The sequence below is a fragment of the Velazquezella soli genome, assembly GCF_977018685.1.
The window spans coordinates 565,001-621,351 of the sequence record NZ_CDRNXF010000005.1 but is presented as its reverse complement, the minus strand read 5'-3'; the positions used below and the strand labels follow the sequence as shown (position 1 = coordinate 621,351).

Annotated in this window: 55 protein-coding genes (2 of these 55 running past the window's edge); 29 read left to right on the top strand and 26 right to left on the bottom strand. The window is 60.0% G+C overall.

The features are described from left to right. From rutB to AC0JZ8_RS23275, 5 genes are all read left to right on the top strand, one after another. On the top strand, positions 1-2 hold a 2-nt sliver of the coding sequence (gene rutB / locus AC0JZ8_RS23295) for a pyrimidine utilization protein B (protein WP_184655227.1). Its footprint begins 733 nt before the window's first position; only 2 of the gene's 735 nt are visible here; the start codon falls outside the window, past its left edge; the stop codon is cut by the window's left edge — 2 of its three bases fall inside, at positions 1-2. Positions 3-28: 26 nt separating this feature from the next. Continuing rightward, complete coding sequence (gene rutC, locus AC0JZ8_RS23290; RefSeq protein WP_062458958.1) at positions 29-415, top strand: pyrimidine utilization protein C; 387 nt, start codon at positions 29-31, stop codon at positions 413-415. Positions 416-419: 4 nt separating this feature from the next. Next, on the top strand, positions 420-1,199 hold the full coding sequence (gene rutD / locus AC0JZ8_RS23285) for a pyrimidine utilization protein D (protein ID WP_471893696.1): 780 nt from the start codon (positions 420-422) through the stop codon (positions 1,197-1,199). A 39-nt stretch (positions 1,200-1,238) separates the two neighbouring features. Continuing rightward, the gene (locus AC0JZ8_RS23280; RefSeq protein ID WP_092664216.1) at positions 1,239-1,760 is read left to right on the top strand and encodes a flavin reductase; all 522 of its coding nucleotides are present in this window, start codon (positions 1,239-1,241) and stop codon (positions 1,758-1,760) included. A gap of 686 nt (positions 1,761-2,446) precedes the next feature. Next, entirely contained in the window at positions 2,447-3,205 is a 759-nt protein-coding gene (locus tag AC0JZ8_RS23275) for a WecB/TagA/CpsF family glycosyltransferase (protein WP_174197889.1), read from the top strand. Positions 3,206-3,262: 57 nt separating this feature from the next. Here the strand turns inward: AC0JZ8_RS23275 and AC0JZ8_RS23270 are convergent, their stop codons facing one another. The 4 genes from AC0JZ8_RS23270 to AC0JZ8_RS23255 all read right to left on the bottom strand — a co-directional run bounded on the left by AC0JZ8_RS23270 (position 3,263) and on the right by AC0JZ8_RS23255 (position 8,785). Next, positions 3,263-4,846, bottom strand: coding sequence for a glucosamine inositolphosphorylceramide transferase family protein (locus AC0JZ8_RS23270; RefSeq protein WP_174197507.1), 1,584 nt, complete (start codon positions 4,844-4,846; stop codon positions 3,263-3,265). A gap of 6 nt (positions 4,847-4,852) precedes the next feature. Continuing rightward, complete coding sequence (locus AC0JZ8_RS23265) at positions 4,853-6,037, bottom strand: glycosyltransferase family 4 protein (RefSeq protein ID WP_471893695.1); 1,185 nt, start codon at positions 6,035-6,037, stop codon at positions 4,853-4,855. A gap of 149 nt (positions 6,038-6,186) precedes the next feature. Then, complete coding sequence (locus AC0JZ8_RS23260; protein WP_471893694.1) at positions 6,187-7,341, bottom strand: glycosyltransferase family 4 protein; 1,155 nt, start codon at positions 7,339-7,341, stop codon at positions 6,187-6,189. Positions 7,342-7,489: 148 nt separating this feature from the next. Beyond that, a complete protein-coding gene (locus tag AC0JZ8_RS23255; RefSeq protein ID WP_471893693.1) occupies positions 7,490-8,785 on the bottom strand; it encodes an O-antigen ligase family protein in 1,296 nt (431 codons plus the stop codon). Between the two features lie 208 nt (positions 8,786-8,993). On the opposite strand from AC0JZ8_RS23255, the gene AC0JZ8_RS23250 reads away from it, so the two are divergent. The 5 genes from AC0JZ8_RS23250 to AC0JZ8_RS23230 all read left to right on the top strand — a co-directional run bounded on the left by AC0JZ8_RS23250 (position 8,994) and on the right by AC0JZ8_RS23230 (position 15,332). Continuing rightward, positions 8,994-10,529 carry a GumC family protein gene (locus AC0JZ8_RS23250; RefSeq protein WP_471893692.1) on the top strand — a complete coding sequence of 512 codons (1,536 nt, stop codon included), beginning with the start codon at positions 8,994-8,996 and terminating at the stop codon, positions 10,527-10,529. 229 nt (positions 10,530-10,758) lie between these two features. Continuing rightward, a complete protein-coding gene (locus AC0JZ8_RS23245; protein WP_471893691.1) occupies positions 10,759-11,694 on the top strand; it encodes a hypothetical protein in 936 nt (311 codons plus the stop codon). 63 nt (positions 11,695-11,757) lie between these two features. After that, complete coding sequence (locus AC0JZ8_RS23240) at positions 11,758-12,837, top strand: GNAT family N-acetyltransferase (protein WP_471893690.1); 1,080 nt, start codon at positions 11,758-11,760, stop codon at positions 12,835-12,837. Beyond that, positions 12,827-14,185, top strand: coding sequence for a lipopolysaccharide biosynthesis protein (locus AC0JZ8_RS23235; RefSeq protein WP_471893689.1), 1,359 nt, complete (start codon positions 12,827-12,829; stop codon positions 14,183-14,185). Before AC0JZ8_RS23240 ends, AC0JZ8_RS23235 begins: the two co-directional genes overlap by 11 nt. A 109-nt stretch (positions 14,186-14,294) precedes the next feature. After that, positions 14,295-15,332 carry a dipeptidase gene (locus AC0JZ8_RS23230; RefSeq protein WP_471893688.1) on the top strand — a complete coding sequence of 346 codons (1,038 nt, stop codon included), beginning with the start codon at positions 14,295-14,297 and terminating at the stop codon, positions 15,330-15,332. A gap of 105 nt (positions 15,333-15,437) precedes the next feature. Here the strand turns inward: AC0JZ8_RS23230 and AC0JZ8_RS23225 are convergent, their stop codons facing one another. Both AC0JZ8_RS23225 and AC0JZ8_RS23220 read right to left on the bottom strand, forming a co-directional pair. After that, complete coding sequence (locus AC0JZ8_RS23225) at positions 15,438-15,563, bottom strand: hypothetical protein (RefSeq protein WP_256413830.1); 126 nt, start codon at positions 15,561-15,563, stop codon at positions 15,438-15,440. 92 nt (positions 15,564-15,655) lie between these two features. Continuing rightward, complete coding sequence (locus tag AC0JZ8_RS23220; protein WP_062458994.1) at positions 15,656-15,964, bottom strand: helix-turn-helix domain-containing protein; 309 nt, start codon at positions 15,962-15,964, stop codon at positions 15,656-15,658. 75 nt (positions 15,965-16,039) lie between these two features. On the opposite strand from AC0JZ8_RS23220, the gene AC0JZ8_RS23215 reads away from it, so the two are divergent. The 6 genes from AC0JZ8_RS23215 to mnhG are packed head-to-tail and all read left to right on the top strand — an operon-like array spanning position 16,040 to position 22,040. Beyond that, positions 16,040-18,961, top strand: coding sequence for a monovalent cation/H+ antiporter subunit A (locus AC0JZ8_RS23215; protein WP_471893872.1), 2,922 nt, complete (start codon positions 16,040-16,042; stop codon positions 18,959-18,961). Beyond that, on the top strand, positions 18,961-19,299 hold the full coding sequence (locus AC0JZ8_RS23210) for a Na+/H+ antiporter subunit C (RefSeq protein ID WP_062458996.1): 339 nt from the start codon (positions 18,961-18,963) through the stop codon (positions 19,297-19,299). Before AC0JZ8_RS23215 ends, AC0JZ8_RS23210 begins: the two co-directional genes overlap by 1 nt. Then, a complete protein-coding gene (locus tag AC0JZ8_RS23205; RefSeq protein ID WP_062576429.1) occupies positions 19,296-20,921 on the top strand; it encodes a monovalent cation/H+ antiporter subunit D in 1,626 nt (541 codons plus the stop codon). Before AC0JZ8_RS23210 ends, AC0JZ8_RS23205 begins: the two co-directional genes overlap by 4 nt. Beyond that, positions 20,921-21,397, top strand: coding sequence for a Na+/H+ antiporter subunit E (locus tag AC0JZ8_RS23200; protein ID WP_062459002.1), 477 nt, complete (start codon positions 20,921-20,923; stop codon positions 21,395-21,397). The genes AC0JZ8_RS23205 and AC0JZ8_RS23200 overlap by 1 nt, the downstream gene beginning before the upstream one ends. After that, complete coding sequence (locus tag AC0JZ8_RS23195; protein WP_062459005.1) at positions 21,394-21,675, top strand: K+/H+ antiporter subunit F; 282 nt, start codon at positions 21,394-21,396, stop codon at positions 21,673-21,675. The genes AC0JZ8_RS23200 and AC0JZ8_RS23195 overlap by 4 nt, the downstream gene beginning before the upstream one ends. After that, a complete protein-coding gene (mnhG, locus tag AC0JZ8_RS23190; protein WP_062459008.1) occupies positions 21,672-22,040 on the top strand; it encodes a monovalent cation/H(+) antiporter subunit G in 369 nt (122 codons plus the stop codon). Before AC0JZ8_RS23195 ends, mnhG begins: the two co-directional genes overlap by 4 nt. A gap of 36 nt (positions 22,041-22,076) precedes the next feature. Here mnhG and AC0JZ8_RS23185 read toward each other — a convergent pair whose 3' ends face one another. The 3 genes from AC0JZ8_RS23185 to AC0JZ8_RS23175 all read right to left on the bottom strand — a co-directional run bounded on the left by AC0JZ8_RS23185 (position 22,077) and on the right by AC0JZ8_RS23175 (position 24,465). Further along, the gene (locus AC0JZ8_RS23185) at positions 22,077-22,790 is read right to left on the bottom strand and encodes a GntR family transcriptional regulator (RefSeq protein WP_062576427.1); all 714 of its coding nucleotides are present in this window, start codon (positions 22,788-22,790) and stop codon (positions 22,077-22,079) included. 106 nt (positions 22,791-22,896) lie between these two features. Continuing rightward, complete coding sequence (locus AC0JZ8_RS23180) at positions 22,897-23,715, bottom strand: sugar phosphate isomerase/epimerase family protein (protein WP_471893687.1); 819 nt, start codon at positions 23,713-23,715, stop codon at positions 22,897-22,899. Positions 23,716-23,724: 9 nt separating this feature from the next. After that, a complete protein-coding gene (locus tag AC0JZ8_RS23175; RefSeq protein WP_062576423.1) occupies positions 23,725-24,465 on the bottom strand; it encodes an SDR family NAD(P)-dependent oxidoreductase in 741 nt (246 codons plus the stop codon). 198 nt (positions 24,466-24,663) lie between these two features. Here AC0JZ8_RS23175 and AC0JZ8_RS23170 point away from each other — a divergent pair, with 198 nt between their 5' ends. Further along, a complete protein-coding gene (locus AC0JZ8_RS23170; protein ID WP_471893686.1) occupies positions 24,664-25,362 on the top strand; it encodes a hypothetical protein in 699 nt (232 codons plus the stop codon). After that, complete coding sequence (locus tag AC0JZ8_RS23165) at positions 25,359-26,264, top strand: NAD-dependent epimerase/dehydratase family protein (RefSeq protein ID WP_471893685.1); 906 nt, start codon at positions 25,359-25,361, stop codon at positions 26,262-26,264. The genes AC0JZ8_RS23170 and AC0JZ8_RS23165 overlap by 4 nt, the downstream gene beginning before the upstream one ends. Here AC0JZ8_RS23165 and AC0JZ8_RS23160 read toward each other — a convergent pair. Next, entirely contained in the window at positions 26,237-26,848 is a 612-nt protein-coding gene (locus AC0JZ8_RS23160) for a TetR family transcriptional regulator (protein WP_471893684.1), read from the bottom strand. The two genes, AC0JZ8_RS23165 and AC0JZ8_RS23160, sit on opposite strands and share 28 nt — an antisense overlap. A gap of 288 nt (positions 26,849-27,136) precedes the next feature. Between AC0JZ8_RS23160 and AC0JZ8_RS23155 the strand changes: the two genes are divergently transcribed. From AC0JZ8_RS23155 to AC0JZ8_RS23115, 9 genes are all read left to right on the top strand, one after another. Next, positions 27,137-27,970, top strand: coding sequence for a transporter substrate-binding domain-containing protein (locus tag AC0JZ8_RS23155; protein WP_082471667.1), 834 nt, complete (start codon positions 27,137-27,139; stop codon positions 27,968-27,970). A gap of 92 nt (positions 27,971-28,062) precedes the next feature. Further along, positions 28,063-28,497 carry a type II 3-dehydroquinate dehydratase gene (gene aroQ / locus AC0JZ8_RS23150; RefSeq protein WP_062460400.1) on the top strand — a complete coding sequence of 145 codons (435 nt, stop codon included), beginning with the start codon at positions 28,063-28,065 and terminating at the stop codon, positions 28,495-28,497. Then, a complete protein-coding gene (locus tag AC0JZ8_RS23145; RefSeq protein WP_471893683.1) occupies positions 28,494-29,555 on the top strand; it encodes a Gfo/Idh/MocA family protein in 1,062 nt (353 codons plus the stop codon). The genes aroQ and AC0JZ8_RS23145 overlap by 4 nt, the downstream gene beginning before the upstream one ends. Further along, on the top strand, positions 29,552-30,376 hold the full coding sequence (locus AC0JZ8_RS23140; RefSeq protein WP_471893682.1) for a sugar phosphate isomerase/epimerase family protein: 825 nt from the start codon (positions 29,552-29,554) through the stop codon (positions 30,374-30,376). The genes AC0JZ8_RS23145 and AC0JZ8_RS23140 overlap by 4 nt, the downstream gene beginning before the upstream one ends. Then, positions 30,373-31,200, top strand: coding sequence for an aldo/keto reductase (locus tag AC0JZ8_RS23135; RefSeq protein WP_471893681.1), 828 nt, complete (start codon positions 30,373-30,375; stop codon positions 31,198-31,200). Before AC0JZ8_RS23140 ends, AC0JZ8_RS23135 begins: the two co-directional genes overlap by 4 nt. 37 nt (positions 31,201-31,237) lie before the next feature. Next, positions 31,238-31,900, top strand: coding sequence for an amino acid ABC transporter permease (locus AC0JZ8_RS23130; protein ID WP_092664176.1), 663 nt, complete (start codon positions 31,238-31,240; stop codon positions 31,898-31,900). A gap of 13 nt (positions 31,901-31,913) precedes the next feature. Further along, positions 31,914-32,558 carry an amino acid ABC transporter permease gene (locus tag AC0JZ8_RS23125; RefSeq protein WP_062459043.1) on the top strand — a complete coding sequence of 215 codons (645 nt, stop codon included), beginning with the start codon at positions 31,914-31,916 and terminating at the stop codon, positions 32,556-32,558. Positions 32,559-32,631: 73 nt separating this feature from the next. After that, positions 32,632-33,354: an amino acid ABC transporter ATP-binding protein gene (locus AC0JZ8_RS23120; protein ID WP_062460402.1), complete on the top strand. Its 723-nt coding sequence runs from the start codon at positions 32,632-32,634 to the stop codon at positions 33,352-33,354. 81 nt (positions 33,355-33,435) lie between these two features. Then, positions 33,436-35,325 carry a bifunctional sugar phosphate isomerase/epimerase/4-hydroxyphenylpyruvate dioxygenase family protein gene (locus AC0JZ8_RS23115; RefSeq protein WP_471893680.1) on the top strand — a complete coding sequence of 630 codons (1,890 nt, stop codon included), beginning with the start codon at positions 33,436-33,438 and terminating at the stop codon, positions 35,323-35,325. A gap of 65 nt (positions 35,326-35,390) precedes the next feature. Here the strand turns inward: AC0JZ8_RS23115 and AC0JZ8_RS23110 are convergent, their stop codons facing one another. The 16 genes from AC0JZ8_RS23110 to AC0JZ8_RS23035 form a co-directional block, all read right to left on the bottom strand. After that, on the bottom strand, positions 35,391-37,046 hold the full coding sequence (locus tag AC0JZ8_RS23110) for an OFA family MFS transporter (protein WP_113110030.1): 1,656 nt from the start codon (positions 37,044-37,046) through the stop codon (positions 35,391-35,393). 126 nt (positions 37,047-37,172) lie between these two features. After that, on the bottom strand, positions 37,173-37,490 hold the full coding sequence (locus AC0JZ8_RS23105) for a formate dehydrogenase subunit delta (RefSeq protein WP_113110029.1): 318 nt from the start codon (positions 37,488-37,490) through the stop codon (positions 37,173-37,175). Positions 37,491-37,795: 305 nt separating this feature from the next. After that, positions 37,796-40,675 carry a formate dehydrogenase subunit alpha gene (fdhF, locus tag AC0JZ8_RS23100; protein ID WP_471893679.1) on the bottom strand — a complete coding sequence of 960 codons (2,880 nt, stop codon included), beginning with the start codon at positions 40,673-40,675 and terminating at the stop codon, positions 37,796-37,798. Positions 40,676-40,963: 288 nt separating this feature from the next. Then, a complete protein-coding gene (locus AC0JZ8_RS23095) occupies positions 40,964-42,520 on the bottom strand; it encodes a formate dehydrogenase beta subunit (RefSeq protein WP_471893678.1) in 1,557 nt (518 codons plus the stop codon). Next, positions 42,517-42,996, bottom strand: coding sequence for a formate dehydrogenase subunit gamma (locus tag AC0JZ8_RS23090; protein ID WP_062576402.1), 480 nt, complete (start codon positions 42,994-42,996; stop codon positions 42,517-42,519). The genes AC0JZ8_RS23095 and AC0JZ8_RS23090 overlap by 4 nt, the downstream gene beginning before the upstream one ends. Before the next feature lie 237 nt (positions 42,997-43,233). Then, positions 43,234-43,842: a J domain-containing protein gene (locus AC0JZ8_RS23085; protein WP_062459068.1), complete on the bottom strand. Its 609-nt coding sequence runs from the start codon at positions 43,840-43,842 to the stop codon at positions 43,234-43,236. Positions 43,843-43,993: 151 nt separating this feature from the next. Then, the gene (locus tag AC0JZ8_RS23080) at positions 43,994-45,280 is read right to left on the bottom strand and encodes a TRAP transporter large permease (RefSeq protein WP_471893677.1); all 1,287 of its coding nucleotides are present in this window, start codon (positions 45,278-45,280) and stop codon (positions 43,994-43,996) included. 2 nt (positions 45,281-45,282) lie between these two features. After that, a complete protein-coding gene (locus AC0JZ8_RS23075; protein ID WP_062459070.1) occupies positions 45,283-45,792 on the bottom strand; it encodes a TRAP transporter small permease in 510 nt (169 codons plus the stop codon). Between the two features lie 90 nt (positions 45,793-45,882). Then, a complete protein-coding gene (locus AC0JZ8_RS23070) occupies positions 45,883-46,887 on the bottom strand; it encodes a TRAP transporter substrate-binding protein (protein ID WP_471893676.1) in 1,005 nt (334 codons plus the stop codon). A gap of 239 nt (positions 46,888-47,126) precedes the next feature. Further along, positions 47,127-47,927: a phosphodiesterase gene (locus tag AC0JZ8_RS23065; RefSeq protein WP_471893675.1), complete on the bottom strand. Its 801-nt coding sequence runs from the start codon at positions 47,925-47,927 to the stop codon at positions 47,127-47,129. A gap of 66 nt (positions 47,928-47,993) precedes the next feature. Then, positions 47,994-49,286 carry an ABC transporter substrate-binding protein gene (locus AC0JZ8_RS23060; protein ID WP_471893674.1) on the bottom strand — a complete coding sequence of 431 codons (1,293 nt, stop codon included), beginning with the start codon at positions 49,284-49,286 and terminating at the stop codon, positions 47,994-47,996. Positions 49,287-49,345: 59 nt separating this feature from the next. Further along, a complete protein-coding gene (locus tag AC0JZ8_RS23055; protein WP_471893673.1) occupies positions 49,346-50,167 on the bottom strand; it encodes a carbohydrate ABC transporter permease in 822 nt (273 codons plus the stop codon). Next, positions 50,167-51,063: a carbohydrate ABC transporter permease gene (locus AC0JZ8_RS23050; protein ID WP_471893871.1), complete on the bottom strand. Its 897-nt coding sequence runs from the start codon at positions 51,061-51,063 to the stop codon at positions 50,167-50,169. The genes AC0JZ8_RS23055 and AC0JZ8_RS23050 overlap by 1 nt, the downstream gene beginning before the upstream one ends. Before the next feature lie 26 nt (positions 51,064-51,089). Beyond that, complete coding sequence (locus AC0JZ8_RS23045) at positions 51,090-52,235, bottom strand: ABC transporter ATP-binding protein (protein ID WP_471893672.1); 1,146 nt, start codon at positions 52,233-52,235, stop codon at positions 51,090-51,092. 161 nt (positions 52,236-52,396) lie between these two features. Further along, positions 52,397-53,185, bottom strand: coding sequence for a potassium channel family protein (locus AC0JZ8_RS23040; RefSeq protein ID WP_062463298.1), 789 nt, complete (start codon positions 53,183-53,185; stop codon positions 52,397-52,399). A gap of 91 nt (positions 53,186-53,276) precedes the next feature. After that, the gene (locus AC0JZ8_RS23035) at positions 53,277-54,167 is read right to left on the bottom strand and encodes a LysR family transcriptional regulator (RefSeq protein WP_471893671.1); all 891 of its coding nucleotides are present in this window, start codon (positions 54,165-54,167) and stop codon (positions 53,277-53,279) included. Positions 54,168-54,265: 98 nt separating this feature from the next. Between AC0JZ8_RS23035 and AC0JZ8_RS23030 the strand changes: the two genes are divergently transcribed. Beyond that, on the top strand, positions 54,266-55,369 hold the full coding sequence (locus AC0JZ8_RS23030; protein WP_471893670.1) for an aldo/keto reductase: 1,104 nt from the start codon (positions 54,266-54,268) through the stop codon (positions 55,367-55,369). A gap of 211 nt (positions 55,370-55,580) precedes the next feature. Continuing rightward, a protein-coding gene (locus tag AC0JZ8_RS23025; protein ID WP_113165144.1) for an LLM class flavin-dependent oxidoreductase crosses the window boundary here: on the top strand, positions 55,581-56,351 show its 5' portion. Its footprint extends 579 nt past the window's final position; 771 of the gene's 1,350 nt are visible here — the first part of the coding sequence; the start codon lies at positions 55,581-55,583; the stop codon falls past the right edge of the window.

Here is a 56,351-nt window from a genome sequence, read left to right as displayed (position 1 = left end):
GAATTTGAAAAACAAAGAGGAGAACGGAATGCCAAAGTCGATCATCGTTCCGGAAGGAACCCAGAAGCCGATCGCGCCCTATTCGCCGGGAACGCTGGCAGACGGCATTGTCTACGTCTCGGGGACTTTGCCCTTCGACAAGAACAACGACGTCGTCCATGTGGGCGATGCCGGAGCACAGACACGTCACGTCCTGGAGGTCATCAAATCCGTCATCGAGACCGCCGGCGGCACGATGGAGGATGTCACGATGAACCATATCTTCATCACCGACTGGGCAAATTACCAGGCCGTGAACAAGGTCTACGCGGAGTATTTCCCAGGCGACAAGCCCGCCAGGTATTGCGTGCAGTGCGGCCTGGTTAAGCCGGATGCTCTCGTCGAGATCGCCACCGTCGCCCATATCGGCAAGTAGCGGCATGGTTCATTACGACATTCACGGCGCGTCGGGAGAGGACGCGCCGACCATCATCCTGTCCTCCGGCCTCGGCGGCAGCGGCGCCTACTGGACGCCGCAGATCGAGGCGCTTTCCGAGCACTTCCGGGTGGTCACCTACGATCATTTCGGGACCGGCCGTTCACCCGGCGAGGTGCCCGAGCAAGGCGGCATCGCGGCCATGGCGGATGACGTCCTGGAGCTCGCGGAAGAGCTCGGCCTCACGACATTCAGCTTCATGGGCCATGCGCTTGGTGGTCTAATCGGGCTCGAAATCGCCGCACGACAGCCGGAGATGATCGACAGGCTTGTGCTGATCAATGCATGGGACAAGGCCGATCCGCATTCCGGCCGCTGTTTCGACGTGCGGATTGCGCTTCTCAAAAACTCCGGCGTCCCGGCCTTCGTGAAGGCGCAACCGCTGTTTCTTTATCCGGCCGTCTGGATGTCTGAAAACGCCGAACGCATGAATGCCGAGGAGGCGCATGCAGCGGCCCATTTTCAGGGCGAGCAGAACATCATGAGGCGCATTGCGGCTCTGAGAAGCTTCGACATCGGCGACCGGCTTGCCGAAATCACTCATCAGACCTTGCTGGTCGCCACGAAGGATGATCTCCTTGTGCCCTACACCCGCTCGGTACGGCTTTCGAACATGATGCCCCATGCCGAACTCGCTTTGCTGGATTTCGGCGCACATGCGGTGAATATCGTTGATGCACCGAAATTCAACAAACTCGTGGTAGATTTTCTAAGCCGGGTTTGATTTCATCTGTACGCTCGAGCTGAAAGTTTTGAGATAGCCATGTCCGTGAATGCATCTGCCCCTGCGCTCGACGTTAATCCAGAAGTCGTTGACGCACGGATGAACTTTCGAAACGCGATGTCGCGCCTCGGCGCCGCCGTTCATATCGTCACCACGGATGGACCGGGTGGCCGTGCCGGATTTGCCGCCACCGCAGTCTGCAGCGTTTCCGACAGTCCCCCGACGCTTCTCGTTTGCCTCAACCGAACCTCGAGCGCCTATTTGCCGCTTAAGGAAAACGGCGTCCTCTGCGTCAACGTCCTCTCGGCCGACCATGCAGACCTCAGCCAGCTTTTCGGGGGCAAGACGCCCGTCGATGAACGGTTTGCCGGAGCAACCTGGGCGCCGCTAACAACGGGCAGCCCGGCCCTCGAGGACGCTCTCGTCTGCTTCGATTGCCGCGTTGTGTCCGTTGCCGACGGTCACACGCATGACATCCTGATCTGCGAAGTGCTCACCACGGTGCAGCCAAAGGCTGGTCAGTCGCTTATCTATCTCGATCGAAAGTATCACGCGCTTTAGTGGGGAGTGACATTGGGGTTTGTTCAGACGAGCAATGCTCGGATGATCGCCCAAGGTCAAAGCGCATGGTCTGAACGTAAGGGCAGGAGTTCATGGGAAGCACAATGTGGTGCCTAGCAGCTGTCGCGGAAATCGCGATTGTCGTCGCGGCGGTCGTCTATACCGCGCGTGATCGTCGGAAGCAGCAGCGGAAAAGCCGCCGGAACGCGTACAGAAACGGCAACCGTTAAGACGTTTCTTCTGCGGTAGAAAATCGATGTTCACCGGCAGACTTTAAACCGATCCGGTCATCGAGATCTCCTGCGACCGACCGGGTTCCCGAGAATGCCGCGCGAATATGTCTCGGGGCCCCGTATGGTCAGCGTTCAAGCACTCTGATTCTCATGGATCGACGCTTTTCAGGTGAACGGCGAGGTTGTCCCGAATTGGAACGCACACCCACGTGCATGGTCCTTTTTGGTAAGCATCTGAGTGAATATCAACCACCTCATTCGCGTTGTTTTTCAACAAGTTCTGACATTGTTTCAGAATTAACTATCGCGCTACATATCAATTGAGTGATGGACGGCGAGGGCTATATCTCATCTTAGAAAGGTCCCCGCAAGCCGTGGTCTGACCTTCCAAACGAGGCAGATATGGGTAAGCCATCATTACATCCTGGCGACGTCTACGCGCAGGAAAGCACGATGGGCCACTGGCCCACGACGCTGCTTGGCGGTCTTCCCGTTGTCCGCTGCAGCATGGATGAGGCGGCGCAGGGTTTCATCGATGAAGCGCTCCTTCACCGGGGCAGCAGTGCCAAGCCGTTCTATTCCACCTCGGCAAACGGACAGGTGATCGCGATGTGCGCGAAGAAGGCCGACTTCCAGGAGTTGATGCTGGAAGCCGACCAGATCCACGCCGATGGCATGCCCATGATCATGTATTCCAGAATGTTTTCGTCGCATCCTGTAACTGAACGGATCGCGACGACCGATCTCGTGCATTCCGTGGCAGTCAAGGCAGAGCGGGCAGGTGTCAGTTTCTATTTTCTCGGCGGAACCGAAGAGGTCAACGCCAAGGCAGTCGCCGCGATGCGGACCAGGTATCCAAACCTCACATTCGCTGGGCGCAGAAACGGCTACTTCAAGCGTGGCGAAGAGGATGCGGTGATCGCCGACATCCAGGCAAGCAAGCCCGATATTCTATGGATCGGGTTGGGCTTTCCACTTGAGCAGGCCTTTGTCAGCCGGAACATCGACCGGTTGCGATCTGTCGGTGTGATCAAGACATCAGGCGGTCTGTTCGACTTCGTCTCGGGGAAAAACGCCCGCGCGCCGTTGTGGATGCAGCGGTACGGTTTGGAATGGGCCTACCGGATGTATAATGAGCCGCGCCGGCTGACGATGCGGTATCTGCTGTCAAACCCGGCTGCCATTCGAGCGCTGTTCACCCACTCGAATTGATCGGGTGCTGACTTCCGATAAAGGCAGGTCATTGATGCGCTCATTACGAGCCTCGCGTCACGCGACAGGTTTGTAGAAGCTGTCGACGATGCCGGCCGCGAACGACCATTTCGGGCGGATAATGCTTCCGTCGATCGCTTCCATGTAACCATTGCCATTCAACGTATGCAGCTTTCGGCCGGGCCAGTGCTTGCCGGGGCTTAAGTGCTTTACGATCTCCTGATCGAACCGTTCGTCATCCAGGCGCGTCACTTCGGCAATGCTCAAAGCTGCCCCATAGCCATTGCGGCAATCCTGCACGGGACGCAGCAGTTTGCCGTCGCGCCATATCATGTTGCCCGCGGGTCTCGCGGATCGGTCGTTGATGACAAGCGGGTTCACGGCGTGCGGTCGCCAGGGGCCGAGAAGCGTTTCCGCCGACCATAAGCACAGCGTATCGGAATAGCCGCCGATACCATCCCTTGTCACAGCAAACATCCAGAACTTTCCCGCGTGCTGGATGATCGTCGCATCGGCGGCCTCGATGCCGGAAACGAGTGTCGCGTGTTTTTCCCAGCCGAACGGAAAGCGCGTTGCCCTGTAGATGGAAATCTCGCCGCTGAGAGACGCCTCCGGAACCATCCAGATCTCACCATCCGCTTCGATGAGGAACGGATAAGACAGATGCCAGGACTCTTCCAGAACAGGGATGGCTGGGCCCGGCCGTCCTTGTTCGTCAAACTCGACGACGCTGATGATGCCCTTCTGGGTCTTCTGATCAAGATCCTCGAAGAAGAGATAGTCCTTGCCCTGCCAACGAAACGGAAACGGGTCTGCGTAAAAATGGTCGATTGGGTCCGCGAGAACCTCCCAGGGTGTCCCGCCGAGGTCGCGTCGTTGCCAAACGTCATTGTCAGAGGCGACCCGACGCCAGCCGATGCGCCAGTGGGGAGCGTGGCAGCATAGCCGATACGCAGCGCGGGCCGCGGCAGATGCCAGCATCTTGGCGCTACGAACAGTCACCGCTTTGCGGGTGATAGCGCGTGCGTGTGGCTGGGCCGTGTTGTCTGCAATACGCGGCGCACGCGGTTCTTCCGGCAAAGCCTTGATGAGAAGGATGGCTGTCCGTGACCAAACGGCTTCCATCGCGCCACCGATACCAACCGCAGCTTCGAGGGACGCAAAGCCATCGGCAACAATCCAGCGCTCGCCGGAAGGCAGGGTGCACTCAATCTCGATATGCGGTGTTCCCTCGAAAAACAGCGCCGAAGCGAGACTGAATTCACCGGCGTGGCCGTTGAACAACGGCCGATAGATCCGTGTCGATCGGGGGGATGCGCTCCGGTTCGATGTGAGGTCGATGACAATATCCGGAGCTGCGTTGTCTGACCGGGTTCGCCAGTCCGCCAGCGCATCCGGCTCAATACGGTCGCAGAGGCACGGCTGATGGCGTCGAAGCACCATCTTCTCAAGCTGCAAAAGGCTTTCGAGGGCAGGCTGCGCTGCCTGATCAGCCCCTTGGACCAATTGAAGGCGCACCGTGGTACCGGCGGCGCGCTGCTCAAGCCGACGGCAGAGCCACTGTATCCACACCGATGTGGACGAGCGCTCCGCCACAATCTCGATGTTCAGCGAAGCGACGGAGTTTGAAACGCTGTCCATCGTCATTTATTTCTGAAGCTGTCCGGACGCCTGCAACCTGTCTTCCGATGTTTTCGGCTGTCGCCGGATCAGGCGCCGGTAGCCGTCGACCATTGCATCGAGCGAGTGTTGTTCGCGCAGCCGCTGCCCGCACTCCGATAGCCTTTGCCGCAGAACGGGATCGGAAAGTACAGCGCGAACTGCTTTTGCAAATGACGCCGTATCGGTCGTATCGACGAAAAGGGCACAGGGCTCTCCCCTGACCTGCAAGACTTCTCGCATGACGGACAGGTCGGAACTCACAACCGGAATGCCGGCCTGAGCGGCTTCCACCGGCGCGAGACCGAACGTCTCTCCAGACGTCGGGAAAACGAAGACGTCGAGGCTTTTCAGGAAGGCGCCGATTTCGCTGGACGGCATTTCGCCTGCGAAATGAAGCCGATCCGAAACGCGGAGTTCTGCGCCGAGAGCTCGCAGTCGTGGTGCTTCCGGTCCCTGACCTGCCAGTGCCAGATGGACATCCGGCATGACCGGCAACAATCTGATGGCAAGATCAATTCGTTTGATGGCGTTGAGACGGGCAACGCTTCCGATGATCGGGACGTCGGCTGGAAGGCCGAATTTTGCCCGCGCTTCCTGCTGCGTCATCGAAACGGTTCTGTCGGCAAAGCCGTGCGGAACATAGGTCAGTCGACGCTTGTAGGATGCCGGGTGTCCTTGGTAGTCCAGCCACGTGGCCTTCGAATTTACAGTGATTTCGTCGTAGCAGCCGGCAATGCCAAGCACCTTATCGACAAGGGCGACCGGCCGGGAAATCGTCGCCTGTGGTGAGACGTGGTTGGCAATGATCAGTGGTACGCCGAGCAAGCGACCGACCGGAGCTGCGACAACATTGCCGAAATGCTGAAAGGTCAGCATCACGTCGGGCTTTATCGTGCGCACGAGCTGTGACAGACGACGAAGCATGGCAAGGTTCTGCGAAATCCCCTGCGGTCTCGGATCGGCCGCAAAATGCGCGTTTTCGAAGTGGTCGCAACCGCTGGTCTTGCGATAGAGGAACAGGTGATGCGCCTCGAATTCGGGCTGTCCGGAAATCGCTGGTTTCGACAGCTGTTCGGCGAGAAGGCGCGTGATCTCCTGAGCGCCCGCTGCTTCAGCTTGCGTCTGGATAAAGAGAAGACGTGTCGGACGTCGCTGCGCGCTCTCGGCCATAGGTTTTCCGGTTCACTCGTATAGTGACGATAAAGACAGGGAAAGCTCAAGAGAGGCTAAACACGATACTTAGCTTTCGAACGATACTGCGTATTACTGGGATTTTCTTGGAAGTCGTGCGGTGCGGACGTTTTGCGCGGCGCATGACCTCAACTCGACGTCTTGAACGCAGAAGAGCGGCTGGGAGCCCCTTTTTCAGCGTTGCTCTTGATGATGATCTTCGTGTACTCGCTGACCATCAGATTGAGAGAGTAACGTTCGGCGAGTTCGCGTCCCGATGCAGAGAGCCGGTCATACAGCGCCTTGTCTGCAAGCAGCAACTCGATGCAGCTGACGAATTTATCAGTGTTTTCGGCATCGACGAAGAGGGCACAGGCGGATCGCTCCACCTGCAGGACTTCGCGCAGCACCGGCAGATCGTTCGCGATGACAGGCACGCCTGCCTGCGCGGCCTCAACGGCTGCAAGCCCGAATGTCTCTGCGGCCGTCGGAAACGCGAAGACGTCGAGACACGCAAGGAAAGTCCCGATCTGCTCCGGGTTGACCTCTCCTGCGAAATGGACACGGTCTGAAACGCCAAGCGTATGGGCGAGAGCCTCGAGGCATTCTCTGTGTGGGCCTTGGCCGGCAATGGCCAGGTGCAGATTTGGCAAATGCGGCAGCGTTGAGATTGCCAGATCAATGCGCTTCAGAGGATGCAACCGGGCGACCGTTCCCATGATCGTCACATCCTTGGGCAGATCGAAACAGTCCCTTGCCTTCTCTTTCGATAACGACGTGGTTTTCTGCGCAAAGCCATGCGGAATATGGACCAGCCGTTTGCGGTAGCTTCGTGCATAGGACTGGAAGTGATTCCAGGTCGCATGGGAGTTGACGGTTATCACGTCATAGAAACCAAGTGTGCCGAGGATGCGATCGGCCAGGCCAACAAAGCGGTTCACGGTTGCTGGCGAGGACACCTGATTTGCGACGATATAGGGAATGCCCATTGCCCGCCCGACAAGTGCACCGAGCACATTGCCGTAGTGCTGAAAGGTCAACATCGTATCCGGCTTGATCTTGCGCACGATGGAGAAAAAATTCCGCGCGAAGGCGAGACATTCGCCAAGGCTTTCAGGCCTGCGGGGTGCTGCAAAATGGACATTGGGGAAGTGATCGCAGCCATCGGTCTTCCGGTACAGGAAAAGATGGTGCGTTTCGTATTCTGGCACGCCCGTCAGTTGCCTACGCGAAAGCTCCAGGCCGAGAAGCCGCGAGATCTCCTGCGCGCCCGCCAATTCCGCCTGAGTTTGCAGAAAAAGCACACGCCTCGGCTGCCTGGCTCGGTTGGACAATTTCAACTCCTAATTGGTGGGGTAATAGTAGATTGTTCGTCTAAACAATAGGCTAACAGCATCGTTTCCAACAGTAACGATGATTTGTGCGGGTATCGTAAACGTACTATTTCACTTCTCACGTTGATGCCGGCAAACGACCGCGATGAACTCGGACGCCGCCATGCAGATAGGCTGCGTCTGCTTTTTGAAGTCCTGGATAGTGCTGGTACACTTGTCGCCTGATCGAGAAGACAAGGATGAGAAAGATGAAGATCAGGAGAGACGTCGACCGACCGATTTCGTTCTCGACGAGGTTGTTGACGGTGTACATGTTGACGTAGGCAAACGACAGGCCGATGAACTTGTCTCTGACATTTCCGACCGATACGACGAGCAGAAGATAGGTCGCTGACAGTGCTGCGAGAAACAGCAGGAAGCCGGCGATGCCGCCTTCGATGATGAGCGTGATATAGCCGTTGTGGAAGTTGTCGAGCACCCAGCCATAGACGCTTTTGAAGCTCGTCAGGCGTTCCGGAGTCCAGAAGCTGTCAAGGCCGAAGCCGAAGATCTCGCGTCCCTGCAGTTCACGAAAGCCGTAGCTCCAGATCTTCATGCGGCTGTTGGTATCGACAGTGATGCCTGCAACGCCGATCTTGTCGGCATCGACCACGAACGTCGTCGAGACGAGATTGATGATCGGTATCGCGAACAGGAGACCGGTGAGCAGTGCTAGTCTCTGGAGGAGCTTTGGCAGTCTGGAAATCACAATCGATGCGACGCCCAGAACTGATATAAACTGGCCGCCGCGCGATCCTGCCATATAGACCGCGAGCAAGGCGATCCCGACCATTGCGATACGACCGACAAGCGCGCCCCATTGCGCGAGCGGCGTGACGCGTTGGCGCAGGGGAAGACCAACGCCCGCGATCAGCGCGTAGGCCGCATATGCTGCGAGCCCGTTCTTTTGCCCGGCAATGCCGCGCCACTTTCCCGCATGCTCCCAGCTGCTGTCGACACCGATCGAAGGGACCAGCAGCGCGACCAGAACGCAGACGACAACGAAGGTGGAGAGGGCCGCGAACATGACCCGCAGCGACTGTTCGAGCGTCAGCGTGTTGGCGATCGCAAGCGACGTCACCAGCGCGTTGAAGATCAGGATTGCCTTGATGTAGCTGTCGGCACTTTGCACGCCCCACACCGCGGAAAAACTGACATAGAGCAGGAACGCTGCAAGCAGGGTGCATTCTATGCCGGAGGGGATCCTGAGCCCCACCTTGATAAACGCCACCACGACGATCCAGCCGGAGAGCATCAGGAAGACGAGATAACGGGCCTGCTCCGTCCAGGAGGGCAGCTTCAGCTCTTCGGCCGGCACCCACATGGAAAGAAGCAGAAGCAGGAACATGGCCGGTGCGATATAGCGATGCGCCATTTCAAAATCCGCCTCGTATCCGTTAATCCAAATGCCTCAAAGTCCCTACTCCTGAAACCCTTAAACCGGCATTAAGCGGCGGGTCGTCGGCAAGGTTATCCGTTCGATCGGTCAGGCTTGGCTTAAAACAATCTTAAGCACAGGCTGTGATAAATGCGGTGGAATGAGAGAGCCGGTGCTCTGCCATTAGCCGTGAGACGTGAACCGAATGCAGCCTCCATATCCAGCTCGGTCGAACAGCTCCGCACCTGAAGGGCTGACAAACTACCTTCAGATCGATCTGGGGCGGCTGGCCTATTGGCTGCGCCAAAAATTCCGCTGGATCGTCGCAGCTGCCCTCATCGGATTGGTGCTTGCAGTTTCCTACACGGTCATTTCCAAGCCGCGTTATACGGTGACGAGTGAACTCGTCATCGATCCCGCCGGTCTGCAGATCGTGGGCGAAGAGACGGGTTCGCGCAACGACATGCGCGAAACGCTGCTCCTCAATGCCGACAGCAAGCTTCAAACCCTGCTGTCGCGCAACGTGCTTCTCCGGGTGATCGAAAAGCTAAATCTCACCAACGACATCGAATTCGTTCCAGCTGGCGGTTTTAGCCTGTTCAGCTTCGGTGGACCCGCGACGCCGGTCGATCCGAGAATCATCGCGCTGGAATCTCTCAACAAGAGACTTGCAGCTCAGCGGGATGAGAAATCCTTCGTGCTGTTCATGTCGGTCTGGACATGGGATGCCGAAAAATCCATTCGGATCTCGCAAGCGCTGATCGAGGAGTTCAAGGCCGAACTCAATGCCGGCGATGTTGACGGCGCCAAGAGAACGACAGACTCGCTTCTTGCACGGCTCACCGAGCTGAAGAAAGGTGTTATCGAGGCCGAAGAGGCCGTCGAAACATTTCGGCGCGAAAGCGGCCTTCGCTCTTCGCAAGGCGAGCTTTCCAGCAGCCGTTCCATGGTCCAGGTCGACACCCAGTTGCGCGAGGCTCGCGAACGTCTGATCGCCGCTGACTCGCGCTACAAGCAAATGCTTGCCGGTGGCAACGATTCCTTGGCGATGCAGTCCGCAACGCTTGCCGCGCTGCGGGCCCAGTATTCGACCCTCAAGCAGGAAGCCGACGAGCAGTTGCTGACGTTCGGTACAAGGCATCCGAGGAGGGCCGCGGTTCAGTCGCGGCTGCAGTCGCTCGACCAGGAAATCGCCCGGGAAATGTCCCGGCTCACGCTTGCTGCCCGCAACGAATACGATCAGGCAAAGGCCGTTGTCGAAAAGCTCGAAGGTGAATCGAAGACCGTTTCTACCAGTGTGTTCTCGGATAACGATGCGCAGGTGCGTCTGAGGGAATTGTCGCGAGAGGCATCTGCGAGAGCCGCAGTCTACGAAGCCTTTCTCGGACGGGCGCGAATGGCAGCCGAACGGCAACAGCTCGATACGACCAATCTCCGTGTAATCTCTGCTCCCATCGCTCCGAGAGAGCGGAGCTGGCCGCCGAGCATCGCGCAGGCGGCCGTTTTCGGCGCCGCAGTCGGACTGACATTGGGTGCACTCGGCGTGCTCGCTTTCGGCATCGCGATGGATGTCAATCATCCGCAACGGGGGCCGGAACACGCCCGCACCGAGACGCTGGACGAAGACTATCCGAAAGAGATCGAGCGCAAGCCTGCACCACGCACCGGTTCGTTGTTGTCAATGCTCCCGGACGAGCCATCGCCTGCGCCGCGCTCGTATCGGTGGAACCCGGACGCCTGATGGGTCGCAGTTCTGCCCGAGAGAATAGGGTGGATTTTAATGGTCGGCCTCACTCCATGTTAACCGATTTGGAAAGAACAAAGCCCGCGTTTACTCATCGCTGGCCGGAGTGCTGTATCTGAGAACCAGGTCAGACCTTCGCTTTATCTGTTCCAGCGAAGATATCCTGAAAGTATCAAGACCGGTTTTCGACCCTTGGTGGCGAACGGATGTTAGGGAGTGGATTTCAATGAATTCTATGCTCATGAACAATGACATCATTGCCAACTGGGAAGACCGCCACGCGCGTTTGTTCGGCAATGAGATCGTCAAGCTCAATCATCGTCTCCTCGAGACAGGTCTGTTCTCGAGGGAGGCTGTCGGCAAGTTGATCGAACGCTGCCCGGATAGCGAGTTCGGGCTGGAATCCATGTCCGACGACATCACCAACCCATCGCGACTCTATGGCGTCCGCAACGGCATTTCGGGCGCTGAGGCACTCGCTGCAGTCGAAAAGGGCCGCATGTGGATGAACATTCGTCGCGTGATGGACTGGGCGCCGGAATATGGCCGTTTGCTCGACACGATCTTTTCCGAATTCGCCGGCCGCATGCCCGGGTTCGAGACCTTCAAACGCAATCTCGGAGTGCTCGTCTCGTCTCCCAACGCCAACGTCTTCTACCACGCCGATATCCAGGGCCAGTCGCTTTGGCAGATCGAGGGCAGCAAGCGGGTCTATCTTTACCCGCGCTCGGAGGTGTTTCTGCGCCCGATGCAGGTGGAGAAGATCCTGCTGCGCGAGACCGATGAAAAAATGCCCTACGAGACGTGGTTCGACGAATACGCAACGGCTGTCGATCTGCATCCGGGAGAAATGGTGACATGGCCGCTTTATGCACCGCATCGCGTACAGAACCATGATTGCATGAACATCTCCGTGACGATGGAGCATTGGACGAAGCAGATCTGGAATTCCTACGCGGTCCATTATGGCAACGGCGTGTTTCGCCGCACGCTCGGCGTGAAGGGCCTGTCGACCGAAAATTCGGGCCTGCATGTCTATCCGAAGGCGGCGGCGGCCTTTGCCTGGAAAAAGGCTGGGAAGCAGAAAAAGGGTGATGTCGTCGTCAAGCGCGATTTCAAGCTTGATGCATCGGCCGAAGGCGGTCGGGTCGCACTGAGCTGAGAACAGGACAAACTGCCGAAGACAATTCCCCGCCAGAGTACGATCGAGAAAAGCCCCGAAGCCATGAAAGTCACCGTAGAAGAGACGTTCGATTTTTCAGGGCCGGAATATCGCCGCCTCTATTCGGAAGGGAAGGGCACTGCCTTTCAGGCGCCGATGTGGCTCGACATGCTGCACCGGCGCCTCGGTCCTTCCCTGGGCGCGAAGCAGCGGACGGTGACGTTCCGCAACGAAGCCGACGACAGTCTCCTTGCCGTGCTTCCCCTCGTGATGCAGCGCTCATCCGGGGTGATGATAATGCAGCCTGCGGATTTCGGTATCAGCGACTACAACACGATCGTCTGCGACGCGGAGCGTTTCGAGCAGATCGCCGCATCACCGGCCGTTCTAAAGGCGTTGCGCGAAACGCTTCGCGGTGGCGACCTGCTGATGTTCCGCAAGGTTCGTGCCGATGGCTTCGACATCCAGCGTCTGTTCATGGGGGCTCGCGAAAGCCGGGGAGAGAACTCTGCCTACGCGTTCGATATCGGCGACGATTTCGACCATTGGCGCCTGAAGGTGATGAACCGCAACTTCACCAAGAACCTTGGCAGGTTGCACCGACAGACGGAAGCAGCCTACGGCCCCTACCTGCACAAAGCCATTACGGACGAGCAGGAAATCCGCGCGGTCTTCGACTTCCTTCGGGAGGCGCGACAGGACCGTTATTCGGAGAACCTGCTGGATCGCCATGAATATTTCGATCTCTATCGTGATTATGCCGTCGCAGCGGCGGCTTCAGGAGAAGCTGTGCTTTACGTCAGCTATCTCGCTGGAGAACCTGTCGCTGCCCTGTTCGGGCTGGCAGGCGACGGCGAGTTTCACGCAACGCTGCTTGCATCCGACATCAAGAAGCATCAGAAAATCTCCGCCGGAATGCAGATCCTTTACCGCGTCGCACAGCTGCGCCACCAGGACGGCCACAAAGTAATGGATCTCTGCCTCGGCGATCCCGGGTACAAAACGCATTTTCGCCCGACGGAAACGACGATGCGCAATATCACCGTAGCCCTGTCACTCAAGGGTGCTGCGGTCGCCGCCATTTATCACCATGCGAAGCCGCTCAAGAACTTCCTGAGAAAAGGGGTCGCCAATGTCCGGTGATGCATCCGACCACGTGGCGCCCGCTGCCCACCGCACCTTTGCCGGTCGGATCGGCGCGCTTATCCGCCGGCCGGATATCGGCGGGATGGCTGTCGTCGTCGGCGTCAAGATCGGCATGGTGTTGCTCAACTTCACGCTGATCACGCTTGCTGCTCGGCTTCTCGATCCCGAAGCGTTCGGACATTACTCGATCCTCTACTCCGCAGCGGGGCTGCTTTGCATCGTGGCAGCCGCAGGACAGGAGCCGTTCGTGCTGCGGATGTGGAACGAGATGACGGCGGCAGGCAATGCGGCCAAGCTGAAAGGCGCGCTCTACTTCACGCTGCTTCTGTCGCTCAGCGGCACCGTTATCGTCGCGATCGGTCTGTATTTCTGGGCTTCCGCATTGGTCGATGGCCAGACAGCAATAACCTGCGTCATCTATATGATGATCGTCTCCGTGCTGCAGATCTGCATGCATCTTGTGCGAACCGAGATCGGCGTTGCCTCGGGAGACGGCGCGGGCAACGCCATTGTCGGGAGCGTGCCCGTCCTCTATCTGCTCGCCTGTTTCTTCAGCGGGACACGACCGGATACGGCCCATCTTTTCCTGGCCTTGGCAGTTGGAGCAGGTCTCGCTCTCCTTCTGCAGCTCTATCTCATCCGCGGACGAATCCTGCATCGTTTTCCGGACTTTAACCGTATCCGTGCGGTTGCGGACTACCGGCTATGGCTTCCGCGATCGGTCCGCTTCTGGCTCGCGACGTCTCTCGAAGCTACTAATCAGTACATAGACGTGATCATCATCGGCTATCTGATGGACCCGGTAATCGCAGGGGCCTATTTCGTGACCGTCCGCCTCGCCAATCTGTTTGCGGCTGCCGCAGATTCTGTCAATCTCTTCGGAACGCGCCATCTCCCGGGGCTCTACTATCGCGGCGAACAGCGGGCGCTCAACAAGATGCTCGACAGCCTTGCCTGGATAACCCTTGCCTTCAGCGCGATCGGCCTGATCGGCATTCTGGTCGGCGGCTATTTCGCCCTTCTGCTGATCAATGAACCCTATGCTGCGTATTTCCCGGAACTGCTGGTCCTCTGCCTCGGCACTGCGGCGCTCGGAACGACGAGGCCCTCTGTGATCATGCTGCTTTTGGCAGGCCACGAAGGCCGCTATCTCCAGATCATGGCCGTGTGCGTCGTGGTCCGGATTGCCGGCTTCTTCCTGTTCGTCCCGCATTTCGGGGTGATGGGCGCCGTTGCGACGACCGCTGCCTCGTTCGCGCTTCAGTCGATAGTCTTGCGCATTGCGGACAAGGCCTTGACCGGGTTCGACTCGTCGATGTTCCGGCTTCTCCTGAGGCGGGCATGATAAAAGAGCTGCAGCGAATTCTTTCCGCTGTGTCTCGCGGGTGTATTTCGGAGCCGGAGACCCTATCTAGAAGTCTTCCGCATCATGCTTCCCCAGGACTTTTCCACAGATGACGAACTTTCCCGTTCCGGTTTTCGACGGTCATAACGACGTGCTCTTGCGTCTGCGCCTCAGCGACGCGAAGGATCCTGTCGGTGACTTTCTGGACGGGCGGAAGGATGGTCATATCGATCTGCCGCGCGCCCGCGAGGGTGGATTGGCCGGCGGTCTCTGCGCCATCTATGTGCCGTCGCCGTCCATGGCAAAGGACCAGAACGGCGATTTTCCGACCCCGGCTCAACCCGAGGCGCTGAACCAGACCATCGCCATGGCTCGGATCCTGTTGGATATCGAGCGCCGTTCCAACGGCGGGGTCACGGTCTGTCGGACTGCGGACGATCTCCGCCGCTCGATGGCAACGGGCAGCTTTGCCGCTGTGATGCATATCGAGGGCGCCGAAGCAATTGCCGGGGATCTCGATGCGCTTTACGTGCTTCACCAAGCGGGCCTGCGAACTCTTGGTCCCGTCTGGAGCCGTCCGAACATCTTTGCCTATGGCGTTCCGTTCAAGTTCCCGTCAACGCCGGATATCGGCCCGGGCTTGAGTGACGCCGGACGAGACCTGATTCGTGCGTGCAACGACCTCAGGATTATGGTCGATCTGTCGCATTTGAACGAGGCCGGTTTCTGGGATGTCGCAAAACTCTCGAAGGCGCCGCTTGTCGCATCCCATTCCAATGCGCACGCGCTCTCTGCGCACAGCCGAAACCTCACGGACCGCCAGCTCGACGCGATCCGCGATACAGGCGGGCTCGTCGGCATCAATTTCGGTGTCCTGTTCTTGCGCGACGACGGGCGCAGAGACGAAAGCACGAGCCTCGATGTGCTTGTGCGGCACATTGCCTATATCGCCGAGCGGATCGGCATCGATCACGTTGCGCTAGGCTCGGATTTCGACGGCACGACCGTGCCTTCGGACTTAAAAGATGCAAGCGGCCTTCCGCGCCTGATCGAAGCCCTGCGTAATCACGGCTTCTCTAGTGAAGACATTGCGAAGATCGCATTCGAAAACTGGATCGGCGTGCTGGACCGAAGCTGGGCTGCGTGAGCGGCACAAAGCCTCCGCCGCAAGATTGCGAAACGTTCAAAGCGATCTGACCCGGCGTCAGACGCCAGCGCGAGTTGCGAGTTTCTCAAACGCCTGAGAGATGCATTAGCGTGCCATCGCGTATTTGTAGGGTTGGCCGCGTTCCAGGGTGCTGCCCGACGGCAGGACGTAGGAAGCCGCGACCGCCAGGCTGACGACGGCGAACGATGCGGAAAGCAGAGCAATTTTCATGTGACAATCCCTCCCTCACATGTAGGGAGAAAGCTCTTGGCGCGAATTTGGTTCCCGGGGTCTGAAATGGTTTGCGGTGCCGATCGGCGGCCTCAGCACTCTTGCTTCTGTTCGCCGGGACAGATCCCAATTCCATTCTCGGTCACGACGAATGCAAGGCCCGCGCCTTCGAACGCCTGGCGCAACTGAGCCTCGGTCGATCTGTGAATATCGTGTCGCTGGCCCTCGTAGTCGCGTACGGTGCTGCGCGACACGCCTGAGCGATCGGCAAGGTCCGACTGGGTCCAGTCGAGGAACCCTCGGGCCGCCCGGCAAAGCGCTGGAGACAATATACAAGTTTGCGCGGCTTGACCCATCGCTCTATTCTGCCCATATTGGTCAATACAAATCATATAGGTCAATTTTCGAGAGATTGCTAGTGGCGCGTATTGTGCGCTCTCAGGCCATCGAAACACACGAGGAACAGACACATTGGGATAACGCTGGGGCCATATTTCCTGCTTGTTCTTCTGGTTCTGCCGTTTGTCGGCAGTCTTGCTTCGGCATTTTTTCTGAAGACATCGTCGCGTGTGCTGCCATCCTGGACCGCCGGTGGGGTTTCGCTTGCGTGCCTTCTGATCGTCATTGCCTCCTACCCTTCGATTACGGAGGGCCAGGTTGTCCGTCTGACGTTCGAGTGGATCCCGCAGCTTGGGCTCGAGTTCAAGTTGCGACTTGATGGGTTCGCGTGGATGTTCGCGCTACTGATCGCCGGCATCGGTTTGCTGGTCGTCATCTACGCGCGATACTACATGTCCGAAGAGGACTCGGTTCCGCGCTTCTTCTCGTTCCTACTGGCGTTCATGGGGGCCATGATGGGGATCGTGCTTTCCGGCAACGTCATCCTCCTCTCGATCTTCTGGGAACTGACGAGCATCTTCTCGTTCCTGTTGATCAGTTACTGGCACAACAGTTCCGCTGCCCGCGATGGTGCGCGTATGGCCCTGACGGTGACCGGCATCGGTGGGTTCTGCCTTCTCGTCGGCCTCCTGCTTCTCGGCAATATCGTCGGAAGCTACGACCTCGACAAGATCCTGGAGGCAGGCGACGTCATTCGTGCGCATTCCCTCTATGTCCCGGCACTCGTCTTCGTCCTGCTCGGCGCTCTGACAAAAAGCGCGCAGTTTCCGTTCCATTTCTGGCTGCCGAACGCGATGGCAGCGCCGACGCCGGTATCGGCCTATCTCCATTCTGCGACCATGGTAAAGGCCGGGGTCTTTCTCCTGGCGCGCATGTCTCCGGCGCTGTCCGGCAGTTACGAATGGTTCATTCTCGTCGGTGCGGCCGGCATGATCACGCTTCTGCTGGGCGCATACTTCGCGATGTTCCAGCAGGATCTGAAGGGTCTGCTCGCCTATTCCACGATCAGCCATCTCGGCCTGATCACCACGCTGCTCAGCCTCGGGAGCCCGCTGGCAACGGTCGCTGCGATCTTTCACATGCTGAACCATGCGACGTTCAAGGCGTCGCTTTTCATGGCAGCCGGTATCATCGACCACGAGACCGGTACGCGTGATATGCGAAAATTGAGCGGACTGTTCCGGTTCATGCCGATTACCGGCACACTTGCCATGGTCGCCAGTGCGGCGATGGCGGGCGTCCCGCTTTTGAACGGCTTCCTGTCGAAGGAGATGTTCTTCGCAGAAGCGGTCGAGACCCACGCGGACTCGTTCCTGGACCGCATCCTTCCTTACGTCGCCACTCTCGCCGGTGCGTTCAGCGTCGCCTATTCGCTTCGGTTCATCCACACGGTCTTTTTCGGGCCGAAGCCAGTTGGTCTTCCCAAGGAAAAGCCGCACGAGCCGCCGCACTGGATGCTGTTCCCGATCGAACTTCTGGTCGTCGCGTGCCTTGTCGTCGGCGTCATTCCGGCGATCGCCGTTGGACCGATCCTGCAGGCGGCCGCGATGGGCGTGCTCGGGCCGGATACGCCTGAATACAGCCTTTCGATCTGGCACGGCTTCAACCTTCCGCTCGTCATGAGCATCGTTGCTCTTGTCGCCGGCACGCTGATCTACATCCTTCTTCGAAATTATCTTGCGCAGTGCAAAGACGGTGCGCCCGTGTTCAGACGCTTCCGCGGACAGCGCATCTTTGAGCGTATCCTCGTCGAAGTCTCATGGCGCTGGGCAAGGCTCGCGGAGCGGCGGATCGGTACCCGCAAGCTGCAGCCGCAGTTGCGCTGGGTCGTGTTCACCGGCTTTGTCGCAGGTCTCCTGCCGCTCTGGCTCTCCGGGTTCGAGCCGCGGCCCTTCGTCTTCTCCGGGGTCGACAAGGCCTTCGCGGCCATTTGGTTGATCGGGATTTGTCTGGCGCTCGGCACCGCGTTCCTCGCGAAATATCATCGTCTCGCGGCGCTCGTCATGCTTGGCGGCGTCGGGCTGATCGTCTGCGTCACCTTCGTTTGGCTGTCGGCGCCCGATCTCGCCATCACGCAGCTTCTGGTCGAGATCATCACGACCGTGCTTATCCTTCTCGGTTTGCGCTGGTTGCCGAAGCGTAACGAAATCAATGATTCACCGATTACCGTCCGTGCCCGGCTGAGGCGCTTCCGGGATCTTGCGCTCGCCGTTTTCTGCGGTGTCGGCATGACCTTCATATCCTATGCTGTGATGACGATGCCGGTGCCGGACGCTATCGCTACTTACTTCCTGGAAAACGCCTATTCGCAGGGCGGAGGCCGCAACGTCGTCAACGTGATCCTCGTGGACTTTCGCGGCTTCGATACGTTTGGCGAGATCGCAGTTCTCGGCGTGGTCGCGCTCACCGTCTATGCGCTGCTTCGCCGTTTCCGGCCGGCCGACGACACGATGGCAATGCCCGAACAGCAGCGAGCGCAGAACCGCTTCGACGAAGAGCGGCCGGATCGGTCTGCGGGCGATACGGCTCGGGACTACATGCTGATCCCGTCGGTCATCATGCAGTGGCTCTTCCCTGTCATCATCATGTTCGCCGTCTATCTGTTCCTGCGTGGCCACGACATGCCGGGCGGCGGGTTCTCGGCAGGCCTGACGTTGTCACTCGCCTTCCTGCTGCAGTATCTGGCCGGCGGAACACGCTGGGCAGAAGATCGGATCCGAATTCTGCCGCTGCGCTGGATGGGTGCTGGCCTTCTGACTGCCGCCTTAACGGGTATTGGAGCCTGGGCTTTCGGCTACCCGTTCCTCACCTCGCACTTCCAGTATATCGAGCTCCCGCTTGTCGGAAAAATGCCGGCGGCAACGGCATTGCTGTTTGATCTCGGCGTCTTCTCGCTCGTCGTTGGCTCGACGGTTCTGATCATGGTGGCGTTGGCACACCAGTCGATCCGCATCAATCGCCTGCGGGCAATCGATGCAGCAAAGACGAAGGAAACCTGATGGAAATCATTCTCTCCATCGCCATCGGCGTCATGACCTTTTGCGGGGTGTGGCTTATCCTGCGCCCACGGACCTATCAGGTCATCGTCGGGCTTTCCCTTCTGGCCTATGCCGTCAACCTGTTCATCTTCAGCGTCGGCGGGGTGAAGACGAATGTGCCGCCGGTTCTCGTGGACGGCACGGCTACCGCAAGCCTGGCGGATCCGGTGCCCCAGGCACTGGTGCTGACGGCAATCGTCATCGGCTTTGCCACGACCGCACTGTTTCTGGTCGTGCTGCTCGCCTCCCGCGGCCTGACCGGCTCCGACCATGTCGACGGCAGGAGCGACCCGTCATGAACGGCTGGGCGCATCACCTCATCATAGCACCGATCCTGGTGCCGCTGCTTGCGGCGGCAGTGCTGTTGTTCATCGACGAACGACAGCGCGTTGCCAAGGCGATGGTCAGCCTGACGTCGGTGGTGATCCTCGTCTGCGTTTCGTTCGTGCTGTTTCGTATCGAGAGCGGTCCGAGTGATTTCGAAGGCGTCTACCTGCTCGGCAACTGGGCAGCCCCGTTCGGGATCGTGCTGGTGCTCGACGGACTGTCGGCGATGATGCTGCTTCTGACGGCGCTGGTGGCGCTTGCGTCGCTCGTCTATTCGATGGCCCGCTGGCATACGGTCGGCGCCCATTTCCACACCATGTTCCAGCTGCTGCTGATGGGGGTGGATGGTGCATTCCTCACCGGCGATCTCTTCAACCTCTTTGTTTTCTTCGAGGTGATGCTGGCTGCATCCTATGGTCTGCTTCTCCACGGCTCGGGTCCGCTGCGGGTGAAGGCCGGCCTCCATTACATTGCCGTCAACCTTGCCGCAGCACTTCTCTTCCTGATCGGCGTCAGCCTGATTTACGGCACGGCCGGTACGCTGAACATGGCCGACCTTGCCGCGCGCATTCCGCAGATCGAGCCGGACCGACGCATGCTGATGGAAGCCGGCGCCGGCGTGCTCGGGATCGCATTTCTCATCAAGGCCGGCATGTGGCCGCTCTGCTTCTGGCTTCCGACCGCCTATAGCGCCGCTTCGGCACCCGTCGCGGGCGTTTTCGCGATCCTCAGCAAGCTCGGCATCTATGTCATCTTGCGGCTGATCATGCTGCTGTTTGAAACCGGGCCATCGGCCGGGTTCGGATCGACATTCCTGCTCATCGGCGGTATCGCGACAGTGGTGTTTGGAACGATCGGCGTGCTCGCGTCGCAGGCCTTGGGCCGGTTGGCCGGATATTCGGTTCTGGTGTCGTCCGGCACGCTTCTGATGGTGCTCGGCATCAACGATGGTGCGGTCTCGTCCGGCGCACTCCTCTATCTCGTGAGCTCGACCCTGACGATCAGCGCCTTCTTCATGCTGATCGAACTTGTCGAGCGTGGTCAGGATGCGGGCGCTAGCGTCCTCACCGTGACGATGGAAGCCTACGGCGACGCCGACGACGATGAGCCGCAAGAGGGCGACGGGGTCACGATGCCCGGGACGATGGCGATCCTCGGCATATGCTTTGCAGCCTGTGCAATCCTTCTGTCCGGTCTGCCGCCGCTGTCTGGCTTTATCGCCAAATTCGCAATGTTGTCCGCGATGATGGGTACCGGCGCCATTGGCGTGCCGCCGACTGCTGCTGTCTGGACGCTCATCGTTCTCGTCATCCTGTCAGGCGTCGCAGCGCTTATCGCGATGACGCGTGTTGGCATCAGGACGTTCTGGAGCTCGATCGAGGGCACCGTGCCGCGGGTGCTGGTCATCGAGATCGTACCAGTCATGTTCCTTCTGAGCCTTACCCTTGTGCTGACGGTTCAGGCTGGACCTGCGATGCAGTACATGGACACGACGATACGGACCCTTGCCAGCCCGGAAAATTACATCAACGCCGTCAGAAACGCGACAGTCCTGAAGGGCGTCGCCGACAGCAACGGACAGGGAGGCGATTGATGTTTCCCTTCCCGATCCTTGCCGTCTTCCTGGTCCTCATGTGGCTGCTGCTGAACGGGTTCACGCTCGGCCACCTGATTATCGGCACGATGGTCGCAGTCTTTGCATGCTGGGCTATGGCTTCGCTGAGACCGGAGAAGCCGAGACTCGGCAAATGGTACCTTCTGCCGAAGCTTTTGGGGATGGTGCTCTACGACGTTGCAAAGTCGAACGCGCAGGTTGCCGCAGTCATCCTGAGGAGCGGTTCGCGGCGGCATAATCCGGCCTTCCTGACGATCCAGCTGCAGACGCACAACCATTTCTCGCTGGCGGTGCTCGCGATCGTTCTGACGAGCACGCCCGGCTCAGCCTGGTTGGAATACGATTCCAACGACAATACCGTGCTGTTGCATGTCCTCGATCTCGACGACGAGGCGAAGTGGCGCGATATGGTCAAGAACCGCTATGAAAAGCTCTTGATGGAGATCTTCGTATGAGTGCCATCATCGTCTTCACAGCTGTGGCTGTTGCACAATTGATGCTGGCTGCGGCCATGGCTATCGCCTCTGTGCGCATGTTCGGCGGCCCGCGGGCGCAGGACAGGATCATTGCACTGGACACGCTCTACATCAACGCGATGCTGATGCTTGTCACGTTCGGGATCGGCACGGGTCGGGTCATCTATTTCGAAGCGGCGCTGGTGATCGGCATGCTGGGTTTCGTGGCAACCGTTGCGCTCGCCAAATTTCTGATGCGGGGCGAGGTGATCGAATGAGTGAAGCCACAGATCTCCCGCTCTGGGCCGCCATCGCGGTCGCGGTCTTCCTGCTTGTCGGTGCAGCGCTGGCGCTGATCGGCGCGATCGGCTTTCTCCGGCTGCCGACGTTTTACGAGCGCATCCATGCGCCAACCCTCGGCACCAGCTGGGGTGTGGGCGGCGTCATGGTCGCGTCGATGATCTTTTTCTCCGTGACATCAGGCCGACCAATGATGCACGAGATCCTCATCGGGATCTTCGTCACGGTTACGACGCCGGCCACCTTCCTTCTCCTCGCACGCGCCGCGCTGCATCGAGACAGAGTTGAGAAGACGAAAGGCGTGCCGGAGAAACACCGCGCCGATATCGTAAACAACGATTGAGACGGATCTGTCCTGCGGTCCGTTCCGGTTGCGGGACTAGTCCGGCAGAAGGCCGATATGGTCGAGTTTCGCGCTGCGTGCGGCTCGTCCACCCGGAAGTCGTAGCGGCTCTTCCTCAATACCGTACCGAACCGCCATCATCAGGACATGGGTCCCAAGCATGTCCAGTCCTTCGGTGATCCGATTGCTTTCCAGAAGCTCGACGATGGCGATATGTTCAGCACTCGCGTTTTTGCGCGTGGGCAGCGTGGAACGGTGCGATCGAAGTGCCGCGACCTTGCTCGACACGAGCTGGTAGGCGTTGAACAGATACGGATTGCCGCAATTCTCCAGTGATGCATCGTGGAAATGATCATCAGCGCGGGCGGATCGATGGTTGTCGCCCGCCTCGCACGCCGCCATCATGTCTTCGGCAGCTGCCCGCATCGCCTTTAACGTTTCATCGCGACGACGCGACATGGCGAGGCGAACTGCCTCGATCTCGATCGTCTTGCGGAATTCGCACAGGTTTTCCGTATCTTCGCGAGTCGGCAGAAAGACGAAACTTCCCCTTTGCGGACGCACATCGATGAGGCCCTGCTGTTCGAGCGTTGCGAAGGCTTCTTTCACCGGGCTCCGACTGACGCCGAGAGTGGTCGCCAGCTTGTCTTCCGAAAGTGCGTCACCCAACTCGAGCTCGCCATCGATGATGGCTCGTCTCAGCCTCTCGGTCACCCTTGCGCCCAACGAGGATCGTGGTTTTGCATCCATTCCTACGGTCCCTTCCTTCCCGGAGCGGATCATACGCTCCGACGCGGCATAACCGAATTCTGTACGCGCCCTCAGGGAGTGAGGCAACATTCCCTGAGGGCGCTTGTCAGGTGGAGATCTCGTCGAGGAAGCGCCGCGTGGCAGCCATTCCTATTTCGGCGCGCTGCATGAAGCTGAGCGCCGCGTCTCCTTTATGCGGGGTCTCGACGCTGATTACGACATCTGCGGGCAGGGCGGCCATCAGGTCCCTCAGCCACAGGCCACCGTCGCCTGGAAACATCCGGGCGGTGCGGGCCTCTGCAATGCAGCCGGCATTGTCTGCCGGTTGCTCGGCCGGCGCATCGCAAAGCTGGAGATACAGGGCCTGGCCCTTCGGCAGGCCTGTCACATCAGCGGGGCTGCCGCCGGTGCGTGACAGGTGCAGCGCGTCGATCAGAAGCCCGACATTGTTCCGGCCCGTCGCACTCGCCAGTCGGCTTGCGTCATGAATGCTGGCGGTGGAACGCCAGCGCATGAACTCGATCGCCATTTTGATGCCGTATTGCGACGCCGCGTCGGCAATGCGGCCGAGATTGTCCGCTGCACGCGAGAGATCCGGATCTTCGCAGGTGATCTGCATGACCGGCATTGCGAATTCGCCGGCAGTCTCGATCACCGGAAGCCAGGTTTTGATGTCCGTCTCCGGCAGGAGGGTGAACACCTCGCCGTCGTAGAACGACATGCCCGTGTCCGACGCTGCAGCGTTGATCTCACGGATCAGCTTCTGGTTCCCGACGATCGGGTGAGCAAGCTCCAGCCCGTGTGGAGCAATCAGCCGCAGGCTGACGAGATCGTAACCGCAGGCGGCTGCGATCCTGACGTTCTCGACCGGAGGACAACCGAACACGGTCAGATAGGCGAGCGAAAGGGGATGTTGCTTATACATTGCGCGACCTCAATACGTCGCGCGCCCGCCGGAAACGTCGAACACGGCGCCGGTCGAGAACGAGCATTCCTCAGACGCCAGCCAGTTGACGAGCGATGCGACTTCCTCCGCTTCGCCGAGGCGACCGACAGGGATCTTCGCTGTAACATAGGCTTTGAATTCGGGTGTCAGCTGGTTCATCATTTCCGTCTCGATCGCGGCCGGAGTGACGCAGTTGACGCGGATCTGCGTCGTTGCGAGTTCCTTGCCGATCGATTTCGTCAGGCCGATAACACCCGCCTTCGAAGCGGAGTAGGCGACCGCGTTGGGATTGCCTTCCTTGCCGGCGATCGAGGCGATATTGACGATGCGGCCATAGCCGGTCTTCAGCATTTGCCGAACCGCCGATTGGCAGCAGTAGAATACCGCATCGAGATTGAGCGACATCACAAAACGCCAGCCGTCATGCGGGTAATCGACGAATTTTTCGAGCGGGCCGTTGTGACCGGCGCAGGTCACGAGAATGCCGAGCGGCCCCAGGTCCGCGACCGCTTGCACCGTAGCGTCCTCGACGGCTGCGGGGTCCATGACGTTGACCACATAACCCTTGGCGCCCGGAAGTTTGGCAGCAGCCTCTTCGACCCGTTCCTTGTTGATGTCCCATAGCGCGACCTTGTGGCCCTTGGCCGCAAGTCTTGCTGCGATCGGAAATCCGAGCCCGCCGGCCCCCCCTGTGACGATCGCAACGCGAGGTGTTTCCTGGTTCGCCATGTGTATCTCCTCCCTGGCATTACGACCCGTTTCCCAAGAGCCGCTTTCTTTTCGTTCGTTGTCATCACGCATCCGTTTGGTTGGAACCTAGCGCTTGACATTTTTAGCATACTAACATTCTAGTGGCCTACATGGGTCGCAAATGACCGGCTTGTCAAGCGCTGAGGATGCAGGGCGAGTGAATGGGAGGAGAAGACGATGGGAATGAACGGCAACGCCTTTCTGGCGATCTGGCACGACATCGAAGAGGGCGGGCATGCCGAATATATCGAATGGCATACCCGTGAACATATGCCGGAGCGCCTTTCGATCCCGGGTTTCAGGACCGGCAAGCGGCTGCATGCTCCTGATGCGTCCCGCTACGCTTTCGGAACCGTCTATTCCGGCGAGACACTGGAGACGTTCCGTTCCCCCGACTACCTCGAGCGTTTGAACAACCCGACACCCTGGACGACGGCTGTTGCGCCAAGTTTCCGTAATTTTCTGCGCGTCGCCTGCGAACGCATTGCTGAAGCCGGCCATGGTGACGGTGGCAGCATGGCGACGATCCGCTTCGATCTCTCGGGCGACGATGGCGAAACCCGGCTGCGGGCAAGTGCTCAGGCACTCGCGGACGCGATGCTCGCGGTGCGTGGTGTCTCCTGCGTCCATATCGGTGTTTCCCGCAACGAGGTTTCGAGCGTTCGCACCAAGGAAACGGAATTGCGGTCTGAAATGAACGAGACTGTCTTCGACGTCGTCGTTCTGGTCGAGGGGTCGTCGAGCGCAGGACTGCGGGCGGCCTTGCCCGAGGTGGAGCGGCTGGCGATCGAAAGCGGCATCCTTCAAGCGCCGGTCACTGATATCTATGAGACCGCCTTCTCGATTACCTCGGAAGATATGCGGGGCGCGCCATGACCCGGATTCTGATGACCGGCGGCGCCGGCTTTCTGGGCGGCTGGATCCTCAAGGCGTTGAAGGCCGAAGGCCATGACGTGCGGATTTTCGATCGCTCGACCGACCGCCGCATATTGCGGGACATCGCTGGCGACGAAGCGGATCACGTCGAGTGGTTTGAGGGCGATATTACCGATGGCGCCGCCGTCAAATCCGCCGCCAAAGATTGCGCATCCATTATTCATCTCGCCGCTCTGCTGACCCCAGCCTGCAAGAACGACCCGGTCCTAGGCGCGACGGTGAACCTGATCGGCACGCTGAATGCGTTCGAAGCGGCCAAGGCTAACGGCATTGCGCGGATTGCCTATGCCAGCAGCGCTGCCGTCTTTGGCCCCGATGACGGCTCGACGCCACATCCGGTCACGCATTACGGCGCCTTCAAGCTTGCCTGCGAAGGGAGCGCCCGCGCGTATTGGGCGGATGCTGGTATCTCAAGCATTGGCCTTCGCCCGACGGTTGTCTACGGGCCTGGGCGCGAAAGCGGGCTGACGGCGGGCCCAACGCTTGCCTGCCGCGAAGCGGTTCTCGGCAATGCCTACACGATCGGATATTCCGGCCCGCAGGATCTCGTTTTCGTCGCCGATGTTGCAGCGGCCTTCGCGGCGGCGGCAACAAGACCGTTCGAGGGCGCGCATGCGTTTTCGGTTGGCGGTGCCTGCGAGGACGTCCCGGACGTGATCGCAGCGATCAGGGCCGAGATCCCCGGCGCAAACATTGATTTTGGCGTCCCAGCCGTGCCGATGGCGCCGGATATCAAAGCCACCGACAATCAGGCTCTGCTGGGCCCGATCCCCGTTACGCTGCTCCGGCAGGGAATATCACAGACCATCGCCCATTACCGATCGATCGCGGGGAGGGGCTGATGACCGTCCGCAGCGACATATCGCAGGATCATGTCGGTCATGGTTTCCAGGCGTGCCTCGACCGCGTCTGCAGCCATGAGGTCGCGTCCGAACAGGACCTTCAGCGTGTGGCGATTGGAAACATAGGTAAAGCCGAGGGCGGAAATCGAGATGTAGAGATCGAGAGGGTCCACGCGTCGGAAAAGGCCCTTTGCGACCCCGATATCGAGGATCGTCGAGACCTTCGTCACGACCGAGCTGTTAAGCCCCTTCATGTCGCCGGCCGACTGCAGATGCGCTGCGCCGTGCAGGTTTTCGGTGTTGATCATTCGGACGAAGGCGGGGTTGTCGATATAATACCGGAAGGTAAAGCCGATCAGCGACTTCATCGCACCGACGGGATCTTCCGGATCGAGCACGAGTGCGTCTTCGGCACTGCGGATGCCGGTGTAAAGATGCTCCATCGCGGCAAGGTAGAGATCCTCCTTGCTGCCGAAGTAGTGGTAGACCATTGCCTTGTTGGAATTCGCGCGCTGAGCGATGCGATCGACCCGTGCGCCACCGATACCGTAGGTCGAAAATTCCGTGATTGCCGATTCCAGCAAAAAGCGTCTGCGCCTTTCCGGCGACCTTTGGCCCGGGTCAAGACTCGTATCAGTGGACATGTTTTCGGTGGTCGTCATCTCAATTCCTCGGCCTCTCGGCCCCGTTACCACAGCAGGCAACAGGGAGCAGCGGCTTAAGTGTAAGCAATCAATCCGCGAGCAGGAATAGCACGTCGATTGACATCAACCAACGGGTTGGTTAATTGAATTACGGGTATTTCCGTTTGGGTTGCGAAGAGGAGTCGCCGCCCAGGCATCAAAAGGCATCAACCCTGAGGAGGACATTTCATGCCAGGCAAATTTTCATTCCGCACACTCGCATTGACGCTGGTTGCGGGCGTCAGCATGGCGCTCGGCGCGTCTGCCGCCCATGCGCAGGCTCTTGAGAAGATCAAGAGCGCCGGCGTCATCCGGGTCGGCGTCATGGGCGAACAGGCACCATGGGGCTCGATCGACGCCAGCGGCCAGAACATCGGCTATGACGTCGATGTGGCCAAGCTGATCGGCGAGGAAATGGGCGTCAAGGTCGAGTTCGTACCGAACGCCGTCTCGGCCCGCATCCCGAACCTTCTGACCGGCAAGGTCGATCTGCAGATGGCCGTGATGGGCATGTATCCGGATCGCGCCAAGGCCGTGCAGTTCAGCAAGCCTTATGCAGGCCTGAAGATCATTCTTCTGTCGAGCGCCAAGAACAAGATCACCGCGATCGAGGACGCCAAGAGCCTGCGCATCGGCGTGCCACGCGGCGCAGCCCAGGACAAGGCGATCACCACCCTTCTGGGTGACGTTCCCAACATCCGCCGCTTCGACGACGACAGCTCCAACATCCAGGCGCTCGTCTCCGGCCAGGTCGATGCGATCGGTGGCAACACGACCTACAAGATCAACCTCGACCGTGCATCGCCAGGCAACGACTACGAACAGAAGCTGGTCTTCAACGAACAGTGGATGGGCGTCACCACCAAGCTCGGCGACAAGGAAATCAACGACTGGCTGAACAAGTTCATCGACAAGATCAAGGCCGACGGCCGTCTCGAAGCGATCAACAAGAAGTGGCTGGCCGCAGACGCGCTTCCGAACTTCCCGGAAAAGCTCGAAGGCATCCCCTTCACCGTACAGTAAAAGTTAGCGTCGATTCCACGACCGCATGACGAAACGGGGCGCGCAGCCGCGATTGGAAAAGCGCGCCCCGATCTGCAGCAAAAGGTATGGACATGCGCACGATCTTTATCCTGAACGGACCCAATCTCAATCTTCTCGGTCAGCGCGAGCCGGATATCTACGGCCGCACGACGCTCGACGAAATCCGTGGCTGGTTGGAAGCGGACGCTGCCGAACTCGGCGTCGCGATCGATTTCCGCCAGTCGAATTTCGAAGGCGAGATCATCGAATCCATTCATGCGGCGCGCCATGATGCCGCCGGCATCATCATCAATCCGGCGGCCTATACGTTCACGTCGATCGCTATCCTTGATGCGCTGAAGACCTTCGACAAGCCGAAGATCGAGCTGCACATTTCAAACGTGCATCAGCGCGAGGAAATCTATCACAAGTCACTCGTCTCGAAGACCGCAACGGCAGTCATGGCGGGCTTCGGCGCCTACGGCTATCGCCTCGCTCTGCGGGCCATGGCGGAGATGACGCAATGACCCGCGTCGGTCTGATGGGTGCAGGTCTGATCGGCCGCGAACATGCCGACCTCCTGGTGTCCAACCGCCGCGCCGAAATTGCCGCGATCTGCGATCCGTCGTCCGCTGCAGCCGAACTCGCCGCGCGCCTCTCCGTCCCGTACTTTGCCGACTACGACACCATGCTCGACGAGGCAAAGCCCGACGGCGCCATCATCGCGCTGCCGAACAATCTCCATACACCGGCCGCTCTCGCCTGCATCGAGCGCGGCGTCCCCTGCATGATCGAAAAGCCGATCGCCGAAAGCATCGCCTCGGCTGCCCGCATCGTTGAGGCGTCGGAACAAAGCGGCGTGGCCGTCCTTGTGGGTCATCAGCGTCGCCACAGCCCCGACATCCGTTCCGCCAAACGCGCCATCGACGCCGGAGAGCTCGGACCGCTGGTCGCCGTCAACGGCATGACCCTGTTCGACAAGCCGGACGATTATTTCAACACCGAGTGGCGCCGCAAGCGCGGCGGCGGCGTGTTGTTGATCAACCTCATCCACGATATCGACGTGCTGCGCTATCTGGTCGGCGAGATCGAAAGCATCCGCGCCTTCACATCCTCGGCCCGCCGCGGCTTTGAGGTCGAAGACACGGCAAGCATTTCGATCCGCTTCGTCAACGGCGTGCTCGGCACGTTCCTGATCTCGGACGCAGCAGTCAGCCCCTGGGCCTGGGAGTATACGTCCGGCCAGGCGCTCTATCATCCGGCGCAGCCCGGTCCCTGCCTTTTCCTCGCCGGACGAAAGGCAGCACTGTCTGTCTCCGACATGTATTTGTGGCGGCACGCGGAAGAAAACGATCACTGGCAGCATCCGCTGGTGCGCGAATACCGCCCCGGCGATGGCTCGCTCACCTATGTCAACCAGCTTGACCACTTCGTCGATGTGATCCGTGGCGATGCGCAGCCGCTGATCAGCGCGCGCGACGGCATGTCGACGCTTGCCGCGACGCTTGCGGTCGATCTCGCCGGCCGCGAGGATCGCACGGTGACGCTCGCTGAAATGCTAGCACCGGCAAAGGTGGCGGCATGAAACGTAAGTGGTCCCTTTCCTTCCTGACCGGGCTCGGCGTCGCGCCGGAAGAGGCCGTGCGTGCGGCAGCTGAGGCCGGATACGACTATCTCGGCCTGCGCCTGATGCCGGCATTTCCCGGCGGCCTTGCTTATCCGCTGATGGATGACCCGGCGCGCGTGAAATCCCTGATAAGCTTGATGGCCGACAGCGGCGTCGCAGTGTTCGATATCGAGATGATCCGGATTTCGCCGGATTTCGATCCGGAACCGCTGCTGCCGTTTCTCGAATGTGCTGCACAGCTTGGCGCCCGCGCCATTCTTGTTGCCGGTGACGATGCCGACGAAGGGCGCCTGACAGCTTCCTTTGTCAAACTCTGCGAGGCAGCGCGTCCCTTCGGCCTGTCGATGGATCTCGAATTCATGCCGCAATCGGAGCTGCGGGATTTAGCGGCTGCCACGCGCGTCCTGACTGCTGCCGACCAGCCGAACCAGGGCGTCATCATCGATACGCTGCATGTCTCGCGGGCCCGCACGACCATTGAAGAGATCACTGCTGTGCCGCGCAAGTGGTTGAACTACGCGCAGATCTGCGACGCTCCGGCCAAGATCCCGGAGACGCGGGAAGAACTGAACTACACGGCCCGACACGCGCGGCTCCTGCCAGGCGAGGGGGAACTCGACCTTGCCGGCATGTTTGCCGCCATGCCGGCCGATCTGCCGGTCGCCGTGGAAATTCCCAACGACAAGCAGTCGGCGAGCCTGTCCGCCGCCGAATGGGCCAAGCGAACGCTGATCGCGTCGCGCAGAATTCTCGAACCCGAATCCGACGAGGGCCAATGACCAGCTTGCAAATAAAGACCATCCAGGGCGTGGATATCCCGAGCCTCGGTTTCGGCACATTCGAACTGAAAGGACCGGAAGGCGAGGCGGCGATTCGTACTGCCATCGAACTCGGTTACCGCCAGATCGATACCGCGATACGCTATGGAAACGAGGTCGAAGTCGGCAACGCCATTCGCGAAAGCGGCGTGGCACGGGGAGAGCTCTTCGTCACCACCAAGATCTGGTTCAACGATCTTGACCCGGAAACGGTCGCCGCCCGCGTTGATGAGAGCTTGGAACGGCTGGGTTTCGACTATGTCGATCTGCTCCTCGTTCACTGGCCGACCAAAGACGTGCCCCTTGGCGAAACGCTTGGTGCATTTGCGCAGGCAAAAGCCAAGGGCAAAACAAGGCTGATCGGTGTCAGCAATTTCACCGTGGCACTGCTCGACGAGGCGCTCGACGTCCACAAGGCCGAGCTGTTTTGCAATCAGGTCGAATATCATCCATTCCTGTCGCAGGAAAAACTGCTCGAGCGCATGCGCCGGGCCGACATCCTGCTCAATGCCTATCAGCCGATTGCCCGCGGCAAGGTGTTCAGCTCCAAGCTGCTGACCGAGCTCGGAGCGAAGTACGGCAAATCGGCGGGTCAGATAGCGTTGCGCTGGCATGTCCAGCAAGACCATATCGGTGCCATTCCGCGCTCCGCGAAGGCCGAAAACATCCGGTCCAACATGGACATTTTCGATTTTGAACTGTCGTCGGAAGACATGGCTGCCATTCATGCGCTGGCGCGTGGCGAGCGCTATTCCCGTTTCGAGTGGGAACCCGATTGGGACTGAGACGCGGCGATGGTGAAGGCAATGAGGGAGGTAGAACATGACACTTGATTTCAGCGTCGTCACCGATGCTTGGCAATCGCTGGTCTATGGCACGTTGGGAACCCTGTTCCTGGCCGTAGCCGGCATGATGATTGCGACTGTTATCGGCGTGCTGGGCGTGGCGATCCTCAGAACGAACATGGTCATCCCGTCCTTTCTCGTCACAGCTTTCGTCGAGGTGATCCGCAACACGCCTTTCCTCGTGCAGATCTACTTCATCTTCTTTGCGCTGCCTCTGGCCGGCGTCCGGCTCAACCCCACTATGACCGCGGTTCTGGCACTGGGGTTGAACGGTGGCGCCTATGCGATCGAGATTATTCGCGGTGGTGTGGAAAGCATTCCCAAGGGGCAGACCGAGGCCGGTCTGGCTCTCGGCCTCCACAATCATGAAGTCTTCCGGATGATCGTGCTGAAGCCGGCGCTGCGGGCCATCTATCCGTCGCTGTCGAGCCAGTTCATCCTTTTGACGCTGACGACCGCGATCTGCACCTCGATTTCGGCTTACGAACTGACATCGGTGGGTCAGCGTATCGAGGCTGAAACCTTCCGCAGTTTCGAGACCTACTTCACCCTGACCGGCATCTATCTCGTCATTTCGATGGTGACCATGTGGACGCTTGCCGCCATTGGCCGGCGTGCCTTCAACTATCCGCAGCGCTGAGGAGGACCAGGATATGGGATACCAAGAACTGACCTACCTGCTGCAAGGCCTTGGCTGGACGCTTGTCCTGACCGCGATGGCCTTTGTCGGCGGCATCATCTCGGGCGTCATCGTGGCGCTGATGCGGGTGTCGAGGATCGCCTTGGTCCGTTATATCGCAATCGGCTGGATCGGGCTCTTCCAGGGCACACCGCTTCTGATGCAGCTCTTCGTCGCCTATTTCGGCCTGCCGCTTCTGGGCTTCGATCTACCCGGTTGGGCCGCCGTCGGCATCGCGCTGACCGCGCATGCTTCGGCATTTCTGGGCGAAATCTGGCGTGGCGCGATCGAGGCGGTGCCGAAGGGCCAGACTGAAGCTGCCGATGCGCTCGGCCTCCACACCCGCAGCCTGATGTTCGACGTAATCATGCCGCAGGCCTTCAAGCTATCGCTGCCGGCAACCGTCGGCTTCCTGGTCCAGCTTCTGAAAGGCACGTCGCTTGCTGCCATCGTCGGCTTCATCGAGCTGACGCGTGCAGGTTCGATCGTCTCCAACCAGATCTACCAACCGCTTCTCGTGTTCGGCGTCGTCGGCGCCATGTATTTCGCAATGTGTTGGCCGCTGTCCCTGTGGGGACGACGCATCGAGCGGCGTATGTCCGCCGGTTTGGCAAGATAGAGTAGGGAAAATGACCATGGCAATTGTGACCAACACCAACGCCCAGTCGACCGGCAAAGAGCCGATGATCATGATGCGCGACGTGGAAAAGTGGTACGGCGCATTCTACGCCCTCAAGAAAGTCAACCTGACCGTCGCAAAGGGCGAAAAGATCGTTCTCTGCGGTCCGTCGGGGTCGGGCAAGTCGACGCTGATCCGCTGTATCAACCGGCTGGAAGCAAGTCAGGGTGGCGAGATCGTCGTATCGGGCCATACCGTAAAGGACGACCAGAAGGCGATCGATGCGGTCCGCCGCGAAGTCGGAATGGTGTTTCAGCAGTTCAACCTTTTCCCGCACAAGACGGTGCTCGAGAACTGCATTCTCGCGCCCATGCGCGTGCGCAAACTGTCGCGTCCCGAGGCGGAAAAGACGGCCCGCAAATATCTGGAACGGGTCCGCATCGGCGATCAGGCGGACAAATACCCGGCCCAGCTTTCCGGCGGCCAGCAGCAGCGCGTCGCGATTGCCCGCGCTCTCTGCATGGAACCCAAGGCAATGCTGTTTGACGAACCAACCTCGGCTCTTGACCCTGAAATGGTCAAGGAAGTGCTCGATACGATGGTGTCGCTCGCCCGCGACGGCATGACGATGATCTGCGTGACGCATGAAATGGGTTTCGCCCGCCAGGTCGCCGACCGCGTCATCTTCATGGCCGACGGCGAGATCGTCGAGGAAAATGATCCCGAAAGTTTCTTCAGCGCGCCCGCCCATCCCCGGACCCGGGCATTCCTGGGCGAGATCCTGTCGCATCATTGAACCCGCGTACAAGGCGCGTATCTGCATGCGTAAGCGCTTAAGGCACACCGTAAACGAGGCTGAAGCAAACGAGGGCAAGTCATGAAGACGTCCATAGCGACCGTATCGATCAGCGGTGAACTTCCGGAAAAGCTTGCAGCCATTGCGCAGGCGGGGTTCAGCGGTGTCGAGATCTTCGAAAACGACTTCCTGGCCTTCGACGGGACTCCTGCCGATGTCGGGCGCATGGTCCGCGATCACGGGTTGGAGATTACCCTGTTCCAGCCCTTCCGCGATTTCGAGGGCATGCCGGAACCGCACCGCTCGCGGCTGTTCGACCGGGCGGAGCGCAAGTTCGACATCATGCAGGAGCTGGGCACCGATCTGGTCCTCGTCTGCTCCAACGTGTCGCCGCTCGCGCTCGGCGGTATCGATCGAGCGGTGGCGGATTTTCACGAACTCGGGGAACGCGCTGCCAAGCGTGGCCTGAAAGTCGGTTACGAGGCGCTCGCCTGGGGCAAACACATTTCCGATCATCGCGATGCCTGGGAAGTTGTCCGGCGCACCAACCACCCGAATATCGGCATCATCCTCGACAGTTTCCACACGCTGTCGCGACAGATCGACATCAATTCGATCCGCTCTATCCCGAAGGAAAAGATCTTCATCGTCCAGCTGGCCGATGCGCCATTGATCGACATGGATCTGCTTTACTGGAGCCGACACTTCCGCAACATGCCGGGCGAGGGAGATCTGCCGGTCGAAGCATTTACCAGCGCCGTCGCCGAAACCGGCTATGACGGCTATTTCTCGCTTGAGATCTTCAATGACCAGTTTCGCGGCGGCTCGGCTAAAGCGATTGCTGCAGACGGTCACCGCTCACTGATCACACTCGGAGATCGGGTGCGGCGCAATCCGAATGCTTCGGGCCTGACGCTCCCGGTCATGCCGGACCGCAGCGCCGTACAAGGGGTCGGCTTCGTCGAGTTTTCGGCAAGCGAAGCGGACGCCGGACAACTGGCGGGCATCCTGCGCACGCTCGGTTTTTCAAGAACGAAACAACACCGCACCAAGAAAGTCAGCGTGTTCTCGCAGGGCGATATCAAACTGCTTTTGAATACGGACGAGATGGGCTTCGCGAGTGCGTCCTACGCCGTCCACGGCACCTCGGCCTACGCAATGGCTTTGAAGGTGGACGACGCGCGCGATGCGATGGATCGCGCGGTGGCACTCGGCGCCGAAGTGTTCAATCAACCCGTCGAGACGGGCGAGGTGACGATCCCCTCTATTCGTGGTGTCGGCGGTGGGCTGATCTACCTGCTCGATGACAAGACGGATCTATCGAACATATGGGATATCGACTTCGTCCCCGTCGATGACGAGGAAAAGAAGCAGGATGCCCACCTCCTGAGCGTCGATCATATCGCGCAAACTGTGGCGTATGAGGAAATGCTCACCTGGGTCCTGTTCTACACCTCGATCTTCGAGATGCAGAAGACGCCGATGGTCGACATCATCGACCCATCCGGCGTGGTGCGCAGCCAGGTTGTCGAAGCGCCGCAAGGCTCGCTTCGCATTACGCTCAATGGTGCGGAAAACCGGCGAACGCTTGCTGGACATTTCATTGCGGAGACATTCGGGTCCGGCATCCAGCATCTGGCATTCGAGACTGCGGATATCTTTGCGACGGCCGCGGCCCTGAAGGCGAACGGCTTCCGGCCCTTGCCGATCTCGCCGAACTATTATGGCGACGTGGAAACCCGCTTCGGGCTCGATCCGGACCTGACGGAGAGGCTGAAGGCGGAGAACATTCTCTACGACCGCGACGAGAATGGCGAATATTTCCAGCTCTATAGCGGCACGTTCGGTGAGGGCTTCTTCTTCGAGATCGTCCAGCGGCGCGATTATCGTGGTTATGGCGCAGCGAATGCGATCTTCCGTATCGCGGCCCTGAAGAAGCAGATCAGGCCGGAAGGTGTGCCACGGCTTTAGGCGTCGCGGGAGGCTTTGGTGATGAGGGGCCGGCCGGGTGGGCCGGCCCCTCATGCGTTTTTGGCTTAGCCGAACAGAACCAGGCTGCTTTTCAGCGTGACCCAGATGCCCCAGATCATGGGGATGCCGACGACGGCCCAGGCGAGAGCGGCCTGAGCGGAGAAGCCGCCCTTGCCGATGCCGAACGAGCCGGTCGGGCCGGCATTTGCAGCCGCAGTCTTTGCCTGCAGCGAGGCAACCTCGTCGTCCGACATGAACCACTTGTCGGCAAGCGGCCGCACGAGCGAGTTGGCGATAAGGCCAAGAACGAGCATGCCTGCAAGGATATACATCGTTCCGGTGTAGAGAGCCGGTCCCGGCGCAACGCCGGCAGCAATCTGCGCTTCACGGATGTAGTTCACCACGACCGGACCGACGATGCCGGCAGTCGCCCAGGCAGTCAGAAGACGACCATGGATCGCGCCGACGAACTGGGTTCCGAAGATATCGGCAAGATAGGCCGGGATGGTTGCGAAGCCGCCGCCATACATGGACAGGATGATGCCGAATGCCAGAACGAACAGACCCTTGTTGCCGAGGTTGGCAAGTGTCGGTGCGGTGGCATAGAGGATGATGCCGAGGATGAAGAACGTATAGTAGGTGTTCTTGCGGCCGAGCTTGTCCGAAAGCGAGGCCCAGACAAAGCGTCCGCCGATGTTGAAGAGCGACAGAAGCCCGGTGAAGCCTGCAGCGATTGCTGCGATCTGTGCCTTCTGTCCAGCGTCGAGCTGCGCGAACGCGACGTCCGGCAGACCGATCAGCGAACCGGCGAAGATTTCCTGCAGCATCGGCGATGCCATGCCGATAACGCCGATACCGGCGGAGACGTTGAGGCAAAGCACGGCCCAGATCAGCCAGAACTGCTTTGTCTTGTGTGCGTCACGCAGGTGAACGTGCTTCGTCGTGATCATCGTCGACTTCGAAGCCGGCGGTGTCCAGCCTTCAGGACGCCATCCTGCCGGCGGGATGCGGTAGCCAAAGGCGCCACCCATCATGAAGCAGAAATAGATCGCAGCCATGGCGATGAAAGTCTGCCACACACCGACAGACACGTCGGTCTTGAAGAAGTTCATCAGAAGGTTGGCAAGCGGAGCGCCGATCATTGCGCCGCCGCCGAAGCCCATGATCGCCATGCCTGTCGCCATGCCGCGACGGTCCGGGAACCACTTGATCAGCGTTGACACCGGCGAGATATAGCCGAGACCGAGACCGATGCCGCCGATAACGCCGGCGCCGACCCACATCATCCACAGCTGGTGGGTCATGACGCCCATGGCTGCGACGAGAATGCCACCGCACCAGCAGCAGGCGGAGACGAAACCAGCCTTGCGTGGACCGACCTTTTCAAGCCAGCCGCCCCAAATGGCAGCCGAGCAGCCCAGCAACACGAAGAACAGCGTGTAGATCCAGCCGAGATCGGCAACGCGCCAGTTGCAGCTTGTTGTAACCAGGGCCGTCAGCAGGCTCATTCCGGTGCATGACGGGTCGGCTGCACCTGGAATGGCGCGCGAAAGCGGCAGCCAGAATACGCTGAAGCCGTAGGCCATGCCGATGCAAAGGTGGATAGCGAGGGCTGCCGGCGGCACAAGCCAACGGTTGAAGCCCGGTTTTGCGATAATACGTTCCTTCTCCAGGAGACCGGCGCTTTCGGCGCGGCCTCCTGCTGTTCCTGCAATTGCCATAAAAGAAGATCCCTCTCTGAGTAATGGCTTTCAACGTGAACTCACCACTGCCCTCCAGCTGAAGGCGAGCGCACGTGATGCTGTCCGGTGTGATCTGCCGGAAGCGGTTTCGTCTGGCCCCGTTCCCTAACGTCCGGAAGTACCCCCGGCCGTTCCCTCTTTGGTTCCCGTACCCATACCGTCCGTTTCTTTCGGTCGGCGGATCAGTGTCGAAGCCTCGATGACAAGCGGCAGAAGTCCTGCGCCGCCGGCATCGAGATGCTCGAAAAGGTGCCGGCGCATGCGCGGCTCCCAGAATTTGTTGATATGTGTCGCAACACCATTGGTTCGCACGCTCTCCGGCTGGGATAAGAAAAACGTGGCGATCTGGTTTGCCATCCGGACCAGCTTTTCGTGGCCGTGGGTTTCATGTGGCACTGTGTCGTCCAACTGATCATGCACCATCGCAAAAAGCTCCGATGGCGATCAGACGACCCTTCGTTGCAGCAGCCGGATACGGTCCGGAGATCCGCGCAGTTGAAGCGCGGCTGCCGTGATAGCTGAAACCTATCGTACGATTGGCCTGTACCGAGATTGAGCGAGTTGCACTGTTTCCGTTACGACGGCTAGTTTCAAGAACTGCACTTGCGACGAACAATGGCGTCATAGGACTCTGCGACAAATTGGCACTCCCCCTTAATCTGGTTCTTGACCTGTTTGCAAGAGCCCTACGGCCTCACCGATTGCCTATTTGCAATTGATAATTCCGATTACTCCGCAGCCTCCATTCGACCTGCGATGCGTCGCGATCTGCGCGACAGGTCGCCGTAGTCCTGCTGCCACTCCGTCGGGCCATTCGACGGCGAAACCTGCACCGCCGTGACCTTGTATTCCGGGCAGTTGGTGGCCCAGTCGGAATAGTCGGTCGTGATCACGTTCGCCTGCGTATCGGGATGGTGGAACGTGGTGTAGACGACACCCGGCGCCACGCGGTCGGTGATCAGAGTCCGCAGCGTCGTATCGCCGGCTCGGCTGGCAAGCTTGATCCAGTCGCCGTCCTTGATCCCGCGCTGCTCGGCATCGTGCGGGTGGATCTCGAGACGGTCCTCCGCATGCCAGACGACGTTTTCCGTCCGTCGCGTCTGCGCGCCGACATTATACTGCGACAGGATACGGCCGGTGGTGAGCAGAAGCGGGAACCGCGGCCCGGTGCGTTCGTCGGTCGCGACATATTCGGTGCGAATGAACTTGCCCTTGCCGCGCACGAAGCCGTCGACATGCATGATCGGCGAACCGAGCGGATGCGCTTCGTTGCAGGGCCACTGCACCGAGCCCATCTCTTCCAGATAGTCGTAGGACACCTTGGCAAAGCTTGGGGTCGTTGCGGCGATCTCGTCCATCACCTGCGACGGATGGGTGTAGTTCCACGGCAGTCCCATGGCCTGCGCCAGTTTCTGCGTCACTTCCCAGTCGGCCAAGCCGTTCTTCGGGCTCATCACCTTGCGAACCCGGTTGATGCGCCGCTCCGCATTGGTGAACGTGCCGTCCTTTTCGAGGAAGGTCGAGCCGGGGAGGAAAACATGCGCGAAATTGGCGGTTTCGTTGAGGAACAGGTCGTGCACGACGACGCATTCCATCGCTTCGAGACCGGCGGACACATGCTTGGTATCCGGGTCGGACTGCAGGATATCCTCGCCCTGGATGTAGATGCCCCTGAACGTGCCTTCGACCGCCGCATCCAGCATGTTGGGAATGCGCAGGCCCGGCTCGTTGTTGAGCGTTACGCCCCACAGCTTTTCGAACGTCTCGCGGGTGGCATCGTCGGAGATGTGGCGATAGCCCGGCAGTTCGTGCGGGAAGGAGCCCATGTCGCAGGCGCCCTGGACATTGTTCTGGCCCCGCAGCGGATTGACGCCGACGCCGGGCCGACCGAGATTGCCGGTGACCATGGCGAGGTTGGCGATCGCCATCACCGTCGTCGAGCCCTGGCTGTGCTCGGTGACGCCGAGACCGTAATAGATCGAGCCATTGCCCCCGGTCGCAAACAGCCGTGCGGCACCACGCAGCAGATCGGCGGGAACGCCGGTATAGGCCTCCGTCGCTTCCGGGCTATGCGCGTCTTCCGAAACAAACGCCGCCCAATCCTCGAATTCCGACCAGTCGCAGCGCTCGCGGATAAAGGCTTCGGCAAACAGTCCCTCGGTGACGATGACATGCGCCAGCGCGGTCAGGACAGCCACATTGGTGCCTGGCTTCAAGGGGAGGTGAAACGCTGCCTCGACATGGGGCGAGCGGACGATATCGGTGCGGCGCGGATCGATGACGATGAGTTTCGCACCCTGCCGCAACCGCTTCTTCAGCCGCGACCCGAACACCGGATGCCCGTCGGTCGGGTTGGCGCCGATGATCACGACCACGTCGGTGTGCTCGACGCTGTCGAAATTCTGCGTTCCGGCCGAGGTGCCGAAAGCCTGGCCGAGCCCGTAACCAGTCGGCGAATGGCAGACGCGGGCACAGGTGTCGACATTGTTGTTGCCGAAACCGGCCCGGATCAGCTTCTGGACGAGGAATGTCTCTTCGTTGGTGCAGCGCGACGAGGTGATGCCGCCGATCGACTCGCGGCCATACTGATACTGGATGCGCCGGAACTCGGAGGCGACATGGCTGAACGCTTCTTCCCAGCTGACTTCCCGCCACGGATCGGAAATCTTCTCGCGGATCATCGGATTGAGGATGCGGTCCTTGTGGCTCGCATAGCCATAGGCAAACCGTCCCTTGACGCAGGAATGGCCGCGATTGGCCTGGCCGTCCTTCCACGGTACCATCCGCACCAGTTCTTCGCCGCGCATTTCAGCCTTGAACGAACAGCCGACGCCGCAATAGGCGCAGGTCGTCACCGTCGAATGCTCTGGCTGGCCGATTGCGATCACCGACTTCTCGGTCAGCGTCGCGGTCGGACAGGCCTGCACGCAGGCACCGCAGGAGACGCATTCGGACTCGAGGAAATGTTCGTGCGCACCAGGGGATACGCGGCTTTCGAAACCGCGGCCTTCGATCGTCAGCGCGAACGTGCCCTGCACTTCCTCGCAGGCGCGGACGCAGCGCGAACAGACGATGCATTTGGAAGGGTCATAGGTGAAGTAAGGGTTCGACTCGTCCTTCGGCATCCACTTGGCATTGATGGCGCCGTCGGTCCGGGCCCTCACATGGTTGTCGCCCTCGTAGCCATAGCGAACGTCGCGAAGGCCGACGGCACCCGCCATGTCCTGCAGCTCGCAGTCGCCATTGGCGGCGCAGGTGAGGCAATCGAGCGGGTGGTCGGAGATATAGAGCTCCATCACGCCCTTGCGGATCTGTTTCAGCCGCTCCGTCTGCGTGTGGACGACGATCCCGGGCGCAACCGGCGTGGTGCAGGAGGCCGGCGTGCCGTTGCGGCCCTCGACCTCGATCAGACAGAGCCGGCAGGACCCGAAGGCATCCACCATGTCGGTCGCGCAGAGCTTGGGCACCTGGATGCCGGCCTCCATCGAGGCGCGCATAATCGAGGTGCCGGCGGGAACGGTGATCTGGCGACCATCGATAGTCAGCGTCACCGTCTCGGTGGATTTAGAAACGGGTGTGCCGTAGTCGATTTCATGAACGAGGGACATGATGCGTCTCCTGTTTGAACATGGGGGTGCGGACTGGGCGGCGGGGAGAAAGACCCCCTCTGGCCTGCCGGTCATCTCCCCCACAAGGGGGGCGAACAGATGCCGCGCCGACAGTGCCCAATCGGAAACGAGCGAGTGCAGCGATCTGAGCCCTCCCACCTGTGGGGAGGGCGGCGAGCACAGCGAGCGGGAGGGGACTTGCTGCCCGCCCTTCGCTATAGCTGCGGGCATTCGTCATTCGAAAAGCCAAATCGTTGGCTTTTCGTCCGCTAAGCAGAGCACTCCTCATCATTCCGCCGCCTCCACCATCGGTGCCGGCGCAAAATCCTCCGGAAAATGGTTCATCGCGCTCATGACCGGATAGGGCGTGAAGCCGCCGAGAGCGCAGAGCGACCCGAACTTCATCGTGTTGCAGAGATCCTCAAGCAGCACCTTGTTCCTGTCCGGCTCGATCCCGGCCCGGATCTTGTCGACGGTTTCGACGCCGCGGGTGGAGCCGATCCGGCAGGGGGTGCACTTGCCGCAGCTTTCGATGGCGCAGAATTCCATCGCGAAGCGAGCCTGTTTCAGCATATCGGCGCTGTCATCGAACACCGAGATGCCGGCATGGCCGATCAGCCCGCCTCTTTCGGCAAATGCCTCGTAGTCGAAGGGCGTATCGAACAGTTGCCTAGGGAAGTAAGCGCCGAGTGGACCGCCCACCTGCACCGCCTTGACCGGCCGCCCGGTTGCCGTGCCGCCACCGATATCATCGATGATCTGGCCGAGCGTCAGCCCGAAAGCCGTCTCGAACAGGCCGCCATGCTTGACGTTGCCGGCGATCTGGATCGGGATCGTGCCGCGCGAGCGGCCCATGCCGAAATCCCGGTAGAATTCGGCGCCCCGCTCCATGATCACAGGCACTGAGGCGAGCGAGATGACGTTGTTGACCACCGTCGGCCGGCCGAGAAATCCCTGCAAAGCCGGTAGCGGCGGTTTTGCCCGCACCGTGCCGCGCTTTCCTTCCAGCGAGTTCAGAAGAGACGTCTCCTCGCCGCAGACATAGGCGCCGGCGCCGGAGCGGATCTCGATGTCGAAGGCATGCGCCGAGCCCATCACTGAACGCCCGAGGATGCCAGCCGCGCGGGCGATCTCGACCGCCTCGCTCATCGTGGCAATGGCATGCGGATATTCCGAGCGGGTATAGACGTAGCCCTTGGTGGCGCCGGTCGCGATGCCTGCGATCGCCATCCCCTCGATCAAAACGAAGGGGTCGCCCTCCATGATCATCCGGTCGGCAAACGTGCCGCTGTCGCCCTCGTCGGCATTGCAGACGATGTATTTCTGGTCGCCCGGCGCGTCCATCACCGTCTTCCACTTGATGCCGGTCGGAAAACCGGCACCGCCGCGGCCGCGAAGACCGCTGTCGGTAATCTTTGCGACGATCTCCGCCTTCGACATCGCGATGGCGTTCCGAAGACCCACAAGTCCGTTGTGCCGCTGGTAATCCTCGAGCGACAGGGGATCGGTGATGCCGCAGCGGGCAAAGGTCAGCCGGGTCTGCTGACGAAGGAAAGGAATTTCCTCCGTCAGCTCGAGACAGAGGTCGTGACCTCCGCCATGCAGCAGCCCGGCATCGAACAACCCGGCCACGTCGCCGGCCTTGACGGGCCCGTAGGCGATGCGCCCGCGCTCCGTCTCCACTTCGACCAGCGGCTCCAGGCAGACCATGCCGCGCGAGCCGTTGCGCACCAGTCTTGCATCCAGCCCGCGGCTGTCGATTTCCTGCGCGATGGCCTTTGCCACCCTGTCTGCGCCAAGCGCCAGAGCTGCGGAATCGCGCGGAACGAAGATCGTAACCGTCATCGCCTTGCCTCCCGTACCATGTCGCCGAGACACTGCTCGTCGACCCGACCATAGAGTTCGCCGTCCATCATTGCGGCCGGTGCGCAGGCGCAGAGGCCGAGGCAGTAGACCGGCTCCAGCGTCACCGCGCCATCGAGCGTCGTCTCGTGAAAGTCGATCCCGAGAACCTGCCGGGCGCGATCCGCGATATGGTCGCTGCCCATCGACTGGCAGGCCTCGGCCCGACAGAGCTTCAGCACATGACGGCCCGCCGGATGATCGCGGAATTCGTGATAGAAGGTGACGACGCCGTGCACCTCGGCGCGAGACAGGTTGAGTTCGGTAGCGATCACCTGCTTGACCTCATCCGGCACGTAACCGAACTCCGCCTGAATGGCATGCAGGATGGGCAGCATCGGCCCTTCGAGATGCTTCAGGCTTGCGATAATGCTCAGCGACCGCGCGGTGAACTCACCGGCGGAAATATGCATGTTCATATGAGCGGCCTCCCCGCTGATCCCGCAAGCCGCCCTCCACGACAGCCAACGGGGTCAAAACACGTGCAAGGTGGGCGAACCCAGCTTCACGATGCAGGAAAGTGTCTCATCTCATGATTTTTGGTCAATAGTGCAGAACGGTTACGCAATAGAACAAAGCTATCGCACAACCTGCCGCCATTCGGACGCGTCCGAGTCTTAACTGCAAGACCCGCAACTATAGCGATGCACGAATTCTCAGCAGAAGCCGTTCAGCTTAAGGATCTTGTGCGCCTCGATCGATGCGCGAAGCTCGTCTTCTGATGTTCGGCTGCCCTGGTTTGCATCGGGATGGTGCATCTTGAGGCGCTCCTTGTAGCGGAGCCTGATCTGCGCGGGCGTTGCGTCTTGCGGAAGTCCGAGTGTCTCGAACGCCTTTGCTTCGAGAACCTTGAGCTTTCTTGCCTGCTGTTCCGCCTTTTGCGCCTTGCGCTGCTCCGCGCTCTTTCGCGCGTTGAGCGCCTTTGCCGACCCGGAGCGGGTCGTCAGCGGCATCGGGATCTCGGTCGGCTGCTTGACGCCGGTGCCCAATGTCGAGCGCTGGCCAGCGACCGCTTCCTTCTGGTAGCGGGCGACCACGGGATCCGACTGGGCGGGCGAAAAGTTATAGCCCTTGTTATAATCCTTGATGTGCTCGAGACAGAATAGAAGATACAGGCCTTCGCCGCCCTGGCCGACTGGCGCGCGGTGTGAACCCTTTTTTTCGCAGCCATCCCACTGGCATCTCGGCCCGGATGTGTCGCTTTGCGGCGCAGGCTTCTTGCGGATGGACTTCAGGCCCACAAATATCTTCGAATCGACTGTCATAGGCGTCTATATGGCGGCAAGCTGCGATCTCGGCAAGCGGCGAACCTGCGTTCCACATTTATCCGTGTTTTTCGGAAAACAACTGTGCCTTTGGCGGCGATATCCGGCCTGGGTTACCGAGCATCGCCGCAGCTATCTCGGGGTTACCTGATCAAAAACCGGTGAGACGGGGCAGCCAAGTCGACAGCGCCGGAATGAAGGTGATCACAAGCAGGATCACGACATAGGCGATGAGGAACGGTGTCATTTCCCGCGAGATCTCGCTGACCCTGATCCTGACCGCGGCCGACACGACATAGAGAAGCTGGCCGACGGGTGGGGTGATCAGGCCGATCGTCAGGTTGAGAATGACGATCATCGCGAAATGGATCGGATCGATCCCCAGGCTGAAGGCGATGGGCGCCAGGATCGGCACCAGGATCATGACGCCGGGCAGGGGATCCATGAATGTGCCGAAAAGCAGCAACAGCACGTTGACGGCGAGAAGGAACATGATCGGGCTGAGGTTCCACGATATGATCAGGTCCGCCATATATTGCGGCACGCCTTCGATGATCAGCACCCAGGCGAACGCGCGTGCGGCAGCAAGGATGAGCAGAATGCCGACGGTGATCATCGCCGAACGGAAGATGATATCAGGCAGATCCCGCGCGTGGAGAGAGCGGTAGATGAACATGCCGCAGAACAGCGAGTAGAACACCGCGATGACGGATGCCTCGGTCGGGGTGAAGTACCCGGCGCGAATGCCGCCGACGACGATGACGATCAGGGCAACCGCCGGCATCGCGTAGACCGTCGTCCTCACCATCTCGGCAAGCGTCGGCCGCAGATCCATCGAGCGGTAGTTGCGCTTGCGGGAAATGTAGAAGTTCACCAGGCACATCGCGGCGGAGATCAGCAGGCCGGGAATGACGCCCGCAACGAACAGACCGCCGACAGACACGCGATTGTCCTGCAGGGCATAGATGATCATGGTGATCGACGGCGGGATGATCGGGTCGACGATCGCCACAGCTGCGGCGAGCGCGGATGCATAGCGCTTCTCGTAACCGCTTTTCTCCATCATCCGGATCGTCATGGCGCCCGGTCCGGCGGCCGCTGCAAGGGCCGAGCCGGAAATGCCGGCAAACAGTGTCGTCGAAATGATGCTGGCATAACCGAGCCCGCCGCGGGCACGGCCGACGAACTGGGCAGCAAGGCGCAGGAGATGATGGGTGAGCGCGCCGCCCGTCATCAGTTCTGCCGCGAGGATAAAGAACGGGACGGCGAGCAGAGGGAAGCTGTCCACCCCTGAGAACATTTCCTTGATCACGACGATCTGCGGATAGCGGCTGCCGAGAATGACGGCGAGCCAGGTCGAAATCGCCAGCGTGAAGGCTATCGGCACGCCGACGGCCATCAGGATGAAAAACGAAACGAAGAGAATGGAAATCATCATGGTCAGGCAGCAACCGGCGGCAGGTCGTCTTCGCCCTGCAGCGCGCTCATGCCGCCGATGACGTAGGTGCGCAGAACCAGGAGAAGATGGATGGTCAAAAGGGTGAAGCCGATCGGGATCGCGAGATAGATATAGCCGAAGGGGATCTGCGTGGACGGCGTCGTCTGCAGCATCGTGCGGCCAACGTAGGTTTTGCCGGCCCAGATCATCACCGCGAAGAACGCGAACATGATGATCGCCGAGATGATGCGAAGGATGCGGGCTTTGCGATCTCCGACCGCGATCTGGACGTTGTCGATCGCCGTCAACGAACCGTGCCTGAGCGTAATGCCGGCTCCGATGAATGTCAGCCAGATCATCAGGTGGCGGGCAACTTCGTCCGACCAGGTGATCGACTGATTGGTAAGAAATCGAAGGCAGACGTTGAGAAACACCAGGATTGCCATCGCCGAGAGTATGGCGATCAGCAGCCAGCGATTGAGATCCACGAAGATACGTTCGAATTTCTGCATTGCATCCCCGGCGCTCGAAGCACCGCCCCTCGGATCGATCCGTGGACGGGCGTCCACCTGAAGCGGACACCCATCAAGGTCTGGTCGCGCTTACTTCGTCGCGATGATCTGGTCGACAAGTTCCTTGGTGTAGGTCGTGTAGTAACCGTCATAGGCGGACTGGATCGACTTCTGGAATGCTGCCTTCTGCTCGTCGCTGAGCACGTTGACCTGCATGCCTGAAGCCTTTGCCTTTTCCACGCCGTTCTTTTCGGAGGCGTCGACAAAGGCGCGCATGGCTTCTTTGCCCTTCAGCGCACCGTCCGCGAAGATCTTCTGTTCGTCCTCGGAAAGGCTTTCCCAGAAGGACGGCGCCACGATCAGCATTGCCGGCGAATAGACGTGTCCGGACACCGTCAAATACTTCTGAACTTCCCAGAGCTTGGCGGAAACGATAACCGAAAGCGGGTTTTCCTGTCCGTCGATCGCGCCCTGCTGCAGGGCTGGAATGACTTCCGGCCAGGACATTGGCGTCGGTGCGGCACCCGCCGTCTTGAAGGCCGCGATATGGACAGGATTTTCCATGGTGCGGATCTTCAGGCCGGCCAGATCCTCCGGCTTTTCGATCGGCTGGCGGTTGTTGGTGATGTGGCGAAAGCCCTGCTCGCCCCAGGCAAGGGCGATCAGCTCGCGATCGCGGAATTTTTCAAGAATCCCTTCACCGATCGGTCCGTCCAGCACGGCGCGCGCATGCGTCAGGTCGCGGAACAGGAATGGGATATCGGTCACGCCGATTTCGGGCACGAAGTTGGAGAGAGCACCGGAGGAGACGACGACGGCCTGGACGCCGGTGCCGAGCTGCAGGCCTTCGATGACTTCGCGTTCGCCACCCTGTGCGGAGGACGGGAAATGCGTGAACTTGAATTTGCCCTGGCTGGTTTCGGTAACGTATTTGTCCCAGCCATCGGCGGCGGCACCGTAATGGGAATCGCGCGCCAGCGCGTAGGCGATCTTGACCTCGGTTGCCTGTGCCAAGGCACCGGTTGCCCAGGTTGCTGCAAGGGTGGCAGCCGCAAAGGCGCCAGCGAAAGTCCGTCTGTTCAACGCATGAAACACGTGTTTTCCTCCCGTAGAGCGCGTCGTCCTCATCCGCGCATGTGGACGACCTCCATCCGCGAAAACCTGATAGACGTCAAGTTCATCCAAGGCCGATAAAAGAGCCTCGCCGGGGGTATTTCGGTTGCAGTCTGATCGACGGCTGATGTCTGTGGTGGAAAAGACGCATCGCCTGCTTTCAGGCTCTGCAAGACGCAGGCTTTGGTCGAGGCGCACAACTTCGCCTCGACCGTCCGAAATCAAGGGCCTTCGCAGATCGGCGCCTGGCCGGTGATCGTCTCGCCCACTTCCACGGCGTAGGCGCGCAGGCCATGTCCATCGAGCTTGATGATCCGGTAGCAGGGATTGCCTCCCGTCCAGAACGGCATCGGATTGGCAAGGTCTGTCACGAATCGATGGGCGCAGGCCTGACCGGAGCTGTAGGCGATGCCCTCGGCGCTCGTTCCCGACATCGGAACATGGATATGGCCGAACACGATATGACGGATGCCCGCTTTGTAGCCGGCAAGCCGGCGCATGATCCGCCCGTCGTCATGCATGCCGATGTGATCGAAATGGGCAATGCCGCAGTCGATCGGCGGGTGATGGATAAAGACTGTGACCGGGTGCTTGCCGGCACCTTCGAGCGCCTCGTCCAGAAACGCCATGCGGTCTTCGCCGAAGACGCCACCGATGACACCGCCCTCATGGCTGTCGAGAAAGACAAGCCTTCCGAACTCCGTATCGAGGAAGGACTGGACATATCCGTTTGCATCGAGGGGATGGGCAGGGAAGGCCGCCCTAAAATTCGGCCGGTCGTCATGATTGCCGAGCATCAGGCGCACTTCGAACGGCACGGGCGCCAGGATATCCTTGAGGATGTCGTAGGCTTCGGGATCACCGTGATTGCAAAGGTCGCCGGTCATCACCAACAGGTCCGCATCGGCATGCTTCTCGAGAATATCAGCCACGGCAGCGCGCAGCTGTTTCTCGGGGTCGACACCGTTCACGGACTGGCCTGACAGCATCAGGTGCGTATCGGTGATCTGCAGAATTTTCATCGTCGTTCTCTCAAGAATGAATAGGCCGCGGAGAGGCTCCCCGCGGCCGTAGGCATTGGTCAGTAATTACTTCATCAACGCGTTGGTCTGCTCGACGATCTGCTTCAGACCGGCCTCAGGCGTGACTTCGCCGCGCATGACGGTGCCGATGATGTCGCGCTGGGTGCGCCAGATGCGCACGGAATCGCCACCCGGATAACCGGCCCACGGCAGCGAGCGCTCAGCCTGGAGCGAAGCGGTTTTGACGTTCGGATGCTCGGCATAGTAGGGCGCCAGGAATTCCGGACCGGTGGCCAGCGTGTTGGTTGGCAGGTAGCCGGTGATGCGAACGATGACGTTCTGCGCTTCCGGACCTGTCACCCACTTCATATACTTCCAGGCTGCGTCCTGCTTTTCCTTGTCCTGGGTCAGCATCACGGCTGAGTTTCCGCCGGTCGGCACGCCGCCCTTTTCAGGGTTATCCAGCGGGAAGGTCGAGGTCACCAGCTTGAAGCGGTCACCGACCAAGGCTTCGATCGTCTGCACATGGGCAGGCGTCGAGAAGATGAAGCCGGTCAGGCCTGCACCGAACTGCTGACGCGACTGGTCCCAGTCAAGCAGGTTCTGGCCGCCTTCGGTGACGAAGCGACGGGCGAGCTTCAGAGCGTTGAGGCCGATCTCGTTGTCGAAGCCGACGGTCTTGGTGGTCTCGTCGACCAGCTTGCCGCCCTGATTGGTGATAAGAGCCTGCCACAACCAGTCATCCGGCCACAGGTTGATATCGTAACCCATGCCGGACACCTTGGCGTCCTGTGCGTGGATCTTGTTCGCAAGCTGGATCAGGCCGTCGAACGTCTTCGGCATGTTTTCCGGATCGCCGCCGGCCTTACGGACCAGTTCGGCGTTGACATAGATGATCGGCGAAGAGGCGTTGACGGGCAGGCCGTACTGCTTGCCGTCGACCATGCCCAGCGCAGACATCTTCGGCGAATAGTTCTTGTCTAGGAAGGCCTGGCCGCCGTCCTTTTCGATGAACGGTGCGAGATCGGTGATCTGCTTGCGCGGTGCCAGTGTGTGGACCAGTTCTGCAGTCAGATTGTAGCCGGAGAAATAGACGTCCGGCAGGTTGCCGGTGACGGCTGCGCGCAGAACCTGCTGCTGGCCGTCGTTATAGCCGGGCGCTGGCGCCAGGAAGTTGATCTTGACGTCCGGATTGTTCTTCATGAACTCATCGGCTAGCGGCTGATGGAATTTGGTGAAGCCCGGCAGGTTGTAGAGAATGTTGAGGGTGACATCCGCTGCAAAGCTCTGCGCGGAGAATCCCGTCAGAGCAAGGCCAAGGGCCAGGCCGCCGAGAGCGGTCCGTCGTTTGATGTTCATTGTCGTCTCCGAAGGGTTCGGTTGAGGGAGGAAGGCTAAGGCTAGTAAGGCTAGAGCAGTTACTTCACGCCGGTCATGGTGATGCCGGCGATGAAATGTTTTCTGGCAAGAAGAAAGCAGACAACCATGGGGGCGGTGATGATCGTCGCGCCCGCCATGAGTGCGCCGTAGTTCGCTCCGGATTCGACGTCCGCGAAGAACAGCATGCCGAGCGGCGGCGGCGCCAGATTGGTGTCGGTGACAACGATCATCGGCCAGTAGAGGTCGTTCCAGTGGGCAACCAGCGAGAACACCGAGAAGGCCGCAAGCGAAGGCAGCGAGCCGCGCAGCACCAGCCGGAAGCAGATTTCCAGTTCCGAAAAACCGTCCATGCGTGCGGCTTCGATGATCTCGTCGGGATAGCTGCGGAACGACTGATTGAAGAGGAAAATCGCAAAGACCGAGAGAAGAAACGGCATCATCATCGCGAAATAGGTGTTCAGCAGCTGCGCTTTTGCGAGCCCCACGAAGAGGGGCAATGCCAGCGCCTGGATCGGCACGGTGAGTGCGGCAATGACCAGAGTCAGCAGCAGTTTGCGGCCCGGAAAGCGAAGCTTTGCGAGCGCGTAGGCTGCAGGCACGGCTGTCAGCACCTGCACGAACAGGATGCCGAAGCAGACGATCACGCCGTTCAGCATGAAGCGGAGCATCGGTACCTGACTGGCGGCCCGCGAATAGTTGTCCACGGCTGCAAACTTTTCCGGGATCGGCCAAAGCGAGACGCTGAAGATCTCGGCGGGCGAACGGATGGACGTCAGAAACATCCAGTAGAACGGCAGCAGCATCACGAAGGCCCCGGCGGCCAGAACGACATGCGGCAAATATCTGCGAAGCGCGACCATCAGTAATGTACCTTCCGGTCCATATGCACCGTCTGGCCGATCGAGAGCACCAGTACGATGGCAAGGAAAATCAGGGTGAGGGCGGCCGCATATCCGGTGTTGGAATATTCGAAACCTTCCAAGTAGAGCGCGAACAGAAGCACTTCCGAGCCCGAGCGACCCTTGGTCAGAACCGCGACGGTTTCGAAAACCTTGAATGCGGATATCGACGTGGTGACGATAACGAACATCATCGTCGGTCCCAGCATCGGCAATGTGACTGTCAGGAAGCGGTCGATCGGGTTCTTCGCGCCGTCGAGCCGGACAGCTTCGTGCAGATCTTTCGGGATCGCGGTCAGACCGGCCAGAAAGAGCACCATGTTGAAGCCCAGCACCTGCCAGATACCGATGATCGCCATCGTCGGAATAAGCAGCGACGGGTTGGACAGAAAGCCGACCGGCTCGAAGCCGAACCACTTGATCGCCGCGTTCACCGGGCCGAGCGAGGGGTGCAGCAGGAACTGGAACACGGTTGCCATCGCAACGAGCGTTGCTGTTACCGGCAGAAAATAGGCGATCTCCCAAAAGCCGCGGCTGCGCTTTCTGTTATAGACGAGAAGCGCCACCCCGAGCGCCAGGATGACGCCCGCCGGAATAACGATGACCGCGTAGAGCACCGTGTTCCACAATGCCCGCAGGAATACCGGATCGCTGAACGCCTTGCGAAAGTTGTCGAGGCCAATGAAGCTCGTGGACATGGCGCCGAGCTGATAGTCCGTGACCGAGAAGACGGCGAGAACGACCATCGGAATGATGTAGATGGCAAGCATCAGCAGCACTGCCGGAGCCACGAAGAAAAGTCCCCGGCGCGCCATGCGGCGTGCAGTCAATGACTTGCGTGGTCGGGCCGCGGACATCGTCTCGGCCGTCGATGCGACGATACTCACGCCGGCACCTGTTCGAGAACGGTGATGTCGCGACGCTTCTCGTCGGACCCGAAAAGATGGACGCCTTCCTTTGAAAACGCCAGCCGAACATTGCCATCCGCATCCGCGCCAAGATCGTCACCGACCCGCTGCCGCATGACGATGGAAATGGAAGGATCGCAGGTGAGATTGAAGGTGACGAAACGGTCTGCGCCCTGCGTTTCAGTCCGCACGAGGCTTGCCTCGATGCCATCAGCTGCGGGAAAAACGTCTTCGGCGCGGATGCCGAGTGTCGCAGGTCCCGGCCATGCGTTGCGCGCGGTGATACCGAGCTTTTGTCCGAACAGAACGATCTCTCCCGATGCGTCCAATTCGACGGGCAGGAGGTTGATCGATGGCGTTCCGATGAAACGTGCCACCGTCAGGGTCGAAGGGCGCCGGTAAAGTTCGTCCGGTGTGCCGAGCTGCTCGATGCGGCCTTCCGACATCAGGGCAATGCGGTCCGACATGGTCATCGCTTCGATCTGGTCATGGGTGACATAGATGAAGGTGGCGCCAAGGCGGCTGTGCAGGTTGGTCAGTTCGCCACGCATATGTGCGCGCAGTTTCGCGTCTAGATTGGACAGCGGCTCATCCATCAGGAAGGCAGAGGGCGAACGGACCAGTGCGCGGGCAAGCGCCACGCGCTGGCGCTGACCGCCGGAAAGCTGTGCCGGCCTTCGATCGAGCAGATGGCCGATCTGCAGCACGTCGGCTGCTTCCTTTACCGAGGCATCGATTTCGCGGAGCATTTCGGCATTCGCGATCATGCGCCCGATCAGCGGCAACCTCGACCAGACCGAAAGGCGGCGCATGCGCAGCGGCGTCGCGATATTGTCGCGCACGGTCATATGAGGATAGAGCGCGTAGGACTGGAACACCATTGCCAGATTGCGGTCGGACGGATCCACGTCGGTGACATCGCGGCTGCCGATCGACACCGTTCCGCGATCCGCGGTCTCAAGGCCTGCGATGATCCGGAGCAACGTGGATTTGCCGCAGCCGGATATGCCCACGAGCGATAGAAACTCGCCAGGACGGATGGATAGGTCGATGCCCTTCAGGACGTCGTCGGCCCCGAAGCCTTTCCCGATGCTGGCAATGTTAAGCGATTGAGGCTGCATTCTGAGCTCCTTTTCGAAGGGGCTATGCAGCCGCGACATGACGGTGTTGCGACAGTTTTGAGAAGGTTATGTAACGGAGGAGGAGGGTGGGACGTGGACTGTTGGGTGCTACGCCTGCCCCTCAGGGTCGACGGCGGTTAGAGACCTCGCCGGTCATTCGTTCAACTGCCCTCATCCGGAATGTTCAACACCTCTCCACAGGCCTTGCAATGCACCGCGTCTGCGTCATGGCGTTGCAGAGCGCAGCGCGGGCAGGGAAACGTGACCTTGTGCGGCCTGACGATCGCCTGCGCCAGCCGGACGAACAGCGAGATGCCGATGATCATGGTGAAGACGGATGTCAGCTTGCCGACCGTTCCCGGAAGCGTGATATCGCCGAAACCGGTCGTGGTGACCGTTGCCACCGTGAAGTAGAGCGCGTCGATGAAACCTTCGCTTCCGTCACGATTGTAGAAGAACGTGGTGTAAACGAACCCGGTCATCAGAAACAGGAACACCAGAAAGTTCAGCACGGCGCGCACGACGTCCAGATAGGACACGCAGCCCGCACGCCGCAGAACCTCCTTCAGCAAGGGGCTTTGTCCGATGGCCCAAAGGCGCATGACGCGAAGAAAGGCAAAGTTGAACAGCGCGTCGGGGAAAAGCAGCGTCACCAGGAGAACGAGATCGATCCAGGTCAACGGCCTTGCGAGCCAATGTCGCAGTGACGGCGCTGCGACGGCGCGGACCATGAGCTCCAAGCCGATCCAGGCTGCGATGATGTAATCGACGATCAGATAGGACGGGCTGGACCGAAGATACGGGCCGAGCAGGAAGAATGCCAAGATCGCCAGATCGACGACCGCAAATGCTGCCTGCATGGCGATGGCGTTCCGACCCGTAGGCCGCTCAAGCAACCGCACGCAGTCCCTGAACTTGATCCGGTCGCTTCTTTTTTCGACAATTTTCATGAGGTCCAGATAGATCGAAAGGAGATGTCATCAAGCGTACGCACAAAAACACGTTGCTGACCGCGCCAGTAGCAAATTGCGGAGCCCTTGCTCAACTGGTTTTCAAGGCAGCGATCAGCGCCCGCAACGCCGGCGGGGATTGTCGCCGGCTTGGGTGATAAAGATGAAAACCTGGGAATCTTGGGCACCAGTCGGCGAGGACCTGGACGAGCTTGCCCGACGCAATATCCTCCGCCACGTCATGCTCCATAATGTAACCGAGTCCGGCGCCCGCTCGTACGGCTGCAGCCGGAAGATCGCCGTCGTTGGCGACCAGAGGCCCGCGGGTGCGGATCTTGATTTCCTTGTCACCCCTCTGGAATTCCCAGGGAAGAAGTCCGCCCGATGTCTTCAGCCGATAACCGATGCAGGCATGACGGTCGAGATCATAGGGTGTCAGGGGAGGCGGGTATCTCTCGAAATAGGAGGGCGTGCCGACGACCACCGTCCTCAGGTCCGGGCCGATCTTGACTGCGATCATGTCCTTGTCGACCGTTTCTCCCAGCCGGATGCCCGCATCGAAACCAGCCGCGACGATGTCGGTCAAACCGTCGTCAATGTTGACCTCCACGCGCACATCCGGGTTTGCAAGCAGGAAACCCGGCAGTTTCGGGAGAAGCACGATCCTGGCCGCATAGGCAAAGGTGGTGATCCGCACTGTGCCAGACGGGTTGTCGCGCCATTCAGCCATTGCCTGCAGGCCGTCTTCTATCTCCGCCAGCGCCGGGTTCAGTGATCGAAGCAGCCGCTCGCCCGCTTCCGTCGGAGACACGCTGCGTGTCGTGCGCGCCAGAAGCCGAACGCCCAGCCTCTCTTCCAACCCGCGCATCGCATGGCTGAGTGCCGATGGCGACATGGCGAGGATCGCGGCCGCACGGGTAAAGCTGCACTCTCGTGCGACCGTCGCGAACGCCACGAGATCATTGAGGTGGTTGCGCTCCATTGCTGCAAGCTGCTCACAAGTTCATGCCGCCCGCAACCTCTAATCGGCAGGAGCAGGTGTTGCGAGGTTCTTCGTCATCACCAGCATGGAGAAGACGCATGGATCTCACGCATTACCGCACACTCGGCAAATCCGGACTGATCGTCAGCCCGCTCGCGCTCGGAACGATGACGTTCGGCGCCGGTCGGTGGGGCGCCGGTGAAAAGACGTCGCGTGATTTGTTCGATACCTATACCGACGCTGGCGGCAACTTCGTCGATACCGCCGACATCTATTCGGGCGGCGAAAGCGAAACCATGCTCGGCACTTTCATGAAGGACAAAGGCAACCGGGATCGTCTGGTGATCGCCACCAAGTCCGGTTTTCCCCGCGCGCGGGGCACGCCGCTCTGGGGTGGGAATGGCGCGAAAAACATCCGGCTCGGGATGGAGGGTTCGCTGCGGCGGATGAAAACCGATTATATCGACATGTACTGGATCCATGTCTGGGATCGTACGACGCCCGCCGAGGAGGTGCTGCAGACCCTGGCGGACGCGGTGCACGCCGGAAAGATCCTGCATTACGGCTTTTCCAACACGCCGGCCTGGTATGTCGCCAAGATTGCAACACTTGCGGAAGCGCACGGCCTTCCGAAGCCGATCGGCCTGCAGTACAGTTATTCGCTCATCGACAGAGGCGTCGAGCTCGATGTTATCCCGGCAGGTGCCGAGTTCGGCTTGGGGCTCGTTCCATGGAGCCCGCTCGCTGCCGGCTTGCTGTCCGGCAAGTATGGTCGCGACAAGATTGCCGATGCGGGGCGCGCCACAGCGATGCCCGATAGCGGTGCACCGACGAGCGAGGGAAACAGCGACGGCCGGTTGAACGGGGACAATCCGTTTGGGGGCATGTTGTTTACCGAGCGCAACTTCGACGTGGTCGATGTGGTGAAGACGGTCGCAGACGAGATCGGCCGTTCCCCGGCGGAAGTTGCGCTTGCCTGGGTTGTCAACCGACCCGGCGTGTCCTCGGTTCTGATCGGTGCGAGCCGAGTCGCCCAACTCACGGAGAACGTCGCGTCGCTCGGGATCACACTGAGTGATGATCATTTGCAACGGCTGGAACAGGCAACGATGCTGCCGCTCCTCAATCCGTATTTCATCTTCCAAATCCCACGGGAAACTTTGTTCGGCGGTCAGGCGGTTCAACCCTTCGCACCGTCCTGACGGGCAGGACCCTTGCCGATGTTTTACCGTTGTCGGACGGGATATCGAGCGGGCTGATCCCCTTGCCCTCAGATTGCGTGCGGTATTTGCGCGAAAACAACCGGTCGGTTCTTGCCGACCGGGAGGCTGCTGCTAAGCTTCGGGCAAGTGTGCGCAGAGCGGATCGATACCGCGCACCGATCGGCATCAATCGGGAGTTCGAAATAACAGCATGGCGCGTCGCGACAAACTCAAGCTTGGCACATTCGTCTATACCTTCGGCTTTCATCCCGCTTCATGGCTGCATCCTGATAGCGATGTGAACGGCGCCAATGATTTCGCCCATCTCCTGAACGTCGCGAAACAGTCCGAGGCGGCCAAGTTCGATTTCATGTTCATGGCGGATTCTCCCGCGGCCGCTGTCGGCGATCCAGCAGCGCTGGCGCGACAGCCGACCAAGATGAACCGTTTCGAGCCGCTTTCGCTTCTCTCGGCGCTCGCGGTTTCCACCGAAAAGCTCGGTCTGGTCGCGACCGTTTCGACCAGTTATTACGAACCCTACAACGTCGCGCGCATCTTTGCCTCGATCGATCATTTGAGCGGCGGCCGCGCCTGCTGGAATGTCGTGACATCAGATCACAACGAGACGGGCTATAACTTCAACCGCGACGGACTCGATCCCCACGCCCTGCGCTACGAGCGGGGTGCGGAATTCGTCGATGTCGTTTTCGGTTTGTGGGACAGTTTCGAGGCGGACGCGCTCAAGCTCGATCGCGAGACCGGGATCTATTATGACAAGGATAAGCTGCATACGCTCAACCATGTGGGCAAGCATTTTCAGGTCCGGGGTCCCCTCAATATCGCCCGGTCGCCCCAGGGCCGCCCGGTGATTGCTCAGGCCGGTGGGTCGGAGCCCGGCATGGATCTTGCCGCGCGCACCTCGGAGATCGTCTTCAGTCTCGCCTCCAACATCGATCGCAACCGGGCCTTCTATAAGAACGTC

Excerpts from the sequence above, each read along its gene's own strand:
- AC0JZ8_RS23265 (WP_471893695.1), bottom strand. The coding sequence starts at position 6,037 with ATGGCCGAGAGCGCGCAGCGACGTCCGACACGTCTTCTCTTTATCCAG.
- AC0JZ8_RS23275 (WP_174197889.1), top strand. The coding sequence starts at position 2,447 with ATGGGCCACTGGCCCACGACGCTGCTTGGCGGTCTTCCCGTTGTCCGC.
- AC0JZ8_RS23280 (WP_092664216.1), top strand. The coding sequence starts at position 1,239 with ATGTCCGTGAATGCATCTGCCCCTGCGCTCGACGTTAATCCAGAAGTC.
- AC0JZ8_RS23125 (WP_062459043.1), top strand. The coding sequence starts at position 31,914 with ATGGGATACCAAGAACTGACCTACCTGCTGCAAGGCCTTGGCTGGACG.
- AC0JZ8_RS23085 (WP_062459068.1), bottom strand. The coding sequence starts at position 43,842 with ATGACAGTCGATTCGAAGATATTTGTGGGCCTGAAGTCCATCCGCAAG.
- AC0JZ8_RS23105 (WP_113110029.1), bottom strand. The coding sequence starts at position 37,490 with ATGGTGCATGATCAGTTGGACGACACAGTGCCACATGAAACCCACGGC.
- AC0JZ8_RS23230 (WP_471893688.1), top strand. The coding sequence starts at position 14,295 with ATGACGAACTTTCCCGTTCCGGTTTTCGACGGTCATAACGACGTGCTC.
- AC0JZ8_RS23250 (WP_471893692.1), top strand. The coding sequence starts at position 8,994 with ATGCAGCCTCCATATCCAGCTCGGTCGAACAGCTCCGCACCTGAAGGG.
- AC0JZ8_RS23165 (WP_471893685.1), top strand. The coding sequence starts at position 25,359 with ATGACCCGGATTCTGATGACCGGCGGCGCCGGCTTTCTGGGCGGCTGG.
- AC0JZ8_RS23180 (WP_471893687.1), bottom strand. The coding sequence starts at position 23,715 with ATGTATAAGCAACATCCCCTTTCGCTCGCCTATCTGACCGTGTTCGGT.
- AC0JZ8_RS23135 (WP_471893681.1), top strand. The coding sequence starts at position 30,373 with ATGACCAGCTTGCAAATAAAGACCATCCAGGGCGTGGATATCCCGAGC.
- AC0JZ8_RS23075 (WP_062459070.1), bottom strand. The coding sequence starts at position 45,792 with ATGCAGAAATTCGAACGTATCTTCGTGGATCTCAATCGCTGGCTGCTG.
- rutD (WP_471893696.1), top strand. The coding sequence starts at position 420 with ATGGTTCATTACGACATTCACGGCGCGTCGGGAGAGGACGCGCCGACC.
- AC0JZ8_RS23245 (WP_471893691.1), top strand. The coding sequence starts at position 10,759 with ATGAATTCTATGCTCATGAACAATGACATCATTGCCAACTGGGAAGAC.
- AC0JZ8_RS23065 (WP_471893675.1), bottom strand. The coding sequence starts at position 47,927 with ATGAAAATTCTGCAGATCACCGATACGCACCTGATGCTGTCAGGCCAG.
- AC0JZ8_RS23115 (WP_471893680.1), top strand. The coding sequence starts at position 33,436 with ATGAAGACGTCCATAGCGACCGTATCGATCAGCGGTGAACTTCCGGAA.
- AC0JZ8_RS23080 (WP_471893677.1), bottom strand. The coding sequence starts at position 45,280 with ATGATGATTTCCATTCTCTTCGTTTCGTTTTTCATCCTGATGGCCGTC.
- AC0JZ8_RS23185 (WP_062576427.1), bottom strand. The coding sequence starts at position 22,790 with ATGGATGCAAAACCACGATCCTCGTTGGGCGCAAGGGTGACCGAGAGG.
- AC0JZ8_RS23040 (WP_062463298.1), bottom strand. The coding sequence starts at position 53,185 with ATGAAAATTGTCGAAAAAAGAAGCGACCGGATCAAGTTCAGGGACTGC.
- fdhF (WP_471893679.1), bottom strand. The coding sequence starts at position 40,675 with ATGTCCCTCGTTCATGAAATCGACTACGGCACACCCGTTTCTAAATCC.
- AC0JZ8_RS23155 (WP_082471667.1), top strand. The coding sequence starts at position 27,137 with ATGCCAGGCAAATTTTCATTCCGCACACTCGCATTGACGCTGGTTGCG.
- AC0JZ8_RS23170 (WP_471893686.1), top strand. The coding sequence starts at position 24,664 with ATGGGAATGAACGGCAACGCCTTTCTGGCGATCTGGCACGACATCGAA.
- AC0JZ8_RS23030 (WP_471893670.1), top strand. The coding sequence starts at position 54,266 with ATGGATCTCACGCATTACCGCACACTCGGCAAATCCGGACTGATCGTC.
- rutC (WP_062458958.1), top strand. The coding sequence starts at position 29 with ATGCCAAAGTCGATCATCGTTCCGGAAGGAACCCAGAAGCCGATCGCG.
- AC0JZ8_RS23235 (WP_471893689.1), top strand. The coding sequence starts at position 12,827 with ATGTCCGGTGATGCATCCGACCACGTGGCGCCCGCTGCCCACCGCACC.
- AC0JZ8_RS23145 (WP_471893683.1), top strand. The coding sequence starts at position 28,494 with ATGACCCGCGTCGGTCTGATGGGTGCAGGTCTGATCGGCCGCGAACAT.
- AC0JZ8_RS23205 (WP_062576429.1), top strand. The coding sequence starts at position 19,296 with ATGAACGGCTGGGCGCATCACCTCATCATAGCACCGATCCTGGTGCCG.
- AC0JZ8_RS23035 (WP_471893671.1), bottom strand. The coding sequence starts at position 54,167 with ATGGAGCGCAACCACCTCAATGATCTCGTGGCGTTCGCGACGGTCGCA.
- mnhG (WP_062459008.1), top strand. The coding sequence starts at position 21,672 with ATGAGTGAAGCCACAGATCTCCCGCTCTGGGCCGCCATCGCGGTCGCG.
- aroQ (WP_062460400.1), top strand. The coding sequence starts at position 28,063 with ATGCGCACGATCTTTATCCTGAACGGACCCAATCTCAATCTTCTCGGT.
- AC0JZ8_RS23270 (WP_174197507.1), bottom strand. The coding sequence starts at position 4,846 with ATGGACAGCGTTTCAAACTCCGTCGCTTCGCTGAACATCGAGATTGTG.
- AC0JZ8_RS23255 (WP_471893693.1), bottom strand. The coding sequence starts at position 8,785 with ATGGCGCATCGCTATATCGCACCGGCCATGTTCCTGCTTCTGCTTCTT.
- AC0JZ8_RS23045 (WP_471893672.1), bottom strand. The coding sequence starts at position 52,235 with ATGCAGCCTCAATCGCTTAACATTGCCAGCATCGGGAAAGGCTTCGGG.
- AC0JZ8_RS23240 (WP_471893690.1), top strand. The coding sequence starts at position 11,758 with ATGAAAGTCACCGTAGAAGAGACGTTCGATTTTTCAGGGCCGGAATAT.
- AC0JZ8_RS23095 (WP_471893678.1), bottom strand. The coding sequence starts at position 42,520 with ATGACGGTTACGATCTTCGTTCCGCGCGATTCCGCAGCTCTGGCGCTT.
- AC0JZ8_RS23210 (WP_062458996.1), top strand. The coding sequence starts at position 18,961 with ATGGAAATCATTCTCTCCATCGCCATCGGCGTCATGACCTTTTGCGGG.
- AC0JZ8_RS23200 (WP_062459002.1), top strand. The coding sequence starts at position 20,921 with ATGTTTCCCTTCCCGATCCTTGCCGTCTTCCTGGTCCTCATGTGGCTG.
- AC0JZ8_RS23120 (WP_062460402.1), top strand. The coding sequence starts at position 32,632 with ATGCGCGACGTGGAAAAGTGGTACGGCGCATTCTACGCCCTCAAGAAA.
- AC0JZ8_RS23140 (WP_471893682.1), top strand. The coding sequence starts at position 29,552 with ATGAAACGTAAGTGGTCCCTTTCCTTCCTGACCGGGCTCGGCGTCGCG.
- AC0JZ8_RS23175 (WP_062576423.1), bottom strand. The coding sequence starts at position 24,465 with ATGGCGAACCAGGAAACACCTCGCGTTGCGATCGTCACAGGGGGGGCC.
- AC0JZ8_RS23055 (WP_471893673.1), bottom strand. The coding sequence starts at position 50,167 with ATGGTCGCGCTTCGCAGATATTTGCCGCATGTCGTTCTGGCCGCCGGG.
- AC0JZ8_RS23225 (WP_256413830.1), bottom strand. The coding sequence starts at position 15,563 with ATGAAAATTGCTCTGCTTTCCGCATCGTTCGCCGTCGTCAGCCTGGCG.
- AC0JZ8_RS23195 (WP_062459005.1), top strand. The coding sequence starts at position 21,394 with ATGAGTGCCATCATCGTCTTCACAGCTGTGGCTGTTGCACAATTGATG.
- AC0JZ8_RS23130 (WP_092664176.1), top strand. The coding sequence starts at position 31,238 with ATGACACTTGATTTCAGCGTCGTCACCGATGCTTGGCAATCGCTGGTC.
- AC0JZ8_RS23110 (WP_113110030.1), bottom strand. The coding sequence starts at position 37,046 with ATGGCAATTGCAGGAACAGCAGGAGGCCGCGCCGAAAGCGCCGGTCTC.
- AC0JZ8_RS23090 (WP_062576402.1), bottom strand. The coding sequence starts at position 42,996 with ATGAACATGCATATTTCCGCCGGTGAGTTCACCGCGCGGTCGCTGAGC.
- AC0JZ8_RS23050 (WP_471893871.1), bottom strand. The coding sequence starts at position 51,063 with ATGTCCGCGGCCCGACCACGCAAGTCATTGACTGCACGCCGCATGGCG.
- AC0JZ8_RS23060 (WP_471893674.1), bottom strand. The coding sequence starts at position 49,286 with ATGAACATCAAACGACGGACCGCTCTCGGCGGCCTGGCCCTTGGCCTT.